This is a genomic window from Altibacter sp., from assembly GCF_019913785.1.
In the GTDB taxonomy this organism is placed as follows: domain Bacteria; phylum Bacteroidota; class Bacteroidia; order Flavobacteriales; family Flavobacteriaceae; genus Altibacter.
In genome coordinates this window covers 1-49,635 of record NZ_JAIOHK010000065.1, presented here as the reverse complement: position 1 = coordinate 49,635, position 49,635 = coordinate 1, and the positions used below count along the sequence as shown (strand labels likewise).

The window sequence follows — 49,635 nt, the reverse complement described above, 5'->3', positions numbered from 1 at the left end:
TCGAAGCCTTTATCTGGGTGACCCAACTTCCTGCCGGTAGCCCTTTTATGTTTTTTGAGACGTCGGTCCAAGTCTGTCCTCCGTTTTGGGTATAGTGTACGCGTCCGTCATCGGTACCCACCCATAGCATATTGCGTTCCATAGGCGAGGGTTCTATAACGAGGATAGTCGTATGATTTTCAGCACCGGTAGCGTCCATGGTTAAACCACCACTTTCACTTTGTTTTTGTTTTTCAGGATCGTTGGTAGAGAGATCCGGTGAGATTACCTCCCAGGTCAATCCCTTGTCGGTGCTCTTGTGTACAAACTGACTTCCGAAGTATACCGTTTTACTATCAAATGGATCAATATTGATAGCCGAATTCCAATTAAAACGCAATTCCACATCCGGGTCGGAGTGGGTAGGGCGTACCGTATAGTTGTTCCCGGTCACCCAGTCGTAATAATCTACATACCCCTGCTGACTCATAGTCCAGCCATGACGGTTGTTGTCCGGGTCGGGCACTACATCAAATCCATCGCCAAAGGAAATCTCCTGCCAATAATCGTTTCGAATCCCTTGCGATTTCCATACATAGGCAGGGCCTCGCCAGCTTCCGTTGTCCTGCATTCCGCCGTACACATTGTAGGGAAATTCCATATCGACATTGATATGATAGAACTGTGCTACGGGTAGGTTTCCCACAAAGCGCCAGCTCTTTCCCCCGTCGTGTGTAATGTTCATCCCTCCGTCATTGCCGTCAATCATAAAACTACCATCGGTAGGATGGATCCACCAGGCGTGGTGATCGGGGTGTACTCCGTTGTCCACACCGTAGGCAGGCATAAGTTGTTCGAAATTCTTTCCGCCGTCTTCCGAAACATTTACATAGGTATAAATCGAATAAACCCGATTCTCATTCTCGGGGTCTACATATAGTTCAGAATAATAAAAAGGGCGATTCCCAATATCATCCTTGTCGTTGATCATCTTCCAACTAAAACCGCCGTCCTCACTTTTATATAAGGCATTCTTTTTCGCTTCTACCAACGCATAGACAATATGGGGTTTGTTACGTGCAATGGCAATTCCAATTCTTCCCAGTTCTCCTTTCGGTAATCCGTCGGCATCGGTACGCTTTTCCCAAGTGGCTCCGCCATCGTGGGTAATATACAGCCCGGAGCCTTCACCACCCGAATTAAAGAACCAAGGATCACGCTTGTGTTCCCACATCGCTACAATAAGTTTGTTGGGATTGGAGGGGTCCATGACCATATCGGCCACGCCTGTTTTGTTATTGGCGAAGAGGATCTTGTTCCAAGTCTTTCCACCGTCTGTTGTCTTAAATACCCCTCTTTCGGGATGCTCTCCCCAAGGAGAACCAATGGCGCCCACATAGACGGTGTTGGGATTGGTAGGGTCGATAATCACCCTGTGGATATGCCGTGTGTTTTCCAAGCCCATGAGCTGCCAGTTCTTGCCGCCGTCTAAGGACTTATAGATGCCATAACCACCGTTCAAACTGTTTCGCGGATTTCCTTCTCCCGTACCTACCCAAATCACCGACGGATTGGATTGCTGAATGGCAACCGCTCCAATAGAACCTGTCGCCTCCTTATCGAATATGGGATTCCACGTAATGCCGCCACTGTTAGATTTCCAGAGTCCCCCCGAAGCAGTACCAACGTACATCACGTCGGGATTGGAAGTGACTACGTCTATGGCTGTTACACGCCCGGACATACCTCCCGGACCTATATTCCGAGGTTTCAGGTCTTTTAAAATGTCCATAGAGAGTTGTTGTGCAGAGAGGGAGGTGGCGAAACAAAGGAACGCCAGGTAAAAGAGTTGTTTCATTGGTAGTTGATTGATTATGTAGTAAAAGGGTTTAGAACTTTTAAAGTTACTAAATTGTTGTATAAAAAAAAACTGCCCCGAAGGGCAGTTTAAAGTAGGGAGTAATTCAATTACAGATTCGGAATAACTAATTCCTGTCCCGGATGAATAAGATCCGGATTCTTAAGAATATTTCGATTCGCTTCAAAAATAGCATTGTACTTCATAGGATCCTTGTAGTAGTGCTTCGCGATCTTGCTTAAGGATTCGCCACTAGCCACAGTATGACGTGCATATACAGAAGCATCGGCAACTTTTATATCGGCCATGATATCGCTTGGATTATCACCTCCAATACGCTTTATTTCATCCCAAAGTTGATTTTTATCATATTGAGTAGCTGCAGTACCCCATACTTGAAGTTTACCGTTTTCTTCCTTTACATCACCGTTCTGAATATTCAACTTTTGTCCAAGATCCAAAACACTTTGATATTTTGCTTTAACCATTTTTATAATTTTTATTGTTTATGTTTTAAAGATACAAATTTTGAGTTTTTGATTCGAGGATTACCGCGTTAATAATTGGTTAAGAAGTAGCTTTTTCGATATGTTACAACAATTTCAGATAAAGGGTTTTCTTTGAGCGAAGGAAATGGTCTTCAGGTTTTTTCCATATGTTTTGTGATGTAAGAAATTACTTGTTGCTGTGATAAGGTTGAAAACGCAGCATAACGTTCTTCACTATGTACATCCACTATTTCATCCAAGGCATCTAGAACGACCGCTTTATTGGTCCAGCATTGTAATGCCTTGATTACTTTCGGTAAACAGCCTTTTTTATAGCTTATTTGACCCAAAACATGTACCAACGTGTCCCGTACCCGTTTTGATTTTTCATCCTGAAGTACATGAAGAAGTGGTAGAATATCTTCCGGGTGGGTGCGGCCTCGTAGTTCGATCCCGTGACACACCTGCCGTCGAATCTCCAGATCGGGATGGGTAAGATACTGCTTTGCCCAAGTCAGGGAGGGTTTTGGGTTTTTCTGACTCATCTTTTTTAATGAACCAATTACAGCATTACGCACTTTGTGATGTGAATCAAATAAAGCGGTGTCGAAAATGGCTTGTACTTTCTCAAACTGAAAAAGGCCAATTTCCCCGGCGGCATTCACCACTGTTTGCCGAATTAATTCACTGTCGTGTTTGTGTAATTTCTGAAGTAGTTCTAAAATACCTTCCCGAAGCCCAGTTTCACTGTTGTATATTCTTCCAACGCCCTGATAGGCTGCTTTTCGAATATAGGTGTCTTCCTCTGAAAAATACCCTAAAAATGGCTCAAGATCATTTCCTTCAACGGCCTTCTGAAGCTGAAACTGAATATCGGCGACTTTCTGTACTCGTTCTTCTTTCGACAACGCATAGAACCCCATAGCTAAAACGCGCTTTTAAAGCTAAAAGCATGCAGCGTTTCTCCGTGCTTTTGCAAGTAGGCGAGTCGTTCTTTTCCTTCCTCTACTGTGGGTTCGTGTCCATCCTCCACATGCCATAACACCATATGCATTTTGGGCATTTTGGCAAACCATTCTTTTTTTCTTCTGAAGATTTCCACATGCTCCGATTGGTACACAAATTTGAACAGACTTTCCCGATCCTTCCAAACGCTCATGTTCACCAAAATAAAATCCGATTCGTAGGCCCGCACCGAATAGGCATCGGCTCCGTCTTTATCGGTAAAGCGCCATACAAAGCCCGGACTTTTCTCAGCCAAGGCATTAATCGTATCGGTATTGTTGATGAAGTCGGCCATCACAGGACTGTCCATGGGCGCGATGGCTTCAGCTATATTAAACTGGGCTAAATGCATGTACTACCTATTGATGTCCTAGGTGGCATCCACAGCCGCCTTTCATAAAACCTTGGGTGTCTTCATGCCACGGAAAGGCTTCGTTGTATTTGCTATCTTCCCAGAAGAACGGTAATCGCTTTTTGGGATGATTGCCAATTTCGTTCATTGTATTGGCGTCGTACAGTCGGCCATTGGCCATGACCATCTCAATGGTTTGGGTATTTTCAATATTTTCCAATGGGTTTTCAGAAAGAACGATCAAATCGGCCAATTTTCCTTGCTGTAACGAGCCTATATCGTTGCCGGCACCAATGTACTCGGCCGCATTGATGGTTGCCGCTTTGAGCGCCTCCAAATTAGTCAGACCACCTTGTGCCAGCATCCAGGTCTCCCAATGCGCTCCCAAGCCTTGTAATTGTCCATGGGCTCCCATATTTACTTTGACTCCGGCATCGCTCAGTTTTTTGGCGGTTCCTGAAACCAAAATATGACCGTTGTCGTATTCTTCCGAAGGAATTTTCGTTCTGTGTCGTGATCGACTGTCAATAATGGCTCTGGGTGTAAAGGTCAGCAGTTTTTCATTTTCCCAAACATTATCACGTTCAAAATAATAGTACTCACCATTGAGTCCCCCGTAATTTACAATGAGGGTTGGGGTATAACCGGTTCCGCTTTTTCCCCAGACCTCCAAAATATCTTTATAAACCGGTGCCACAGGAATATTGTGCTCAACCCCGGTATGCCCATCAATAACCATGGTGATGTTGTGGTAGAAGGTAGAACCGCCCTCAGGAACTACATTGATCCCTAATTCACGAGCCGCTTGTAAGACTTGTTGCCGTTGTTCACGTCGGGGTTGGTTGTAACTCTTCACACTCTTGGCACCAAAGGCCTTGGTACGCCGAATACTGCTTCGGGCATCATCCAGGCTGTTGATAAGGGCCTTAAAATCCCCATCGGCACCATATAAGATAAAACCGGTAGAGTAGAGGCGAGGCCCCACTAATAAACCTGCCTTTTGTAATTCGGAAAGCGAAAAGACCGTTTCTGTATTGGCCGAAGGATCATGCGAGGTGGTCACTCCAAAGGCCAGGTTGGTCATAAATTGCCAGTTCTGCTGCGCGGTCAACCCGCTTCTGAAAGCCCCAATATGCGCGTGTGCATCCACAAAGCCGGGAATGATGGTCTTCCCCCTAGCCGGATATATTTTCGCATCGCCGGGTACGGTCACCTTGGACGCTTCGCCTATGCGTTCAATTTTATTACCATGGATAACGATGGTTCCATCTTCAAAAATAGTATTTCCATCCATCGTAATGATACGTGCGTTGGTAAAGGCAATTCGGCCTGAAGGTTTATCAACTGCAGCCGTCAATCCAATTTTAATGCCTTCCGAAGTCATTTCAGGCACCTCCTTGGGCGAACCCGGTAAATAGGTAAATCGGTTTTTGATCTCGTTGCTGAAGTATTCATCACCCAAGGTCCACATTACTTTTTTGCTGTCCGCAGACCAGTGAATACTGATTCCCGCATCTTTTGCCAGTTGTGAAACCGGTACAAAATTCGATTTGTTATCCAGATCAACAGCCTGTCCATTCATCACTAGTGGGGCGACGTAAACCTTGTGTAAATTGGTAAAGGCGATCCATTGGTTGTCCGGACTCGGCACCAGATAATTTGCATACTTGGACGTAACATGCTCCTGTTCGTCATTTCCCTTTAAATTAACACTGATCAATTTTTTGGTTAGGGCACCGAAAAAGGTACCGCCTTTTTGTAGGAAAATTCTTTTTCCGTCTTTGCTGAAGGTAGGGAAGGCTCCATCGTCGGTCACTTTTTCTTCATTCCCGCCCGAAGCATTCATGGTGTAGATTCCCGGTTCTTTTGTAAAGGTAAATCCTTGATCCAAATTGCCACCTTCTTTTCTGAAGACGATAGTATTACCCGTAGGCGCATAGGAAGGGGTTCGATAAATTCCTTTGGAAGTAGTTAATTTTACAGGTGTTCCGCCCGAAACAGGGACTTTAAAAATGGCACCTTTCTCAAGATCGTTCCAGGTAACGAAAACGATATCGTTTCCATTCGGGGAGAATGCCGGTTCAAACTCAAAATCGGTGCCGGTAGTTAATTTTGTTGGAATTCCGTTGGGTAATTCTTTTTTCCAAAGTCTCCCAAGGGACTGAAAGATAATAATTTTTCCGTTAGGCGAAGTCACCGTTTGCCGAATCATTTTCGAAGTAAAAGTTTCGGTCTCAATAGGGGTGTTAAAATGCACCGTTTTTGCCAAATCGATATTCACATTGACGGTAAACGGAATATTGGTCACCGCTAGGGAGTTAATATCGATCTTTTGGATTTTTCCACCACTCCAAAAAACGAGTTCCGTATTATTAGGCATCCAATCGAAATTGGGATACACTCCAAATATAGCCCAAGCCTCTTGTTGGTCCTTGTTCAAGGTATCAAAAACAGGCCATTCTTCTCCGGTTTCCAGATCGTGGATATACAATACGGTTTTGGTGCGAACCCGTTTTACAAAGGCCAATTTTGTCCCATCGGGAGAAACGGCAGGCCGCGCTGCGCCACCGGGTCCTCCTGTTACCGTTTCGGTTTCACCGTTTTCAAAGTTGTATCTTTTAATGACATAGATTTGGTTGTTGGGATCCTTATTATACTGGAAATTACCCCCCGGATACATGTCCTCACTATAATAGAGATACTTCCCATCTGTCGATACAACAGGTTCGTTCACGTCCTGTTGGTCGTTCTTTCGCTTGGTTAGCTGCAAACCGCTTCCTCCGGTAATATGATATTGCCAAATCTCACCGGCACCTAAACTTCTGCCCGAAGTGAAATGTTTTCGCGCGACCAGATAATTACCATCGGGCATCCAATACGAATTATTCAATAACCTAAAATCTTCTTTGGTGACTTGTTCGGCATCACTGCCGTCTGCACGCATCACCCAAATATTGTCACCACCACCGGCATCACTGGTAAAGGATATTTTGGTGCCGTCCGGACTAAATCTGGGCTGGACTTCAAAAGGAATTCCGGTACGGATCGCCTTGGCAGTTCCACCCTGAATGGGCATGGTATAAATATCGCCCAGGAGGTCGAATACAATGGTTTGCCCGTTCGGACTTACATCCAGATTCATCCAAGTCCCTTCATTGGTGGTAAAACTGTGTGTCTTATAGTTGAAATCGGCACCGGGTGCAGCGACATCCCATTTGGTGTCTTCTTCTTTGGTGTCTTTTTTCTTTTTCTGAGCTTGTAGGGATAGTGTGCAGGCAATAGCCAATAGTGATAGTATAATTCGCATGTGGTTGGATTTTTTGAAGTTTTAAATATAGGGCTTTTAAAGGAATTCTATGAGCGTGACTTTTTATTGGCAGCACAGAGGGAAATAATTTCTGAAATTCGCTTCTCTTGAGTTTCTACGCGTTTGGCTTGGTATAGCCAACTCAAATAGCTTTTTCGATAGCCCGGTGCAAAATTTTGAAAGTTTTCGTAGGCTAGGGGATTCTTTTTAAAGGCCTGTTGTAATTTAGGAGGGATCACTAGATTCTCAATCTTATCCATGGCGTTCCAAGTTCCTAGTTCCTTGGCGATTTCAATGCTCTTCCAACCGCTGTCATGAATAAGACCTTCGGACTCCAATTCGATTATATAGGATTTATTGAGGGCACTCCAATTGCTCTTCGGATTGCGCGGACAGAAATACTGCTGGCGTTTCCCATTCCCCAGACTTCGCACCGTGCTATCGATCCACCCATAGCAGAGGGCAACCTTTACGGCCTCTTCCCAGCGCATGGTAGGGACCTTCAATTCTAATTTAAAGAATATCAACTGTACCCCCTGTGGGTAATGGGGATGATTGTCGTGTAACCACGTACGCCATTCGACGTCTCTTGGGAAGTATAATTCGGGTTTTTCCTCCAAAACAATATTATTTTTTGAGCCGTTCAGAATTCACATAAAAATCCTTCTTAATGGCGATATCTTTTATGGGTTCTGAAAATACCTGTGTTTTCCATTCGGCAGCAGGGAAGATCCACTCTTCTTTGCCATTTACAACAGCAATCACCGGCATATCAAAATTTTCCACGATTTCTTCATACCGAAACTGTAACGTGTTCCCATCCACTTTGTACACCAAAAGCGGGACCATGGTAGTGCGTAAATACTGATCCCAGAATTCGTTCATATGAATTCCTTTTTTGGCGGCGATATAATCTTCTAGCTGTTTACTGGAAACCGTCTGATGGTAAAAGTCCTTGTTTAAACCCACAAGGATCGCTCTCCACTTTTCATCGTCTTCTATCAACTGTCGTATGGTGTGTAAGATGTTTGCTCCCTTGTAATACATATCACTACTTCCTTCGTTTTGAACTCCGTAGGCCCCGATGATTGGTCGGTCATTCTGAATCATATTGCGGGTCCCTATCACATAGGCCGAGGAAGCCTCTTTTCCAAAGTGATAATCCAAATACAGATTTTCGGAATAGGCGGCAAACCCTTCGTGGATCCACATATCGGCCACATCGATATTGGTGATATTGTTGGCAAACCATTCGTGCGCCGCCTCGTGGATGATGATAAAATCGAATTTTAAGCCCCAGCCCGTTCGGGACAGGTCGTTGCCTAAATAACCATTTCGGTATTTATTTCCGTAGGTAACACTACTTTGGTGTTCCATGCCCAGATAGGGTACTTCCACCAATTTAAAACTGTCTTCGTAAAAGGGGTAGGCGCCAAACCAATATTCGAAGGCTTCCAACATCATAGGAACCTGCTTGAACTGCTCTTTCGCCTTTGCCTCGTTTTCACGCAACACCCAATAATCCAGGTCGAGCTCGCCTTTAAGACCTTTGTACTTTTCACCAAAATGTACATAGTCCCCAATATTGATATTTACCCCGTAATTGTTGATGGGATTCACAACCTTCCACTGCCATGTCTTTTGATCTCCTTTGGCTTCGGTTTTTATTAAACGTCCATTGCCCACACCTACCAAATCGGCGGGAGCGGTAATCGCCAAGTTTAGTCCGTTTTCGGGTTCGTCGTAGGGGTGGTCTTTATTCGGCCACCAGATACTGGCTCCAATTCCTTGATTGGATGTCGCGATAAAATGCTTCCTATTACTGTCCTTTTCCCATGAAAACCCCCCATCCCAAGGAGCTCTTCGGGCCACTCTGGGTTTTCCGGAAAAGTAGAGGGTTAGTTTATTGTTATCCCCTTTTTTCTGTTTTTTCTGAAGCTGAATAAAATGAGCATTCCCTTCCGAAGTGAAAGACAACTCCGTTCCATCCTGAATAACCTTGTCCAACTGCATGGGTGGTTGGAGATCGATCTGCATCACATTATTTTGTGCTACCACCTCGTAACTTACCGTATTGGTACCCTGTATAAAACGTGCTTCGGGCTGTACTTCTATGGCCAGATCGTACTGGGTTAAATTCCACCAGGCCCGCTCCGGCGTAATGCTACCTCGTAAGCTATCCTGATGGGTAAAATTTTGTGAAAAAGCAATACTGCCCATGAGCATAAAGAGCAATAGGAATGTGATTTTTTTCATTTGTAGGGTAATTTTTTTTATCTGAATGTTTTATTGGGAAAAACCACCACGCTTTCATGGCCGTCTTTTCCAACCGAAGCCACACCAAAGAAGTAGTTGTCTATTACAATACCTTCCAAGGTAAAGGTATTGGTATCGCCCACGTACCGACTATAGTCCCAGGTAGGAGAGGTGGTGTCTCGCCAGTAGATCTTATAGCCCACAGCACCTTCCACCTTGTCCCATTTTAATTTTACTGAAGGTTCTACAATGCCACCGATAGCGACATTCGTTGGAGCAGGTGGTGCCCAAGCCAGGCTTGCCATGGATATGGCGTTTACTGCCGTCAATTTCTTTGCATATTCAAAATTCACGAATTTTAGTCGGTCCCCGTATTCAATTCCGTCTTCCAAGCGTAGGTCCTGATGTTGTTGGGTGTAATTCTCGTGTGACTCCATGATACGGATTCCTGCAAAACCGGCATCGTTAAAGGGACGATGGTGTCCGCCACGGCCAAATCGGTCCAAACGGTAGATCAGGTTTGGATGCATTTCGGGCATATAGGTTTTGGTGGTGGTATAAACAAATCGTGCTAATTGTCGGGAAATTCCGTCTACCTCACCACCGTAAAAACGGCGCGCATTGCGTTCGCTTTCGGTTTCGGTGGGTGGCACCGGCTCCGAAAAAATTCGAAAATCCCGATTGCTTATCACGCCATCTACACCTTGAATGTTGCCGATCATGTCATTGTTCAGCACGCCAATAATATCCCAACCCTTATCCTTTGCATATTGCGCCAATCCCTTACCCCCAAAAAGTCCCTGCTCCTCACCACTCAGTCCGACATAGATGATACTGCTTTCAAATTGGTATTTGGAAAGCACACGAGCTGCTTCCAACGCACCCGCCATCCCACTGGCATTGTCGTTGGCCCCTGGTGAATCGGATGTAAAGTCGTTCGGGTCGCTTACTCTGGAATCGATATCGCCACTCATAATGATATAGCGATTGGGATATTTCGTCCCTTTTTGGATAGCCACTACATTTACCACCCATACATCCTTTACAATTCGATTGTTCGCTCCCTTTTGCACCAGGTCTTTTTGATAAAACACATCAAGGCAATCACTACAATCTTTCGAGATGGTTTCGAATGCGGCCTTGATCCAACGGCGTGCGGCACCAATACCACGGGTTTGTGAGACCGTATCACTTAGGGTGTGGCGCGTCCCAAATTGGGCCAGGGTGGTTATGTCTGCTTCAATTCGTTCGGCAGAAACAGCATGGATGATATCGTAGATTCTGGCATCGGTTTGGGCAAAAATACCTGTGCCTGCTATCATTCCGATTAATACAATAAAAATTTTCATTCTGGTTCTTTGCAATAAAAATAACGAAAGATTATATGAATACTAACTTTTTAAAATATTATTAGTAGGGATAGGCCGGATAGGTTTTGCCCATTTCCAAACTTCTTGGATTGGGATCTGTATTCTTAAAATTATAGGGAACTCCGGTATAGGGATATTGCCAATCTCCTTGCGTCACTATAAAGTGTAAATGTGGATAGCCAGCCAAACCCGTGGAGCCGCTAAAACCCAGTGTATCACCTTGGAGCACTTCATCCCCAACTGCCACGGCCGCCCCTTCAAAAGTGAGGTGCATATATAGGGCATAGGTGTTGTCGAAATGTTTGATGACCACCAAATTATTTGGAAAGCCACCGTCATGTCCTGTTTCTTCCACGTGAACCACGCTACCATCTCGTGCGACGGTTATTCGCGTACCTATAGGCATGTCAAAATCGATGGCGTATTGGTCGGGCTGTCCCTGAGCGTGATAGGAGCTTGTACAATGACTTAGATTTACAGGATATGCTTTCCCTACCGGATAAGGAAGCACATAGTAGGAGGTATCCCAATCGGGGTAACTTCCCCCGGGACATCCTACTTCCGTAGGTTGTTGGGTATCGTCAATGCTGTCATCTCCATTTCGGTCTGAAGACCGCAGACAGGCAGTCAGTACCAGCAATAGCAATATGAAATAGCTTTTATTCATTAGTAGTTTCGGCAGCAATGGCAAGCTTAGTTTCATCCTTATTAACGCTTACACGGGTAATTTCTTTTATTTTGTATGGGGAAAGATCTGCTGCCAAATTCCATTCCCTTCTTCCGAAGAGATCATATACAAATAATTTATCATTACTGCCTAATAGTAGTTTCGAATCGCTTACCCAACAGTAGTCCTGAATTCCTATAGGGAGTTCGGTGATAAAATAGCTTTCTCGATTGTCCAAGTCCAACTGGTATATATCGTAATTCCCTTGCTCGTTGAGCACCGTGTAGCTCATTGCATTGCTATTTGGAACCTTGTGGATGGACCTACCTGAATTATGTAGAAGCGTGTCAATTTTTTTATTCTGAAGATCTGCCAATACCAAATCCATACGATCGTCCGAAAGCACCGATGCCAACAAGGTGTTCTTGTCGTTGAAAGTGTAATAGGCTACTTGCAAATCCTTCAACATAAGGTGTGATTCACCGGCTTGGTCATAATAATACAAGCGCTGTAAGCCTGTGGTATCTAAGCGTACCGCAGTAAAGCCCTCGCCATCAGCGGCCAATTGGGGAGAATATTCTCCGCCGGAAGTCATTTTATTTTTTATACTGATTGTCCCTGACTCGAGTTGATACGCCTTTATTTCGGTCTGTCCTTCATGCGTACCTGCATATACTAATAAGCCCAAGGCAAATGAGGGCTGACTGTCATAGCCGGGATTGTTAGAGATATTTCTGAAGTTTGAAATAGTTAGGCCTGCTTCGGAAGGTGCCATGTCCATTAAAAAAATATCGGTATCGGGTTGGGCGAGGAGGGTGGTACAAAAGACCATTAGTACCATCGAATATCGTAGCTTCATTTTATTTTAAAATTTGTTTTTAAAGATAACAAAGTTTAGGCCAAAGACATAAAAAAAACCGCCTCTAGAGGAGACGGTTTTTAAACTAACTAACCAATTTTCAATCTTTGAAGCAAAATTGAAGCTTTATATACGTTCGATTTCCCTTTCTAAGGTAGGAATTAAATAGTTAAAACGGATATTTTTTCTCCGTTTTTACTTTTTCGGCAATGGTTTTACGCAGTTCCACAATATTGGGCATGTTCTGGTACTTGGTAAATCGTTTCAAGCCCATAAGCATCATTCGTTGTTCATCACCTTCAGCAAATGAAATAATTGCTTCTTTTGCTTTGGTGTCTATAATATCCACAGCATTATAAAGGTATAATTTCGACATGGCAATCTGTTCTTTTTGCGCTGCCTCCCCAAATCGTTTAGCATTCTTTTCTGTACGTAAAATGGCGCTTTCTGCCAGGTAAATTTCTATTAGGATATCTGATGCAGCCAATAGCATTTGCTGATGCTCTTCCAGTTCAGGGCCATATTTTTGGACCGCAGCACCGGCTACCATTAGGAATACTTTTTTCAGCTTGGCGACCATGGCTTTTTCTTCTGAAAGCAATTCGGAATAATCGGGTGTTTCAAAAGAAGGGATTCCTGTTAGTTCTGAAGCAACTGCCTGTGCCGGACCTAATAGATCCACATGTCCTTTCATGGCTTTCTTTACCAGCATTCCAACGCAGAGCATACGGTTGATCTCGTTGGTACCCTCATAGATACGTGCAATTCGGGCATCTCTCCAAGCAGCTTCCATGGGCGTATCCTCCGAAAAGCCCATACCTCCAAAGATTTGAATTCCTTCATCGGCACAATTCTGAATGTCTTCCGAAACGGCTACTTTCAGTATAGAACATTCAATGGCATATTCTTCCACACCCTTCAATTCGGCTTCCTGATGCGAATTTCCGGCTGCAACGCGTAAGGCTATTCGGTCTTCAATATTTTTTGCGGCTCTGTAGGTAGCCGATTCACCTACATAGGCATTGGTAGCCATTTCTGCTAACTTTAGCTTGATGGCTCCAAAATCGGCTATAGCCGTGTTAAATTGTTTGCGTTCTAGGGCATACTGCACGGCCGCTGTAGTAACACGTCGTTGCGAATCTAAACAGGCACCCGCCAATTTAATTCTACCCACATTCAAGGCATTCATCGCTATTTTAAAACCGTTACCTCTTTCCGACAGCATATTTTCTACCGGCACTATGGTATCACTAAAGAATACCTGACGGGTAGAGGAGGCACGAATACCTAATTTATTTTCTTCTTCGCCCATTGAAATTCCATTAGTGGGGTCGTTTTCAACAATAAACCCGGTGATGTTTTTGTCGTCCTCAATACGTGCAAAGACAATAAAAAGCTTACAGAATCCCGCGTTGGAGATCCACATTTTTTGTCCGCTTATTTTATAGTGCGTACCATCATCACTGAGGACAGCCTTGGTTTTTCCACTATTGGCATCACTTCCGGCGCCCGGTTCTGTCAAGCAGTATGCGCCAAACCATTCACCGGTTGCGAGCTTCGGTACATATTTTTGCTTTTGCGCTTCGGTACCATACAGGGTAATGGGCAGGGTGCCAATTCCGGTATGAGCTCCAAATGCTGTACTGAAGGAACCCGTACCACTTGAAATATAATCACAAGTTAGCAAGGTAGAAACAAATCCCATACCCAGTCCGCCATACGCCTCGGGCACTGCTACGCTTAGGAATCCAAGTTCCCCGGCCTTTCGCATGACCTCTTCGGTAAAGGCGTAGTCCTTCTTTTCAAAGCGGTCGCGATGTGCAATGATCTCGCGGTCATTGAATTCGATTACGGCTTCTTTCATCATTTTTTGCTCTTCTGAAAAGTCTTCAGGAGTAAAGATGTCTTCGCAGGCGGTTTCTTTTACTAAGAATTGACCACCTCTTAAAAGCTCATTTTGATTTAATTCGTTTGTTCCCATGTTATTTCCTTTTTAGAAAAATGATTCAAGATTCAAGATGCAAGAACCAGGACTAGTTGCCCAGACCAGATTGAAAGCCAGAGATCATTTTCTGTATTTTTTTTATTTTTGTTTCTAATTCAATAAATGTTTCGTTCGAAATATATTCTTCATTAAATGCAATAATTAGCTGAGTTTCTAATTCAAAAGCCGAACCTAAACTATCTTCTAGATACCTTTTAAAATGTTTAGCAGAACCTTTGCTCGAGCCTTCCGCTATATTAGAAGGAATTGCAACAGCAGATCTGTTCATTTGTGAAACCAATCCAAACTTTTCAAAATCAGGAAATACTTTAGTCATTTTATAGACACTCGTAACTAAAGACATACTTTCCGTCCAAATTTTAAGTTTTTTGAAATTATGCATTCGTCTTGATTCTTGGTTCTAATAATCTTGACTCTTAATTTAAAAATTCAAATATCCCGGCAGCACCTTGTCCAGTACCTACACACATGGTCACCATACCGTATTTACTTTTCATATTGCGTTTTCGCATTTCATCGAATAACTGCACCGACAATTTAGCTCCCGTACATCCCAGAGGATGTCCTAGAGCGATCGCTCCACCATTTACATTTACGATATCCTGATTAAGTCCAAGTTCGCGAATTACTGCTAACGATTGCGAGGCAAAGGCCTCGTTCAGCTCTATCAATTCAACCTGTTCCTGCTTTAATCCGGCTTGTTGTAAGGCCTTTGGAATAGCCTTAATAGGGCCAATTCCCATGATACGCGGTTCAACACCGGCAGCCGCATAGCTCACCATTCTTGCAATGGGTTCCAAATTCAATTCTTTCACCATTTCTTCACTCATCACCATGACAAAAGCGGCACCATCACTCATCTGAGATGAATTACCCGCGGTAACACTACCGCCTTGTGCAAAGACCGGGCGCAATTTTGCCAAGGCTTCCTTATTGGTTCCCTGGCGAGGCCCCTCGTCTTTAGTCACCGTGTATTTTTTTGTCGCTTTTTTATTGTTTTCATCCACATAGGTCTGTTCGACTTCGATGGGAACAATCTGATCCTGAAAACGATCTTCAGAAAGGGCTTTTAGCGCCTTCATATGACTGTTATAGGCAAACTCATCCTGATCTACACGAGAGACCTTGTATTCATTTGCAACAGCTTCGGCCGTATTTCCCATGCCCCAGTAGTAATCTTCATGCCCTAATTTTACGAGGTCATAATTTAATTCGGGTTTGTATCCCGACATGGGTACGGAACTCATGCTTTCGGCACCTCCTGCAATAATGCAATGTGCCATCCCGGTCTGAATCTTTGCGGTAGCAATTCCAATGGTTTCCACACCCGATGAACAGAATCTGTTAACGATCATACCCGGAACATCTATAATTTCAAGTCCCATGAGTGAAATAAGACGGCCCATATTCAATCCTTGGGCTCCTTCGGGCATGGCGTTCCCCACAATGACATCGTCGATGCGCTTTTTGTCTAAACTCGGGAGTTCTTTCATCATGTATTGGATGGTTTCGGCTGCCAACTCATCGGCTCTCTTAAAACGAAACACGCCACGTGGTGCTTTGCCCACTGCGGTTCGGTATGCTTTTACGATATATGCTGTTTTCATTTAAATTGAATTGAGATATTAGTAGTGAGTATTGAGATTCATCGTTTTTGTTGAATTGAATAATTCGTTCTTTGTATCTCAATACATTCGCAACTAGTTGCGAAGTGGTTTTCCTTTTTGAATCATATGTTGTAATCTTTCCAGCGTCTTACGTTCTCCTGCAAGGCTTAAAAATGCTTCTCTTTCGAGGTCTAGCAGGTATTGTTCAGAAACCATAGTAGGTTCCGAAAGATCGCCTCCTGCCATTACCCAAGCCAGCTTGTTTGCAATCTTTTGATCGTGCTCGCTGATATAATTACTGGCTTGCATTGAGTCGGTTCCAACCATAAACAATCCGAGGGCTTGTTTTCCTAAAACCTTTACGTCTTTTCTGTGTACCGGCTTCGTATAGCCTAAATCGGCCATTTGTCTTGCCACCGCTTTTGCTGTAGCAATTTGACGATCTCTATTGACTACAACGATATCTTTTCCGTGTTTAAGAATGTCCAGATCGTATGCTTCGTAGGCCGAAGTAGAGACCTTAGCCATGGCCACGGTTAAAAAGTGTTGTCGTAAACGATTTAATTCTACGTCGTCTTCGGCAAAGGAATCACTTGCACGCAGTGCCATTTCTTTGGAACCGCCACCACCGGGGATCACCCCAACGCCAAATTCAACCAGTCCAATATAACTTTCGGCAGCCGCAACCACGCGATCTGCATGTAGGGTCATTTCGCAACCGCCACCCAGGGTCATGCCATGGGGTGCGACCACGGTAGGTATGGAAGAATAACGCAGGCGCATACAGCTGTCCTGAAAATATTTTACAGCGGCATTCAGCTCGTCGTATTCTTGTTCGACGGCCATCATAAAGATCATTCCAATATTAGCACCAACTGAAAAATTAGCACCTTGGTTTCCAATTACCAAACCGTCAAAATCTTTTTCGGCAAGATCAATGGCTTTGTTTAAACCGGCCAATACATCGCCGCCTATGCTGTTCATCTTGCTCTGAAATTCACAATTAAGGATTCCGTCGCCCAGATCTTCTACAACCACACCGCTGTTTTTAAAGACTTCGGATGATGTGCGAATGTTATTCAGAATAATAAAGGCGTCCTGTCCGGGTACTTTGATATGTTTTTTCTGCGGAATGTCATAATAGTAGGTGGCTCCGTCCTTGATCGTATAGAAGGATTCGATTCCCGCTGCCAGCATTTCATTTACCCAAGGTGCAGGTTCTTTACCTACATCTTTTAAAAGTTGAATTCCTTCCTGAACACCTACGGCGTCCCAAATTTCAAAAGGACCGTTTTCCCAACCAAATCCGGCTTTCATAGCATCGTCAATCTTATACAGCTCATCTGAAATTTCGGGGATGCGCTTCGCGACATAGGCGAACATACTTCCGAAGCTTTTTCGGTAGAATTCACCTGCCTTGTCCTTTCCTCCGACCAATATTTTAAATCGGTCGATAACGGCATCTACGCTTTTGGTCAATTCCAAAGTAGGGAAGGAGGCTTTTTTTCCTTTTCGGTATTCCAATGTGTTTAGATCTAGCCCCAGAATTTCGCTGCTGCCATCCTCATTTTTAACTTTTTTATAAAAACCTTGTCCGGTTTTACTGCCCAGCCATTTGTTTTCCATCATGGTATTGATAAAGCCGGGAATTTTAAAGACGTCGTGTTCTTCGTCGTTCGGACAGTTTTCGTAGATACCGTTGGCCACATGTACCAAGGTGTCTAAACCAACGACATCGACGGTTCTAAAGGTGGCCGATTTGGGACGACCAATAACAGGACCTGTTAGTTTATCTACTTCTTCAATGGTCAAGCCCATCTCTTTTACCAAATGGAATAAACTTTGAATTCCGAAGATCCCAATGCGATTTCCGATAAACGCAGGAGTATCTTTTGCTACTACAGAGGTTTTTCCCAGGAACTTTTCGCCATATCCGTTTAGGAAATCCAAAACGGTCTGTGAGGTTTTGGGTCCGGGAATAATCTCGAATAATTTTAAATAACGAGGGGGGTTAAAGAAGTGGGTTCCGCAGAAATGTTTTTGGAAGTCCTCACTGCGTCCTTCACTCATAAATTTAATGGGAATACCCGAGGTATTTGATGTAATCAAGGTACCGGGAGTTCTGTGTTTTTCAAGGTTCTCAAACACCTTTTGCTTAATATCCAAACGCTCTACCACCACTTCGATGATCCAGTCTACCGTGGCAACTTTTGCGATATCATCTTCCAAATTGCCTGTGGTGATCCTGCCTGCAAAATTTATATGGTATAAAGGGGCAGGTCTCGATTTAATAGCGGTGGTCAAGGCATCGTTTACCAAACGGTTTCTAACGACCTTACTTTCGAGCGTTAGGCCTTGTGCTTTTTCCTTGTCGTTCAATTCGCGGGGAACAATGTCTAGTAACAACACTTCCACACCAATATTGGCAAAATGGCAAGCGATTCCACTTCCCATAATTCCCGAGCCAATGACGGCTACCTTATTGATTCTTCTTTTTGACATGTTTCTTATATTTTATCGGAGGTATATATTTTTTTATTGTTGATTAAATCCAAGATGGTATTTGCCACCTTCTTATAGGTTTTTAAGTCCTCTTCTGAAATTGCCTGCTTGACCGCCTCATCAAATTGAACCACTACGCCTTTAGAAAATGCCCGCATTTCACGCCCAAAATCGGTTAGGTGAATAATCACACCGCGGCCGTCTAACGGATTAGGTCTTCGTTCTATCAACCCTTTCTCTTCCATAGTTTTTAAGGTACGTGATAAACTGGTTGCTTCCATACCCATTTTAGGGCCGAGGGCCGTAGAAGCCGTACCTTCTTCTGGATCAATACTAATTAAGGCAAAACCGGTTGCCATAGTGCTCCCTTTTTTACCGGCTTCTTCATTGTACATTTTTTGCACGCCCATCCAGGTAGCGCGTAGCACATAGTCGATTGTTTTTTCCTTCATACCTGATCTTTGGAGCTTCAAATATACAAATTTTTATTATGCATGCATAGCAAGTAGTCTTAATTTTATATTAAAAAAAACACCTCCAAGCGGAAGTGTTCATTTTTATAATAAGTTCGTTTCGGCTTTGGCTATGATTCTCGTTCGTACAACTTATTGTAGAGTGATAAATATTTCTCCTTAATCACCTTCCGCTTCATCTTCATAGTAGGGGTGAGGTGACCACTTTCGATACTCCATATATCCGGAGTCAATTCGAATTTTTTGATCTTTTCCCACTTTCCGAAGCGCTCGTTGAATACATCTATTTCTTTTTGGATACGCGCAATTAGGATAGGGTCGTTCACCAATACTTTTGGGTCTTCCGAAAGCCCTTTGTTTTTTCGCTTGTTCCACTCCGAAATAAACTCCCAGTTAGGTTGAATAAAAGCGGCCGGCATTTTCTCTCCTTCACCCACTACCATTATCTGCTCGATAAAGCGCGATTGCTTCATCGCATTTTCTAGCAGCTGCGGAGCCACATACTTACCACCACTGGTCTTAAACATTTCTTTTTTACGGTCGGTAATCTTTAAAAAGCCATCGGCATCAATCTCCCCAATGTCTCCTGTATGAAAATAGCCGTCCTTCATCACTTCGGCAGTCTTATCGGGATCTTTGTAATACCCTTGCATGACCTGAGGTCCTTTTACTAAAATTTCGCCATCTTCTGCAATTTTGATTTCTGTATTTTCTATGGCCTTTCCAACGGTTCCAATACGGAAGCCTCCGTTGCGCATATCATTTACTGTCACTACCGGAGAAGTTTCGGTTAAACCATATCCTTCCATCACCGGAATATCGGCTGCATTGAACACACGTGCCAATCTGGGTTGCAATGCCGCACTTCCAGAAGCAATGGCTTGTAGGTTTCCACCCAGAGCCTCCTGCCACTTACTAAAGATGAGTTTTCGGGCAATTTTAAGTTTGGATTCATACCACCAACCATTTTGACCGTAGGGTTCGTATTTAAGGCCCAGATCAATGGCCCAGAAGAAGAGCTTTTTCTTAATTCCGGTGAGATCGGCACCTTTGGCATAGATTTTATCATACACCTTTTCCAGCAATCGCGGGACAGCTGTCATCACTTCCGGTTTTACTTCCTTTAAATTATCACTAATAGTTTCTAAACTTTCAGCAAAATAATTACTAACGCCGCAGTACTGATACATATACAACAGCATACGCTCATATATATGGCATACCGGTAAAAAACTCAGTGCCTTCGTTTTTCCCATTTCAATGGGTAGTCGCTTGGCACTACCTGTTGCATTACTTGCGATGTTTTTATGTGATAACATGACCCCTTTAGGTCTGCCTGTGGTTCCTGAGGTATATATTAAGGTAGCCAGGTCGTTCTCACTTACAGCTGCCATTCGGCTTTCCACTTCATTTTGATTGCTATTGTCTTCCCCTAATTCAAGGACTTCACTCCAGTTCTTACAATTGGGTAATTGTTCGAAGGAATAGATTTCTTTCAAAGAAGGAACGTTGTCTTTAATCTTCGCTATCTTTTCGTAGACTTCGGCACAAGAAACAAAACAATAGACCGATTCACTGTGATTTAATACGTATTCATAATCTTCTTCACTGATGGTGGGATAAATAGGCACATCCTGTGCGCCGGTCTGTAAAATACCAATATCACAAATATTCCATTCGGTGCGGTTGGTCATCGAAATAATCGCCACCTTATCATTGGGTTGTACTCCTAAGCGTATCAAACCACGGCTTAGCGCATTGGCTTTATTAATATATTCTTGGGTCGAGGTACCTATCCATTCTCCTTTTACTTTGCTCACAAGAGCATTTTCAAGAGGATAGGTTTCTAGTTGGTAATAAGGGAAGTCGAAAAGTCTTTTAGGTTCTGTCATGATCTGTACAATTGTAGCTATGCAAATTATGAAAAATAATTCAGTTTTTCCGAAATAAAAAAAGGAACAACCTACTAAAGTTGTTCCTTGATATTTTAGTTGAAATTTACGTTTACAGCTTTACAATCTTAAAGGTCTGTGATGCATTTTTTGAAGTGAGTTTTACCATATAGACTCCCGATGCATAATTGCTATAATCGAAGGATTGCGGACCGGTATTATTTGTTTTTTTGGTCACCAACTTTCCTTGAAGCGTAAACATTTCTATGGTATAATCGGTTAACGAAGTAGTAATATGTAAGACATCCTCCACCGGATTTGGATACATTCCAAAAGGCGTTTCGGTGGCATCGTTAGTTCCCAAACTACCGTCGTCAACAATGTTGATGGTAAGATCGTCAAAGTAGAAACCATCCATGGTCAATCCGTTGTCCGATCGCAATTGAAAACGCACCAAAATAGATTCCCCTAAATAATCACTTAGGTTTATTTCTTCAAGTACCCAATCACTCTGAATACCATCGTATAAAGGTTCACCGGTAGGCTGCGAATTATTTGAACTTCCGGCATTGGTGTAGTTTCCACATTGTGGAATCCAAGTGCTTCCGCCATTGGTAGACACTTCAAACTGAACATAGTCGAAGTTATTTTCAATTTCCCATTTCGCATAAAACGTAGCAACTGCACCAATGGCATTGCTAAGATCTATCGGATTGCTGAGCGTGATGGTTTTGTTGGCCCCATTTGGGTAATCACCTGTTGGTGAATCGGTAATCGAGCTTGAAGGGGATACAAAAGTGGTTGTTGTGGTTCCCCAACCATTGTTTACGAAGTTATCGGTAACACTATCTCCCGGATCTACAAAAACGGGAAGCAGGCTTCCGGCATATTTGGTAACCAAGATGGTGCTCACGTCATAATCTCCATTGTTCACCACCAATTCGTAATTTATTAGTTCACCGGCAACGGTGCCATTGGCCAAGCTGTATTGAATTGCACCATTCGCTTCATCCAATACATCCATGGCGGTATAATTTACGGGGTTTCCCACCGTAGTTATATTTGCTGAAATAGGATTGACACGAACGGTAAAATCGCCACTGCCCACAACACCTAACCTTCTGATGGAGAAGGATGCGTCCACTACATTATTTTCACCTGTAAACTGTGGGGCCGTATCTTTTACGGTGGCAAAATTGTTTACCATTTTAGACGCGGTAAGATTGAGATACATCATGCCCTTTGCAATGGGGATTATTTGATTTGAAGGAGGCCAAAAGCTGGGACCAATTTCAGGCGTAAAAGAAAAAATACTGTTATGCGTTAATACGGTACCGTACATAAAGTCATCACTGGCACCCGCTGCGGGGTATAGTTCGGATGATATAATATTGTTAAAGCCATTTTGAGACACCAATTCTTCGGAGACCCCTTGAAATAAATCATGATCGGGAGTAGGCACATTGTCGGTATAACCAAAGGGATATAATAATAGATCACCGGACGAATGATTATTAAAAGCCATGATAAAGTCATGATTTTCAACAAACCATTTTACCGCTTGATTTTCCACTTCCGAAAAAGGGCCTGTACCACAATATACTTGGCTAGTTGGATCGTTTGATGTTCCTTCTCCGCCCCAGGTGCCATTGGCCGGATTCCCATCAATAAAATAATTATAGTTACGATTGTTGTCTATACCATGTCCGCCAAACCGATTCTTTCTCCAAAATCCGCCACCGTTGGGATCGGTTTTTTCGTTATACAGGTATCCGTCTGGATTCACTATGGGAACGAAATACAATTCGGTATTGTTTAAAATGTTCTGAACTTCACTGTCCGTATCGTAATTTTCAAGCAGATACCACATATAAAAAATAAGCTGGGCCACCGAATTGGGTTCTCTGGCATGATGTATAGCGGTAAATAAAATTTGCGGTTCCCCTTCGGTATTAATATCGGGGTTGTCGCTAATCTTTACCCATTTTATTCCGTTACCCCCAATAGGCGGTATAGTAGAGGGATCGGGCTGCCCATTGGTCACGAAGTTGCTAATATTGTCTTTGGCCGTGATTAAATTGGGGTACAGGGTTTTCATGAGATCTAACTGATCTAGTATCTCCTGATAGGTGAAATATCCACCCATGGAGCCGGAGCCAAAGTTGGCCGGTGTTTGATAGTCGACTGTACCGTTACCATTACAGGCTAAGTTTTCAGGTACGGGATTGTTTTGTTGGTTTTGCTGAAGAAAATATTCCTTCGCATCCTCAATTAGGACATTCACCGTAAAGCCTGCTTGACGGGCTTTCTCCAATTCCGAAACAGAGAAGTCGGAAATAATATAAAAGCCCTTTTTATGCACGCCGTGTTCAATGGGAATTCCAAGGGCATTTAATTGCTGAAGGTCCTCGACAGTGCTATAATTAATTTGTGCGTTTTGGTATTTTTCCTGTTGATTCTGAGAAAAACAAATAAGTCCTATAAATAGGGAAAGGCAGGTAAGTAGGTACTTCATTTTTTTAGTAATAAGCGGGTTTGGGGTATGCAATATAGTAAAAACTTGTAAAGTTGTTTACTTTATTTCGCGATTCGCTGCATTGCTTCTATAAAAACCTCCTTTTTATTTCTTGAGATACTAACTGGCTCATCATTATTCATAAGAATATATCCACCATCCGATTTGATGTATTTTTTAACTTCTTTTAAATTGATTAAAAAGCTATTGTGAACCCTCATAAACTGTTGATCAATCAACAGAGTTTCGTATTCTTTTAAATGCTTACTCACTAAAAAATTGTTGTTGTTTTTTAATTTGAAACTGGTGTAAGACCCCTCCGCTTTACAATAAAGAATTTCATCGACACTAATAAATTCGAATCCTTCAGCTGTGGAAAGACAAATTTTATTAAGGCTGGGTTGTTTTTGCTTTAAATTGAAAAGCAGCACTTCCAATTGCTGGTTGTACACTGCCTGGTCTTTAATTTTACGTGCCTTTTCAACTGCCTTTTGCAGTTCTTCCAAATCGATGGGTTTCAGCAAATAATCCAGGGAGCTAAACTTAACCGCTCTTATGGCATATTGCTCGAAGGCAGTCGTGAAAATTACTTCGAAATCAATCACTTCAAGCCGATCTAAAATATCGAAGCCGGTTCCGGTTTGCAATTCGATATCGAGAAATACAACATCCGGCTTTAACTGCCGGATCGCAGTCAGAGCCTCTTGTACCGAACTAACGGCGGCAAGTACATTAACATCTTCACAAAATTCTTCTACTAAATTTTTTAAGGTTTCCCTGCTGTGACTTTCATCGTCTACTATAATAGCTTTTAAATTCATACTAACTTATTTATTCAGTGCCTATTTTTATGATGACAAGCGTACCGGTAGCCTTACCTAACGCGTCGGTTTTATCAATTATTTGAAAGAAAACATCTTCAGATTTGTTGACCATCTGCAAGCGTTTTTCGGTGACTTCGATACCTCGGGATTTCTTAGAATTTTTTAATTCAGATTCTAAGGCTTCAGAAGCTTGCCTTCCAATGCCATTGTCTTCTATTTCACAAATAATAAAATGATCTTCTTTTCTGAAGCGAATATATAGCAACTTCTCACCTTCACTTTTCTTTAATAGACCGTGAAGAATTGCATTTTCTACAAAGGGCTGCACGATTAATGCGGGTACTTCTACAGCATCCGGATCTAACCCTACGGCGACGCTTATATTATATTGAAAGGATTTATTAAACCGAAGTGCTTCCAATTCTAAATACTTTTCAAGCAAGGAGATTTCTTCGGTTAAAATAACGTTCGTTTCGATGGAGCTTTCCAATAGATTTCTCATTAGAAGACTGAACTTGTTTAAGTATTTGATCGATGCTTCTTTTTTGCCGGAAATGATTAAATGCTGAATGGAACTCAAGGAATTAAAAATAAAATGCGGGTTCATTTGAGCACGTAATGCCTTGTTTTCGAATAGTAAGGATTCTTTCTGAAATCGGAGTTTCTCTATGTATTCCTGCTGAATCTTATACGTAAGACCGCATGCAAAAATTAATATTTCGAGACTGGAACCCAACACCATGTATATCCGAGTCTGTGTGAATAAGAGGGCTAACGCTCCTACCATATAAAAGAACGAACCAATAACAATAAAATACCCCAACTTGTCCTTAGTTTTTATGAGCAGATAGACCATTCCCGCCAGTCCAAAAACCGTCATCACGATCCGTTCAAAATTCATGAGATTAATATTTGCCATAAAATTTGAGGAGAGCACAAAATAGACTTCCAAAACAATCGAGAATAGCAAGATATAAACAATGAGTTTTAGTGCCTTGTGCAATTTTGGATAGTCGTTTTTCGAATCCAAATAGTACATTATGAATAGGATGTAAAAAAGGTTAATGATTATCTGGGAAGCTTGAAAAAAGCCGTAGCTCATTAAACCAACACGGCCAAAGAAAATTTCGTGTAGTTGGTAAATATCTGAAGTAAGGTAAAATACGAGGAACAATACGTAAAGTGAATAGAATAGAAATTCCAATCGTCTTGAATAAAGAAAAAAGGCGAGTGTGAGGATAAACATCACTAGGCAAATACCGGTAAAACCATAGACCGGAGCCAATTTGCCAAGATCGTCGTTCGAATAGTAACTTACCAGTAAATCATTCTGAAGTTTTGTGCCATAGGTGATATTCCAACGGGCTAGATTGTCAATAAAAACAGTGCGTTTTACTTTTAAATAGAGGTATCTGCCTTGAATAAGCGAGGCGGTGTCAAATGCAAAACCGGCCGAATATAAAACTGAAGGCTTTATATCGATGAATTCGAAGGTGCCTCGTTTTTTTTCTGAAATGGAATTGTCTTCCAGAAAGTAGATCGAAGCATGGTCAAAACTGCTATGTCTTAAATACCAAATACTATCTTGCCGTAAGCTTTCTAATTCATCTTTAAAATCAACTTTTATCCAATAAATATCCGATGGTGTTGTTTTTTTTTGAAGAGATTCTCTGGGGTTAAAGGAAAATTGTTTTGTAAGCAGGCTATCAATTGTGATAGTATGATCTTGGGTGATAAAAATTGTAAAAGGAAGTTCTACTCCTTTCCGCAGCGATGTGTCTTGTGCAGAAGTTGGAAAAACAACTCCGCCGGCCAATAGTAGTAAAAAAAATAAGGCCCTTATTTGTTTCGACATCTGTTACTGCAAATTAGGCAAGCTTAGCAAGATCATTCCACCTTTTTCACGGGAGTTGTTATTAAAAGTAACCTTTTTTTTGATATTGTAATTTTTAAGCCGATTTAACAAACGAATTTGGTCCTGCCATTTCACCATTTGTTCTCGGTAATCCGGTACGTATTTTTGACGGGTATTTGGAATACAATGGTAGGTAAACTGTATCTTCACTTTGACCGAATTTTTTTCTTTTGAAAAGACGGTCACCACCTTATAATCTTGATATTGATTATAAATAGCGTGTTCAATTATATTTTCAAACAGTGATTGGAGAATAAAAGAAGGAATTGTGGCGTCCATATTTTTTAAATGCTCCTCGTAAACCAATGAATAATCGAACTGCTGGGTATACCGTAATTTTTGAAGCTTTAAATACTCCTGGAGCATGGCAAACTCATCGTTAAGCCGTACGGTTTCATTTTCGATATTGTTTAAATAGTGGCGAATTAGCTTACTAAAAACCGATAAGTAGATCACTGCCGATTTTTTATTTTCGGAAGTAATAAAATATTGGATCGCATTTAAGGCATTAAAAATAAAGTGTGGATTCATTTGTGACCGCAGTGTTTTCAGCTTTAAATGTGCCAATTCATCTATCACGCTGGGAATGGATTGCACGCTAAAATTAGTTTGTGAAGCTTTCAAAATAGAAACAATTAATTAGGGAGTTAGACGTGCATTTAGAAAGCCGCCCAAATACTTATTTGGACAGCTTTCTTACATAGATTACCATACTAAACCTACGATTATTATCTTTTTACAATCTTATACGTAGCAGTCTTCCCCTCTGAAGAAACATGCATAACATATAATCCACTTTGTAAAAAAGATACATCGACGGTATTCCGTGTTGCATTGGGCTTTTGGAGCAATACCCTTTGTCCTAATAGGTTGTACATTGATACTTCATCGATTGTATTTTTAGCCGATAAATTAATTTCAAGAGACGTTGGATTTGGATAAAAACTGAAGCCTTCTAGTAGATTCTCACTTGTTCCTAAGATATCACTATCGATATTAAATAATACACTATTGACAGCATGTTGCGAATGGGCAAAAATATAGTAGTACGTATTAGGTTCTGTCTCAATTTCAGTAAGGTTGGAGAATCCACATATATTACTATTTGAAGCAATATACGTTAACTCTGAACCGCTGGTAGCATCGCCATTTTGAGTATAATACATAGTGATGACGGAGTCTCCGGGATCAAATCCCATCTGCGCAATAACTGTACCACCGGCATTCGAATAAAATTTATACCAGACACCTTCCAATGCTTGTGTATCGCAACCTGATTGACCGCCGTCATTTGTATTGGTGGCAAACTGAAATTGAATATCTTGGTCTAAATAATTCGAATCGTTAATTAAATTAAGATCTGTTGCAAGGGTTATGTCATCATTTTCTGGTACCAAAGCCGGGTTGATATTGATCAGCACATCACTTGATATGCTGTTTTTCATATAGATATAATAGGTAGTCCCCATAGTGGTATCAATTGTAGCCGAATTGCCTATCGCACATAAGTTTGAAGGGACATCGACATAGGTCAATTCACTTCCATCGGTTACATCTTCGTTTGGTCCCGTAAAGAATACAACATAAGGGGTTGACGGATTTACCATAACAGCGGCAACTGTCCCCGTGCTGGTGGCAGTAAACTTGTACCAAATGCCTGCTAAGTGGATCTCACAATTCCCACCGGTAGTTGCATCATTTGTAACTGTAGCGTTTTGAAATGCGATATTGAGTTCCGAATAGGGGTAGGGCCCTTCATCAAGATCGATCGCATTTTCAATTAAGTCGTTCACCGGCTGGGCCATTATTTCAGAAATTCCCATAAAAATAGTGAAGCTTAAAAATAGAGGTAATGTAAATAGTGTTTTCATGATTTGCTTTATTTGATTTATACTCCAAAACTAATTCAGGGACTGAGCTAATTAAGTCAGGAATTGATGAATGGTACTTCTCAATTGATGAATAGGTTTTTACGTCAATTGGCATCATGAAATATAGGACGAACCGAGCACAGGGTGTTCCTCGTTACAATACTGCATCCAACTTAAGAGACAATTGTTCGTATAAATAACTACTTTAGACACTGCTGCAAACTTCAGAAATACAATTATTCTAATTTTAAAAAGTATGGATATAGACAATCAGGCAATTTTAGTATTCTTCGTTTGCTATTGGGTAATACTGCTTATATTCTGGTATGTGGCAAAAAAAAGAAGGCGGGTTTTGCTTATTAATTTAACAATCCACTGTATTTACGGGTTATTCTTACTTTATAAATACAATAAGGCCGCAGATATGTGGGAAGATATGGATTATTGGATATTTTTATTACTCGCAATAGCACTCCATGCCATCGTAAATGTTGGAGGGATTATCCTGAATTTGATACGAAACTATAAGAATCGCCGGGTGAAGAACCACTAATTCACTCGTAGGGAAGCAACTTGATTTTAGATGTTGTTTTTTAGTTTTGTTCCAACCACTTTCTGGCATTGACAAAGCCTTCCAACCATGGCGACACTTCATCGTTACGGTCTTTGGGGTAATGTGCCCAGTTCCAAGGGAAGGTGGAGCGTTCTAAGTGTGGCATCATCACCAAATGACGACCGGTTGTATCACACATCATGGCAGTATTGAAATCACTGCCATTGGGATTGGCCGGAAAAGCATCGTAGCCATATTTTCCAACGATATGATAGTTTTCTTCCGCCATAGGAAAACTAAATTTTCCCTCACCGTGCGCAGCCCAAATTCCCAGAGTACTTCCTTCCAAAGAAGAAAGCATGACCGAATTATTCTTCTGAATCGTGACCGAAGTAAAATTACATTCAAACTTACCGGTCTCGTTATGCAGCATTTTTGGCTTCTGAACGTGTTCTGGAGTAAGCAATTCCAATTCGACAAACAACTGGCAACCGTTACAAACGCCCAAGGAAAGTGTATTGTCCTTCGCAAAGAAATTCTTTAACGCCGTATTTGCCTTTTCATTATACAAAAAGGCACCGGCCCAGCCCTTCGCACTTCCTAAGACATCGCTGTTGGAAAATCCTCCTACGGCAGCAATAAACCGAATATCTTCCAGGTTTTCACGTCCCTCGATGAGGTCGGTCATATGCACATCCTTCACATCAAATCCAGCCAAGTGCATGGCATAGGCCATTTCCCGCTCGCTATTACTACCCTTTTCCCGAATAATGGCCGCTTTGATACGGGGTTTCGCAGTATCAATTTGAGGAAACTTGCCGGTAAACTGCTTCGGAAATAAATAGGTAAGGGGTTGTCGCTTATAATTTACGAGACGTTCTTTCGCTTTTTGCTTCCCGCTTTGTTTTTGATCTAATAGGTAAGACGTTGTATACCAGACATCACGTAATTCTGGAATATCGAGATTTAATTGAGTGTCAAAGTGCTTCAGCCGAAGTGTTTCTGTTTCGGTAGCCGTTCCAATTTTCACGAAGGCAATGTTTTTTTCTGAAAGTGATCTTTCTACCACCTCATCTTCCGAAGCCTGTATCACGACCCCACAATTTTCAGCAAATAAAACTTTTACAAGATCTTCCTCGCCCAATCCGGACAGATCCAGAGACGCTCCTACATTTGTGTCGGCAAAACACATTTCTAACAGGGTTGTGATCAGTCCGCCCGAAGCCACATCGTGACCGGCGGCAATCTTTCCTTTCAAAATTAAGCCCTGAAGCGTATTAAACACGGTCTTTACGTAGGCTGCATTTAAAACTGTTGGAACTTCCTTACCAATGGCGTTGCGAATTTGCCCAAAGGAAGAACCCCCAAGTTTAAAACTGTCTTGCGAGATATTGATATAGTAGATACTTCCGGCCTTCTTTTGAAGCACAGGTTCTACTACTTTTTTAATATCGTTACAATGACCCGCCGCCGAAATAATAACGGTTCCCGGTGCGATTACCTCTTCATTTTTATATTTCTGCTTCATGGAAAGCGAATCCTTTCCGGTGGGAACATTGATCCCCAGTTCGATGGCAAAATCACTTACCGCTTCTACCGCCTTATACAAACGGGCATCTTCTCCTTCGTTATTACAGGGCCACATCCAATTGGCCGAAAGGGAAATACTTTTTAGTCCGTTGTCTAAAGGAGCCCAAACGATATTTGTCAAGGCTTCGACAATCGAATTTCGAGAACCCGCTACCGGATCCACCAAGGCACTCACCGGTGAGTGTCCTATAGAGGTGGCAACCCCGTGCTTTCCGTTATAATCAAGTGCCATCACCCCGCAGTTGTTCAGGGGTAGCTGTAAGGGGCCAGCACATTGTTGCTTGGCAACCCGTCCTGTCACACATCGGTCTACCTTATTGGTAAGCCAGTCTTTACAAGCGACAGCTTCCAATTGTACTACCTGCGCGATATACTGATTAATTTTTGTGGTATTGTAGGACGCATCTCTGTAATTTCTAACAATGGTTCGATCTTTTAAGACTGTTTTGGGAGAACTTCCAAACATATCTTCTAATTCAAAATCCATGGGTTTGGCGCCGGTACTACTACTTTCAAAGCAAAAACGGTTATCGCCGGTAACCACTCCCACTTCGTACATGGGAGACCGTTCTCGATCGGCCACGCGTTGGAGCTTGGCAATGTCCTTCTCTCCAATCACCAGCCCCATTCGCTCCTGGGATTCATTTCCTATGAGTTCTTTGGCCGAAAGGGTTGGGTCCCCAATGGGTAATTTGTCCAGATCTATTTTTCCACCGGTTTCTTCTACCAATTCGCTCAAACAGTTGAGGTGGCCTCCGGCGCCGTGATCGTGAATAGAAACGATGGGGTTGTGTTCACTTTCCACCATGCCGCGAATCGCATTGGCTGCTCTTTTCTGCATTTCGGGATTTGAACGCTGAATGGCGTTTAATTCGATGCCACTGGAAAATTCACCGGTGTCTGCCGAGGACACTGCGGCACCTCCCATCCCAATTCGATAGTTTTCACCGCCTAGGATTACTATTTTATCGCCCTTATTTGGCGTATCTTTTATTGCCTGATCTGCCTTGCCATAACCAATACCTCCGGCCATCATGATTACCTTGTCATAGCCTAACTTCCGCGCTTTTGTATTGGGTGAAGTAGCAGTATCTTCCTCATGTTCGAAGGTTAGGACCGAACCGGCAATGAGCGGTTGTCCAAATTTATTTCCGAAATCGGAAGCCCCGTTACTCGCTTTTATCAAAATATCCAAAGGCGTTTGGTACAACCAATCTCTTTCGGCCATTTCCTTTTCCCAAGGTCTGTTTTCTTCCAACCGTGAATAGGAAGTCATATATACGGCAGTTCCGGCCAAGGGGAGTGATCCTTTTCCTCCGGCCAACCGATCCCGAATCTCCCCACCACTTCCAGTGGCTGCACCGTTAAAGGGTTCTACGGTCGTAGGGAAATTATGAGTTTCGGCTTTGAGGGAAATAACACTTTCAAAATCTGTTTTCTGATAGAAATCGGGCTTATCCGGACTCTTGGGTGCAAACTGAGTGGCCTTAGGACCTTTTACAAAGGCTACATTGTCCTTATAGGCCGAAACGATATCGTTCGGGTTTTCCTGAGATGTCTTTTTGATAAGTTTAAACAGCGAGGAAGGCATTTCCTTGCCGTCAATCTCGAAGGTTCCGTTGAAAATTTTATGACGGCAGTGCTCACTATTCACTTGACTGAAACCAAACACCTCACTGTCGGTGAGTTTTCGGTTTAATTTTTTGGCGAGATTTTCTAGGTAGGTAATTTCTTCAGCATTAAGTGCTAAGCCTTCTTTCTGATTATAAGCGGCGATATCCTCAATTTCCAGTATGGGTTCGGGTTGGATGTTCACGGTAAAGATCTGCTGATCCAGTTTGCTGAATTTCTGTGACAACATAGGATCAAAATCGGTAAAGCCTTCAGCAATATGTGTAAATTCTTCAATTCGGACAATGCCCTTGATTCCCATATTCTGAGTAATTTCTACGGCGTTGGTACTCCAGGGGCTCACCATGGCAGCACGGGGACCAACAAAAAAATCCGATAATTCGGATTTGTTTATTTTGGGTTGATTTCCAAAAAGCCATTGTAATTTATCGACGTCGGTTTGTAAAAGTTCCTCGGGGGTTTGGACAGCAAAAACAATGTTTTTTACGTCTCCAAAAAAGTGAATCATCCTAGTTGAATTTGAGTGAATTTTGAACATGGCAAAGGTAACCAATTTTAGGAAAATTAATACCTATTACAAAAAACGAATTTGGCATACCTGTAAAGCCGTGTACCCTACTGGTTTTGTAGGTTTTGAATTAAAAAATTCGCGTATCTTGGTGCTTCTAAACATCAAAAACTAAATCATTTACCATGAAACTAAAAAATGTACTAGTAGCCTTCTTTCTAATTTGTAGTGTAGGGCTATCTGCTCAAGAATCGTCCGGGCCTACCGAGGTGATTGTGGGAACCTTTATTGGAAAAACCATTCCGTTACGCGATTATGCGACACAACAGATTGAAAGCAATATAGGCATCAAAGAAATTAAAATTGTGCCGAACAGATCTCGTTATAATGCACAGGTGAATATGGATGCCTTGCCAAACGGGATAGACAACAAGGCACAACGTGAAATGGGCGGTATTGAAAGCTTTCCTTTAGAACAGAATTTTGTTGGATTTGATAATACAGGATTTACTCCACCCGATCCTACAGGAGCTGTTGGCCCTAACCATTATGTGCACTCAGTTAATTCGAGTGTAAAGATTTTCGATAAAACAGGAACACTTTTAGTGGGTCCTGTGGCATTGGGAACCTTCCTTGGTATTGGAACTAATTCGGGTGACCCCATCGTATTGTACGATCAATTAGCAGATCGTTATTTTGTAAGTGAATTTGGTTCTTTAAGTAATTCATTGGCCATCGGAGTGTCCGACACCAATGATCCGACAGGTGCTTATAATGTGTATCAATTTTCATTGGATCAATTTCCGGATTATCCGCACTATAGTGTATGGCCCGATGGTTATTATTTAACAGCCAATAAGGGCGGAGCGAATAAAGTATATGCCATTGAACGTGACGTCATCCTCGCCGGAGGAGCGAATCCTCAAATCGCAGGTTTTCCGTTACCCGGACAAGTACCAATGCCTAACTATGTAATTAGTCCGGAACCCGCCAACCTTCTTGGAACTTCTTATCCGGCCAATGTGCCTGGATATATAGTGTATATGCAAGATGACGCATGGGGTGGATCGGTTCCATTCGATCACTTAAAAATATGGGAGATTACAATGGACTGGGGTACTATAGGAAACTCCTCAATTTCGTCGGCTCTCGAACTTGCTACAGATCCGTTTAACACAATTTTTGCACCTTTTGGAGCTGGCGACTTACCCCAACCTGGTACCGGTCAGAAGCTTGACATGATTGGTGGTATAGTTTCTTTTGCAGCCAATTATAGAAGTTTTGGAGCATATAATTCATGGCTGATTACCTTTAACACAGACGTAGATAATAATGATACCTCAGGGGTACGATGGATTGAATTGCGAAATGATGGTGTGAATCCATGGACGATATATCAAGAAGGAACCTATGCGCCGGCCGATGGTCACAGTCGTTTTATGGGAAGTGGCGCTATTGATGCTGCCGGAAATATTGGTCTTGCGTTTAATATTGGGAGTGCTACTCTGCCTGTAGGTATTCGCTATACAGGACGCTTTGATGGAGATCCTTTAGGGCAAATGACGGTAGCTGAAACTACCATCGTCGATGGTATTGGGGTACAAACTTTTTCAAATCGTTTTGGTGATTATTCGCACCTTACCATGGATCCAAATAATTTTACGTTCTGGCATACTGCCGAATATTTTTCGGCGAATAACCAATGGCGAACACAGGTGGCCTCTTTTTCATTGACAGGAGGATTCACCGCAGACGTGGGTGTGAGTAATATGGCCCAACCAACCAATGGAATTTTGACAAATGCCGAAACGGTTGAAATTAGTATTCGAAACTTTGGTGCTGCTCCACAGTCAAATATTCCGGTGGAACTGAGAGTAGATGGAAATTTGGTAGCCACCGAAATGTACGTAGGTACCATTGCACCAAATTCAAACGAAACCTATACGTTTGCCCAAACAGTAGATCTATCCACTTCGGGACAGACCTACGCTATTGAAGCGAGAACAAATCTGTCAGGGGATGAATTTGCTCCCAATGACGCATTCACAAAAAACGTGAGCCACTTATTGGCCAACGATGTTGGTGCATTGGAAATTACAGCTCCGGTTTCTGGTTCCGGTTTGAGTAATGCTGAAACTATTTCAGTAACCTTGAAGAATTTTGGTGGGGCAACACAGTCTAATTTTGATGTACAGTATGTGATCGACGGAGGGACTCCGGTAGTGGAGACCTTTGCGGGGCCAATCCTTGCAGAAGAAGAAATAAATTATGATTTTGCCACTACCGCCGATTTTTCAGCCTTGGGAACGTACAATGTAAGTGTTTCTACTGCCTTGGCCGGTGATATGGATGCCACCAACGATGAAGCTACAGCAATAATAGATAATGTACTATGTCAGCCTGCTGCCGATTGTTCCTTTGGGGACGGATTCCAATTGGTTTCTATTGCTGAAATAAATAATGTTTCGGCCTGTGAGGGGTATGGTGATTTTACCTCCCAAATAGCCTATTTGGATGAAGGAGAGACCTATGATATAACCTTTACAACTGGATATGGAGATCAGAATGTAAAAGTTTGGGTCGATTTTAACGACGATTATAACTTCACAAATGATGAGGTGGTCGTACCTAATTTCGTGATAGCTCCCGGACAGGGTTCAGGTTCCTATACGGTAACCGTAGATTTAACCATACCTGCTAACGCTGCCATTGGGCAACACAGAATGAGAGCCAAGTCGAATTGGCAATCACCTGTTCCTAACGATCCTTGTGAGGAAACTCAGTATGGTGAAACGGAAGATTACAGTGTGAGCATTGGTGATTTAGGTGTAGAAGATCAGGCTATTCGTAATTCTGAATTGATAATCGTCACTATCGGAGATAACCTGTTCGAGCTTACTTTCAATTCAGATTATGACGGTACTGCCTACGCAGGTGTTTATAATATGTTAGGGCAACAACTCGGAGTGAAGTTGTTGGAAAAGGACGGTAGTTCCTTTAAAGTACAATTGAATATGTCTGCTGCCGCAAGCGGTGTTTATTTAGTTAGAGTTGGTGGTACATCCACTACGGCATATCAAACAGGAAGGATTATTGTTAAATAATTTTAGGATTTAAAGATGAAATGAGCGGCTTTCTAGCCGCTCTTTTTTTGACCTTCAGGGCGTATTGCCTACCACTTTTGTAGGTTTTGAATTAAATTATTCGCGTATCTTGTCGCTTCTAATCATCAAAAACTAAATCATTTAACATGAAACTAAAAAATGTACTATTGGCCCTAGGGCTAATTTGTAGTCTCGGACTTACAGCTCAGGAAGCTTATCCACCTACCGAAATAATCGTAGGTACCTTTATTGGAAAAACCATCCCACTTCGTGACTTTCCTGTCATGACAGCCGAGTTCCACGACCCCAAGGCCATGACTATGGTTCCTAATGAGTCGAACACACAACAAGAAGCGAATAACACCACAACGGTTATTCAAAATTTACAAACAGAACCAGGGCAAATTGAAGCCTTTCCGCTAGAGCAAAACTTTATTGGAGCTTCTGCCTCCGAATCAGGATTTTTTCCTCCCGATCCTACAGGAGCCGTGGGTCCAGCCCATTATGTCCACTCTGTAAACTCACTTGTGAAAATTTTTGATAAAACAGGAACCTTATTGGTAGGTCCCGTAAGCTTATCAGCATTCCTAGGAATTCCGTCTAATAACGGTGATCCTATCGTATTATACGATCAATTGGCAGACCGATGGGTTGTAAGTGAGTTTGGGGCATTAAATAACTCACTAGCGATTGGAGTTTCTGAAACAAGCGATCCAACCGGTGCTTATAATGTTTGGCAATATCAATTTAGCGGTTTCCCAGATTACCCACACTACGGTGTTTGGCATGACGGTTACTATGGTACCGTAAATTTGAATGGACAAACCACACAGGGATTTGTAATGGAACGCGACGTGATGTTGGCAGGAGGAGCTAATCCTCAAATACTCATTTTTAATTTGCCGGGTGTAGTGGTTAATCCAAATCAAGTAAAAAGTCCGGAACCAGCAAACCTATTAGGAACTACGATTGATCCAAATACGCCAGGGTATATTACGTATTTGCAGGATGATGCATGGAATGGCGTTTCATTTGATCACTTAAAAGTTTGGGAAATTGATATGGACTGGGGAACTGTTGGGAATTCAACCATCTCGGCACCCTTAGAAATTACAACCGATCCGTTTGACGCTGGAGAATTATTTGGAAATGGGAATGGATCAATCCATCAACCGGGCACTGCGCAAAGACTTGCCGGTCATGGTGGAATTATTTCATTTGCTGCCAACTATCGAAGTTTTGGCTCTCATAATTCTTGGTTAATTACCTTCAATACCTTTATTGATGCGAACGAAACAGGTGGAATTCGATGGATTGAATTACGCAACGATGCGGTAAATCCTTGGGTCATTTTTCAAGAAGGAACGTATTCAATAGCGGATGGACACAGTCGCGTAATGAGTAGCTCCGCAATGGATGCGGCTGGAAATATAGGTTTAGCCTATACAACAGCAAGTACCACCTTGGCGGTTTCATTAAGATACACCGGTCGTTTCGATGGTGACCCTTTAGGGCAAATGACGCTGGCCGAAACAACAATTATTGACGGCCCCGGAGTACGAACTAATAGTAATAGATATGGTGATTATTCGCATATGACTATGGATCCGGACAATTTTACGTTCTGGTATACGGGAGATTATTTTTCTTCCAACAATCAATGGAGAACGCAAATTGCCTCTTTTTCACTTTCTGGAGGATTTACTGCCGATGTGGGTGTTAGCAATATTGCACAACCTTCCAATGGGATTTTAACAAATGCCGAAACGGTTGAAGTAAGTATCCGTAATTTTGGATCGGCACCACAGTCTAATATTCCTGTTGAACTTCGTGTTGATGGAAATTTAGTGGCTTCTGAAGTGTTTACAGGACCTGTAGCTGCTAATTCTGTCGAAACCTATACGTTTGCCCAAACAGTAGATCTATCTACATCAGGACAGACCTATGCTATTGAAGCGAGAACTAATTTGGCAGGAGATGAATTTGCTGCCAATGACCCGTTTACAAAGAATGTTACGCATTTATTGGCTAATGACGTTGGAGCCCTTGAAATTACAGCTCCGGTATCGGGGTCGGGTTTGAGCAATGCGGAAACAATCTCAGTTACTTTAAAGAATTATGGTGCTGCAACACAATCAAATTTTGATGTACAGTATGTGATCGATGGCGGGACTCCGGTAGTGGAAACCTTTGCCGGTCCAATCCTTGCGGAAGAAGAAATAAGCTTTGATTTTGCAACTACAGCCGATTTCTCAGCCTTAGGAACCTATAACGTAAGTGTTTCTACTGCCTTAGGAGGTGATATGGATGCAACTAACGATGAGGCCACTGCAGTAATCGAAAATGTATTATGTCAACCACAGATGGATTGTTCTTTCGGAGATGGATTCCAATTGGTTTCTATTGCCGAAATTAATAATGTTTCCGGTTGTGAAGGATATGGTGATTTTACTGCCCAAGTAGCCAATTTAGGAGCAGGAGGGACTTACGATATTACATTTACAACAGGATATGGAGATCAGAACGTAAAGGTTTGGATTGATTTTAATGACGATTTTACCTTTACAAATGACGAGGTAGTGGTACCAAATTTCGTGATAGCTCCCGGACAGGCTTCCGGTTCCTATACCGTAACAGTGGATTTAATCATACCAGCTAATGCTGCCTTCGGACAACACAGAATGCGAGCCAAGTCGAACTGGCAAGCACCTGTTCCTAACGATCCTTGTGAGGAAACTCAATACGGTGAAACAGAAGATTACTCTGCTAATATTGGAGACCTCGGATTGGAAGACATTGCTATTTCTGAATCAGATTTAAACATTGTTTCCTTGCCTAACAATCAGTTTGAGGTCGTTTTAAAGACTAGTTTTGATGGTGGTGTTTATCTAGGTGTTTACAATGTACTAGGACAGGAATTAGCTTTTAATAAGAGAGTGCCACGAAACGATGGTGCCTATCGAATGAGTTTGGATATGTCTAAAGTCTCTAGCGGTGTTTATTTAATAAAGATTGGTGGACAAACCACTACGTCTTTCAAAACCGGAAGAATTATTGTTAAATAATTTTAGGATTTAAAGATGAAAAGAGCGGCTGGAAAGCCGCTCTTTTTGTTTTGTAGTAAAAGGAAATGGTTACGATTCTTTTTTCTGAAGTAAGGCCATATAAAACCCATCAAAGCCCGACTCACTGGGCCATACCTTTTTGTCTTTTATCAGATCAAATTCTTTACCCGAATCACGCTTCAGGAAAGCCTTTACCTGTTTGTCGTTTTCTGAAGGTAAAATAGAACAGGTGGCATACACCAATTGTCCGCCCGGTTTTACCATTCGCGAATACGAATCCAATAACTCGGCTTGCGTCCGCGTTACTTTTTCAAGGAAATCGGGTGTCGTTTTCCATTTGGTATCCGGATTTCGTTTTAAAACACCTAAACCCGAACAAGGGGCATCGATCAATACCTTATCCGCCTTTTCGATCAATTTCTTTATCACCTTGGTAGAATCGATGACGCGCGTCTCAATGTTGAACGCCCCATTGCGGCGTGCTCTGCGTTTTAACTCGTTTAGTTTGTTTTCATACAAATCCATGGAAATTACTTGTCCCTTGTTTTCCATTAGGGCGGCAATATGCAAACTCTTTCCTCCGGCACCGGCACAGGCATCGATCACACGCATCCCTGGCTTGGGATCTAATAATTGAGCCACCAGTTGTGAGGAGGCATCTTGAACCTCGAACCAACCATTTTTAAAGGCTTCGGTAGAAAAGATATTGGCGCGTTCTTTTAGCTTCAAGGCATGGGGGACTCCTGCTATGGTTTCAGTCTCTATTTCCAGATCGTTCAATTCATTCTGAACTTGTTCCACAGTAGCTTTCAACGGGTTAACACGTAGTACGACATCGGCTAACTGATTTAATGCACTAATTTCAGCATCCCATCTTTTTCCTAATTCCTTTTCGCCTAATTCATCCAACCAATCGGGGATGGATTCTCTGTACTTCCGAATCTTTGAGAGTTCGTCAAACCGACCTTTGATGCGGCGTACGGGGGTATCTTCCAATTGTTTCCAATCGGGTAGTTTAATACCATTGAGCGTGGCCCACACCGTAAAGAGCCGGAATAGGTTAGGACGGTCAAACGGTTCCTTCACTTCAGCAATTTCGGCGTATAATCGCTTCCAACGAACAATATCATAGGTCGTTTCAGCAATAAAACTGCGATCTCGAGATCCCCATCGCTTGTCTCTTTTTAAAGTACCTCTTAAGACCTTGTCGGCCTGTTTCTTTTCGTTAAAGATGAGATCAAGTGAATCTACGGTCGCAAATACCAAATTGCGGTGAAGTTTAGTCTGCATTTTTTGTTTTGTTATCGGAAATTGAAATCCACCAAACAGATGTTTTTCAGTCTACTAAAATTGACTGCAAAGGTATTACAATCGCTATGAATAGTTTTGATTACTTTTGACAAAATTTTTTCTCATGCGAATAAGCCTTGTACTACTTATACTTTCGTTGATAATTGGATGCGGTAAGAATCCTGCCAAGGAATTCACCAGAGTTGAAATAACACCTGTTTATACAGATAGTTTAAGCATTAGAGCCATAGCTCCTATGGATGAAAATAGGGTTTGGTTTGCGGCAAATTCGGGTAGGGTAGGACTTATCGATGGAACCACTCCCAAGTTGGGTACGATTAAATACGAAGACTCGTTACTGCATTTTCGAGCGATTGCGACTATTAAGGACGCAGTATTTGTATTGAGTGTGGCCAATCCTGCGGTATTGTATAAAATAGATTTCGACGGTAATGAGGCAACTCATATGGAAGAAGTATATGTGGAAGAAGGGCAACGGGTCTTTTACGATGCTATGGACTTTTGGAATGATAAAGATGGAATTGCTATGGGCGACCCTACCGAAGATTGCTTGTCGGTTATTCTAACCAATGATGGAGGGAACACCTGGAAAAAAATACCCTGTGATAAACTGCCGAAAGTTGAGGAGGGAGAGGCAGCCTTTGCAGCGAGTAATTCGAACCTCGCCCTTTATCAAGATCATGTTTGGATGGTTTCGGGTGGAAAGAAAGCGAGAGTTTTTCATTCACCGGACAAAGGAAAGACCTGGGAAGTATACGCGACGCCAATCATTCAAGGCAAGGTGATGACCGGCATCTACAGCGTAGATTTTTACAACGAATCGCTAGGCGTTATTTTTGGAGGAAATTGGGATGACAAAGATTTTAACGAGGGCAATAAAGCAATTACTAAAAATGGGGGTAAGACGTGGAAACTTCTCAGCAATGGAAAAGGGCCGGGTTATCGATCTTCTGTACGTTTTGTACCCGGAAGTGAGGGGAAGAGCATTGTGGCGGTAGGTTCTCCGGGTATTTCGTATAGTTATGACCAGGGGGATACATGGACCGAATTATCTTCGGAAGGATTTTATGCTGTCGAGTTTGTGAACGATTCGGTTGCCTTTGCTTCGGGAGCCAATAAAATATCAAAACTACTGTTTAAATAAAATGGAGCTCCGAAGAGCCCCATTCCTCACAAATCGTTTAAGATATTCATTAAACGATCGTACACTATTCTAACCGTTATTTTTTTCCTTTTCGTTGTCTAATCTGTTTTAAAAGCTGCCTTTTAAAGTCGTCTTCCGCCTTTTTTAGCAGAATAATTTTTTTAGGGGGTAGCACTTTCCGAAGATCGGTTATTAATTCATGTCGGTATTGCACTTCCTGACTCTTTAGTTCCATGATCTTGTCGATGAGTGTATTGGCTTCGGCATCGGTCATAGACTCAAGTGATTCATCTTTAAAAATGCCTAACTCCTTACGTTCCGATCTTTTTAGTGTATGCATTCGGTCTTCATATACATTGTACACCGGCCAGAATTTTTCGGCTTCAGAAGGCGATAAACTCAGGGTTTCTGTAATATGCGCTCTTTTCAGTGCTTTTATTTTTTCATGTCTGTTCTCTTGGGCTACCAGCGGGGTGCCGACCAAAAGTATAATAAGCATTAATTTTTTCATCATCATTCGGTTAATAAGGTTGCATCGTCCAAAGCTTCCAACAGATAGGCTTCGAGAATTTCATCTGTTACATATTGGTTTTGCGTATTTAAATTTGTGAGTTCTTCGTCTTGTAGCAGTGCGATCACATCGAAGGTATCAAAGTCTACATCTTCGTCTTCGATGTATTCTGAAATTGCTGTCAATTCAATATCATCTATGGATCCAATCCCTGAAGTATTATCACGCACTATACTAAGGATTAGGAGAACACTGGCCGCGATGGCAGCAGTATATCGAACATAGTTGTTGCGGAATAGTTGAATCACCTTGGGTGACTCTTTAGCCGATGCTACAGTAAGCAATTTGGCGGCATCAAAAGCTTCGAAATAACCGTCCGGGACTTTGAATCCGGATGTATCCGGGAGTTTCGAAATAGACGATTCGTCGAAAACCCTTGCCTCGAAATCTTCAAAATACCCATCGGGTGTTTTAAAACCGTGTTTGTATGTATCTCCTGTATTGCTCATTCTTTTTTTTGACTCAAAATGTGTTAAAAGGTTTTATCGCTTTCCAAAAAGGACTTAATTTTTTGTGACGCAATGTGGTAGCTGCTTTTTAGTCCGCCTACCGAGGTGTCCAATATTTCTGAAAGATCCTCATAGGTAATATCGTCAAAGTACTTCATATTAAAAATAAGCTGCTGCCTTGGTGGTAAAGTGGCAATTGCGCGCTGTAGTTTCAACTGAATTTCGGCTCCGTCAAAGTATACGTCACTTTTCAGATTGTCAATTGCGTGATTCTTTACTTCTTCTACCGAAACATTTGCTCTTTTAGCTCTCTTATTGATAAAGGTAAGGGCTTCGTTGGTGGCAATACGGTACATCCAGGTATAGAGCTTACTATCACCTTTGAATGCACTGATATTTCTAAAAATCTTTATGAATGTATTTTGCAGCACATCGTCAGCATCATCATGATCCAACACTATCTTTCGGATGTGCCAATACAGGCGTTCCTTATACTGGGAAACCAATTCGCTAAATGCCGCTTCCCGATGTGTTTCAGATTGTAAAGAAATAACTAAGGATTGCTCTTCAACCACCTTCCATTTTTTTTAAATATATGACTTTTTTCTGGCGATAAGGTTTAATTGCACCTATAAGAAATGTATTTATTTCGACTAAAAAAGTTAAAAAACATCGACGAAATACATAAAAGAAAGATTAAATGCTAAAAATATTTTTTTGTAGGAAAAATTTTACTACTTTTATCAAATACTTCTTATGTATATGTTCTTTATTATTAGCCCCAACTGTAATAAGAACGCACTAAAACGGACCTAAGCGGGGGCTGGTCCGTTTTTTTTATACCCAATATTCAGCTGCAAATTACATAATATTTGTAGGAAAAACATTAACTTTTATCAAGAAAAACATCGATAAAGTGCATACTTTATAGATAAAATGTAAAATTTATTTGGTTAATTGAATTGTTAACTATATATTTGACTCATACTTATGTAAAAACTGTTGCCGCGTGCCCCAAATGCGGTGACAAAAAAGTGAAAGAGCGGTGCCCCAAATCGCTCTTTTTCTTTTTATGCAAATGACTGCATTTCTACAAGATTGTAATAGACGCCTTTTTTATCGAGTAACTCTTTGTGTTTTCCCTGCTCAACGATTTTGCCATTGGACAATACCACGATGGTGTCGGCATTTTGGATGGTGGATAGCCGGTGCGCTATCACTATGGAAGTTCGGTTTTTCATCATATTCTCCAACGCCTCCTGAACCAATCGTTCACTTTCGGTATCCAGAGCCGATGTTGCTTCATCGAGAATCATGATAGGTGGATTTTTTAACACCGCTCTCGCTATGCTCAAACGCTGTTTCTGTCCGCCACTGAGTTTATTGCCGCTGTCACCGATATTGGTATCCATCCCTTTTGGCAGCTGATTAACAAACTCCCATGCATTGGCTACTTTTAGTGCAGCAACGAGTTCTTCATCGCTTGCGCCTTCCTTGGCGACCAGCAAATTGCCTTTTACGGTATCATTAAAAAGAATAGAATCTTGAGTGACCAAGCCTAGGAGGCTTCGTAAGGAATGTTGTGTCATCTCCCTAATATCAATACCATCAATCGAAATACTTCCTTTGTTTACATCATAAAATCGCGTGACCAAATTGGCAATGGTGCTCTTTCCGCTGCCACTTTGTCCAACCAATGCCACCGTATGACCTTTGGGAACGTTTAATGAGAAATCTTTAAGAATCCAGTCCTCTTCATACTTAAACGAAATATTGTTGATAGTAATTTCTTCAGAAAAACCTTCTTTGACTATTGCGTTCGGAGTATCCTTAATGGACGATTCGGTCTCAAGAATCTCTAAAACACGTTCTGCTGCTGCATTTCCTTTTTTCACTCCGTAGCTCGCCTTACTGATGGCCTTGGCAGGGGTGAGGATTTGATAGGCCAAGCCCATATAGACGATAAACAGTTCGGGCTGAAGTGACTTTTCCACCAACACCATTTGTCCGCCGTACCACAACAGTATAGAGATCACCACGATTCCCAGAAATTCACTGGTAGGTGAGGCCAGATTCTGCCGATTTAACAAGGAGTTGGAGAATTTAAAGAAGCGATTGGTAGATTCCTTAAAGCGATTTGTAAAAATTCCTTCGGCATTAAAACCTTTTATAATTTTAAGTCCGCCTAGGGTCTCCTCCAAAATTGAAAGAAAAAATCCCTGTTCTTTTTGCACCTTGTCACTATGACTTTTCAAGCTTTTTCCAATTCGGGAGATGATAAATCCGGAAATAGGGATAAAAATAAAAACAAAGATGGTGAGTTTCACACTTATAATCAGCATGGCCACTATGGCGAAAAGAATCGTTAAGGGTTCCCGAACGATCAATTCCAATATAGAAAGAAACGAATGTTGTATTTCCAAAACATCACTCGTTAGACGTGCTATAGTATCTCCCTTTCTTTTTTCAGAATAGAACGATACCGGAAGGTCGATCGTTTTTTTATACAGGTCGTTCCGAAGGTCTTTTAACACGCCATTCCGAAGAAATGTAATAAAGAACATGGCCAGATAGCTGAACAGGTTTTTCAGCAAAAACATGGCGATTACCAAAATTACCATAAAAATAAGCACGTCGTCTGTGCCTTCATTGGCCTTTTGTGTCACAAAATAATTGAGATAGTTCTCGATATACTCTTTGGCATCGGCAATGCCGGTCCAAACCGGTTTTATATCCAATCTTTTGGTATTGTCGAACAAGACCGAAAGCATTGGAAACAGGGAGATCATCGCCAAGGTTCCGAAGAGGGCATAAAAAATGTTCGAAATAATATTGAGCCAGGCGTATCCTTTATAGGGCGTTGCATATTTTAATATTTTTCTGAAATACGTCACTAGCTTATGTTTAGGGATGCGATTATTTGCTCTATTTTTTTCTGAAGCAAGGCCTCGTCGATCAATTTTGAATGCACACTAATATAGAATTTAATTTTCGGTTCCGTACCACTAGGTCGGGCGGCTATCTTACTACCGTCTTCGGTATAATAGATAAGCACATTCGACTTGGGAATAGCGATGGCTTCGGAAGTTCCTTCAATGGTATTCTTTGCAATACCCGATTGAAAATCTTCCACCCGAACTACCTGATTTCCTGCGATTTCAGCAAGTGGATTGGCCCGAAGCTCCTTCATCATTTCGGTGATTTCTTCAGCTCCCTGCTTTCCTTTCTTTACCAAAGAAACCAAATGTTCTTTGTAATATCCTACTTCCGAATATATTTCTTGCAAATATTCATATAAACTACTTCCGTTCGCCTTTTTCTGAGCGGCGATCTCACAGGCCAAGAGGGTAGCAGTTACCGCGTCTTTATCTCGTACAAAATGACCCACCATATAACCGAAACTTTCTTCTCCACCACCTATAAACTCCAGTTCTGGGAAATCCTTTACCATTTTGGCAATCCATTTAAAGCCGGTGAGCCCTTCTTTATAAGCAACCCCAAATTTTGCCGCGATCTGTGCAATCATGGGTGTCGACACTATGGTAGAAGCAATAAACTGCCTTCCGTTTAATTTTCCCGCTTTTTTCCATTGTTCCAACAGAAAATAAGTTTTGATCGCCATGGCCTGATTGCCACTGAGCAAAACCAATTTGCCGTTGGTATCTCTCACGGCTATTCCCAATCGATCACAATCGGGGTCGGTGCCAATTACAATATCTGCCTGTTCTTTATCTGCCAGTTCCATTGCCATTCGCAAGGCTTCGGGTTCTTCGGGATTGGGCGATTTGACCGTTGGAAAGTCTCCGTCGGGTATGGCTTGCTCCGCTACGAGACTTAGGTTCTTATATCCCGCTTTTTCCAATACCTTCGGAACCATGGTAATGGAAGTTCCATGTAAGGATGTAAATACTATTTTCAAAGCGTCTTTAGCCGATTGTGAGGTCTCAAAGCTGCCGTTTTTAACCGAAGCTTCAGCGAAGGCTGTATCTACTTCCGAATCAATGAGTTCAATCAGGTTTTCGTTTGCCTTGAAGTTTACATCCGAATAGTCTAGGGCATTTATTTCAGCAATTATTTCACCATCCTGAGGCGGTACCAATTGGCCACCATCTTCCCAATACACCTTATAGCCGTTGTATTCGGGCGGATTGTGAGAGGCTGTTAGCACAATGCCGCATTGACATCCCAGATATTTAACCGCAAAGGAAAGCTCCGGAGTGGGGCGTAAATCGGAAAATAAAAAAACCTTGATATCGTTGGCCGAAAATACATCGGCGACCACCTTGGCAAGTTCTTTACTATTATGGCGGCAGTCATATGCGATCGCCACTTTAATTGGTTGCTTCGGAAATTGCTGCTTTAAATAATTTGAAAGCCCTTGGGTGTTTTTTCCCAGCGTGTATTTATTGATGCGATTGTCGCCAAGCCCCATGATCCCGCGCATACCACCTGTACCAAATTCCAGATTCTTATAAAAACTGTCTTCCAATCCTTCGGGATCGTAGGCGATCATTTCTTTAATTCGATGTTGGGTGTCTTGGTCAAAATGGGGAGTAAGCCATTGGTTGACGCGTTCTAGGGTTTTAGGATCTACGTAAATCATTCAGTAAAATTAAACACTACTACAAGTGGTACACTGCTGCAAAAATAAAGAATCTTGGCGGTTATTAACCGAAGTTTTGCTCTTCTTTAACGATGTAATTCTGTTGGTCTTTCTTGTTGCGGAGCAGTAGTTCACCTAAAAATCCGGCGAGGAACAATTGGGTTCCCAATATCATAGCCGTAAGCGCAATGTAAAATTGAGGACGTTCTGTAATAAGTCGTCCCGATGGGTTTATAAACAGTTTGTCCACTCCCAAATAGGCTGCAAAGCAAAAGCCAACAAAGAGCATCACCGCTCCCCAGGCGCCAAATAAATGCATAGGGCGTTTGCCAAAACGCGACAAAAACCAAATGGTAATAAGGTCGAGAAAGCCGCGAACAAAGCGTTCGGCACCAAACTTGGTGTTGCCGTATTTCCGTGCCTGGTGTTGGACTATTTTTTCACCAATCGCATCGAAGCCCGCATTTTTTGCAAGCACGGGAATATAGCGGTGCATTTCACCGGTTACTTCAATGGATTTTACCAGGTCATTCCTATACGCCTTTAGTCCGCAGTTAAAGTCGTGTAATTTAACACCCGATGTTTTTCTCGCTGCAAAATTGAAGAGTTTGGAGGGTAGATTTTTAGAAACCACCGAATCGTAGCGCTTCTTTTTCCAACCCGAAACCAGGTCGTATCCATCGTTTATGATCATTTTGTACAATTCGGGAATCTCTTCAGGATTGTCCTGAAGATCGGCATCCATGGTGATGACAACATCACCGGAGGCTTTGGCAAACCCTGCGTGTAGCGCTTGTGATTTTCCGAAGTTCTTCAAAAAGCGAATGGCTTTCACTTCGTTGTGCTTTTGGGTGAGATCTTGAATTACCTCCCACGAACCATCGGTACTGCCATCGTCTATAAAGATTAATTCGTATAAAAAACCATTGGACTGCATGACATTTGCAATCCAATGGTATAACTCGTTAATGGACTCTTCCTCGTTGAGAAGAGGAATGACGATAGATAGCTGCATTAATTGAATTTTCTAATAAGTTTCCGGACGATTTTGTTTCATGATTAAACCGGCAATTAGTGAAATTATAAATCCGAAGAAAAGACTGGCTATAAGTCCGAAAGCAGTCATCATCATTGGGCTCATAAACTTTTCTGTCATGTTCATAGCCACCTCTAATTGTTCCTCGGTCATTTGGGGGTTGTCCGTGATCATTTTTTCACGGGTAACCTCCAACATCTGCACCACAAAATCGGGTTCGATTACGGTTACAAAAAGATAGGTAAATATCGATCCCACGATTCCTGCAACCAACGAAATTGCTAATCCGGTTTTTATTGCATCTCCCAAAGTTAAAAACCCGTCGCCTTCCTTTTTAAAGGCTTTTAACCCGTAAACAATCACGGTCGTCATAATAAGAAAACTAAGTACCGATTGCCACCAGGGTTGTTCCATATGCATGCCCATTACATACACAATAACAGACAATACAATAGAGGATAATGCCAAGATGAGCCCGTAGTTTAAGGCAATTTTTTTAACAGAAGCTTTATTTGTTTCCATGAGTTGAAGTTTTTTGGCTTGCCGATAATGGCAGGCTGGTTCGGTTAGTTAGTAAACAAAGATAGTAAAACGTTACATATGTCGTTGCGAAAGGCGAATCTTATTGGGGTACTTCAAAATAATGCCTATTTTTGACCTTCTTTAAAAAAGTAATTATTTTTGTTGTGCATTTGGTAATAATCCTTAAATTTGCACACTCAAAATCGAGAAGTATTTAAATTACAAGAAAATGAAACAAGGTATCCACCCTGAAAATTATAGACTAGTAGCATTTAAGGACATGTCTAACGAAGATGTGTTTTTAAGTAAGTCGACTGCAGATACAAAAGAGACTATTGAAGTAGATGGTGTTGAGTATCCTTTGGTGAAGTTGGAAATTTCGAGAACTTCTCATCCTTTCTATACCGGTAAATCTAAATTGATCGATACTGCCGGACGTATTGACAAGTTCAAGAACAAGTATGCGAAATTCAAGAAAGAAGACAAGAAAGAAGAAAAGTCAGAAGAATAGTAGTTAAACTATAATATAGTTGCAGACCTCCGAGAAATCGGAGGTTTTTTTTTGCCCAAACTTTTTACGGCAAGCTAAACTTCTTTAGTATATTTACTGAATAGTCAATCCTGAATAGTATTTATATGAATTACATCCTTTTCGATGGTAATGTACGCAACCAACTACTTCCTTTTACGTTTACGCGCCCGGTAGCCGATATTCGCATTGGTATCCTGACCATTCGTGAGAAGTGGGAACAGATGTTGGGCAGCACCACCACGACGGTAACCGAAGCCTATTTGGAGGAAAAATACCCCATGGTAGAGATGGCCGAGAATGTATTGATTAACGCCTCGTTTTTACCCTCTGAAAACTTGGTCGATTTGGTAAAAGGATTACAGGCCGATGAGGCCATTTTTCTAGAAGAAGAACCTATTGCATTTTCCGCTTCGGAAGGACAAGAAGTAGATTTCGAACACTATAAGAAGATACAATATAAGGACGATGATATATTGCGCATTGAACATACCTGGGACATCTTTTCTAAGAATCACGAGGCTATTAAACGCGATTTCGAATGGATTACAAAAGGTCGTACATCACAACCTATTCCTGAAATGACACCGGCCTTTAATAAGGAGCAAATTTTTATTGAAGCAGGTGCAAAATTGCCGCTGTGTTCGCTAAACGCAACGGACGGACCTATTTATATAGGAAAGAATTCCGAGATCATGGAAGGCGGTATGATACGCGGTCCCTTCGCCCTATGTGAAGGTGCCACCGTAAAAATGAGTGCCAAGATTTACAGTGGGACTACCATTGGTCCGTATAGCAAGGTAGGAGGGGAAGTGAACAATTCGGTGATATTTGGCTATTCCAACAAGGGACACGATGGGTTTTTAGGGAATTCGGTCATTGGTGAATGGTGTAATCTGGGAGCCGATACCAACAATTCCAATTTAAAGAACAATTATGCCGAGGTGCGTTTATGGGATTACGATACAGAGAAGTTTGCCCGCACCGGACTGCAGTTTTGTGGCCTTATGATGGGCGATCACAGCAAATGCGGGATCAATACCATGTTCAATACGGGGACGGTGGTAGGTGTGAGTGCCAATATCTTCGGAAGTGGTTTTCCGCGAAATTTTATCCCTAGCTTCAGCTGGGGTGGCAGTGCCGGGATGACTACCTATAAAACCGATAAGGCTTTTGAAGTAGCACAGGTAGTGATGTCCAGACGTGGCATCGAATTTACCCAAGTCGACGCCCGAATCTTAGAACAGGTATTCGAGGATTCAGCTAAATGGCG

At 42.0% G+C, this 49,635-nt stretch carries 35 protein-coding genes and 1 pseudogene; 6 read left to right on the top strand and 30 right to left on the bottom strand.

The features are described 5' to 3' along the window. The 21 genes and pseudogenes from K8F54_RS12100 to K8F54_RS12000 form a co-directional block, all read right to left on the bottom strand. Positions 1-1,837 (bottom strand): annotated as a pseudogene (locus tag K8F54_RS12100) (hypothetical protein); the annotation flags it as partial. 110 nt (positions 1,838-1,947) lie between these two features. Then, entirely contained in the window at positions 1,948-2,325 is a 378-nt protein-coding gene (locus tag K8F54_RS12095; RefSeq protein WP_290791314.1) for a LysM peptidoglycan-binding domain-containing protein, read from the bottom strand. 152 nt (positions 2,326-2,477) lie between these two features. After that, positions 2,478-3,248 carry a HEAT repeat domain-containing protein gene (locus K8F54_RS12090; protein WP_290791312.1) on the bottom strand — a complete coding sequence of 257 codons (771 nt, stop codon included), beginning with the start codon at positions 3,246-3,248 and terminating at the stop codon, positions 2,478-2,480. 2 nt (positions 3,249-3,250) lie between these two features. Further along, positions 3,251-3,682: a DUF3291 domain-containing protein gene (locus K8F54_RS12085; protein ID WP_290791310.1), complete on the bottom strand. Its 432-nt coding sequence runs from the start codon at positions 3,680-3,682 to the stop codon at positions 3,251-3,253. A gap of 7 nt (positions 3,683-3,689) precedes the next feature. Continuing rightward, a complete protein-coding gene (locus K8F54_RS12080) occupies positions 3,690-6,989 on the bottom strand; it encodes an amidohydrolase family protein (RefSeq protein WP_290791308.1) in 3,300 nt (1,099 codons plus the stop codon). 47 nt (positions 6,990-7,036) lie between these two features. Further along, positions 7,037-7,609: a YdeI/OmpD-associated family protein gene (locus K8F54_RS12075; protein WP_290791306.1), complete on the bottom strand. Its 573-nt coding sequence runs from the start codon at positions 7,607-7,609 to the stop codon at positions 7,037-7,039. Between the two features lie 7 nt (positions 7,610-7,616). Next, the gene (locus K8F54_RS12070) at positions 7,617-9,245 is read right to left on the bottom strand and encodes a M1 family metallopeptidase (RefSeq protein WP_290791304.1); all 1,629 of its coding nucleotides are present in this window, start codon (positions 9,243-9,245) and stop codon (positions 7,617-7,619) included. A gap of 17 nt (positions 9,246-9,262) precedes the next feature. Continuing rightward, positions 9,263-10,594: a M28 family metallopeptidase gene (locus K8F54_RS12065; protein WP_290791302.1), complete on the bottom strand. Its 1,332-nt coding sequence runs from the start codon at positions 10,592-10,594 to the stop codon at positions 9,263-9,265. 61 nt (positions 10,595-10,655) lie between these two features. Beyond that, entirely contained in the window at positions 10,656-11,282 is a 627-nt protein-coding gene (locus tag K8F54_RS12060) for a M23 family metallopeptidase (RefSeq protein ID WP_290791300.1), read from the bottom strand. Beyond that, complete coding sequence (locus tag K8F54_RS12055) at positions 11,275-12,141, bottom strand: hypothetical protein (RefSeq protein ID WP_290791298.1); 867 nt, start codon at positions 12,139-12,141, stop codon at positions 11,275-11,277. Before K8F54_RS12055 ends, K8F54_RS12060 begins: the two co-directional genes overlap by 8 nt. Positions 12,142-12,310: 169 nt before the next feature. Next, the gene (locus tag K8F54_RS12050; protein ID WP_290791295.1) at positions 12,311-14,122 is read right to left on the bottom strand and encodes an acyl-CoA dehydrogenase family protein; all 1,812 of its coding nucleotides are present in this window, start codon (positions 14,120-14,122) and stop codon (positions 12,311-12,313) included. Between the two features lie 52 nt (positions 14,123-14,174). Beyond that, positions 14,175-14,528, bottom strand: a complete 354-nt coding sequence (locus K8F54_RS12045; protein ID WP_290791293.1) for a four helix bundle protein — start codon at positions 14,526-14,528, stop codon at positions 14,175-14,177. Positions 14,529-14,562: 34 nt separating this feature from the next. Then, the gene (locus tag K8F54_RS12040; protein WP_290791291.1) at positions 14,563-15,753 is read right to left on the bottom strand and encodes an acetyl-CoA C-acyltransferase; all 1,191 of its coding nucleotides are present in this window, start codon (positions 15,751-15,753) and stop codon (positions 14,563-14,565) included. A 93-nt stretch (positions 15,754-15,846) separates the two neighbouring features. Next, on the bottom strand, positions 15,847-18,255 hold the full coding sequence (locus K8F54_RS12035; RefSeq protein WP_290791289.1) for a 3-hydroxyacyl-CoA dehydrogenase/enoyl-CoA hydratase family protein: 2,409 nt from the start codon (positions 18,253-18,255) through the stop codon (positions 15,847-15,849). Between the two features lie 5 nt (positions 18,256-18,260). Further along, positions 18,261-18,707, bottom strand: a complete 447-nt coding sequence (locus tag K8F54_RS12030) for a MarR family transcriptional regulator (RefSeq protein ID WP_290791287.1) — start codon at positions 18,705-18,707, stop codon at positions 18,261-18,263. 131 nt (positions 18,708-18,838) lie between these two features. Beyond that, positions 18,839-20,620: a long-chain fatty acid--CoA ligase gene (locus K8F54_RS12025; protein ID WP_290791285.1), complete on the bottom strand. Its 1,782-nt coding sequence runs from the start codon at positions 20,618-20,620 to the stop codon at positions 18,839-18,841. A 112-nt stretch (positions 20,621-20,732) separates the two neighbouring features. Continuing rightward, positions 20,733-23,135 carry a M14 family zinc carboxypeptidase gene (locus K8F54_RS12020; RefSeq protein ID WP_290791283.1) on the bottom strand — a complete coding sequence of 801 codons (2,403 nt, stop codon included), beginning with the start codon at positions 23,133-23,135 and terminating at the stop codon, positions 20,733-20,735. A 62-nt stretch (positions 23,136-23,197) separates the two neighbouring features. After that, the gene (locus K8F54_RS12015) at positions 23,198-23,956 is read right to left on the bottom strand and encodes a LytTR family DNA-binding domain-containing protein (RefSeq protein ID WP_290791281.1); all 759 of its coding nucleotides are present in this window, start codon (positions 23,954-23,956) and stop codon (positions 23,198-23,200) included. 10 nt (positions 23,957-23,966) lie between these two features. Further along, positions 23,967-25,814: a histidine kinase gene (locus tag K8F54_RS12010; protein ID WP_290791279.1), complete on the bottom strand. Its 1,848-nt coding sequence runs from the start codon at positions 25,812-25,814 to the stop codon at positions 23,967-23,969. Positions 25,815-25,817: 3 nt separating this feature from the next. After that, positions 25,818-26,498 carry a histidine kinase gene (locus tag K8F54_RS12005; protein ID WP_290791277.1) on the bottom strand — a complete coding sequence of 227 codons (681 nt, stop codon included), beginning with the start codon at positions 26,496-26,498 and terminating at the stop codon, positions 25,818-25,820. A 104-nt stretch (positions 26,499-26,602) separates the two neighbouring features. Continuing rightward, entirely contained in the window at positions 26,603-27,745 is a 1,143-nt protein-coding gene (locus K8F54_RS12000) for a T9SS type A sorting domain-containing protein (RefSeq protein ID WP_290791275.1), read from the bottom strand. 256 nt (positions 27,746-28,001) lie between these two features. Between K8F54_RS12000 and K8F54_RS11995 the strand changes: the two genes are divergently transcribed. After that, positions 28,002-28,298 (top strand): hypothetical protein, encoded by a 297-nt coding sequence (locus K8F54_RS11995; RefSeq protein ID WP_290791273.1) that lies wholly within the window; start codon positions 28,002-28,004, stop codon positions 28,296-28,298. A 40-nt stretch (positions 28,299-28,338) separates the two neighbouring features. Here K8F54_RS11995 and purL read toward each other — a convergent pair whose 3' ends face one another. After that, positions 28,339-32,028: a phosphoribosylformylglycinamidine synthase gene (gene purL, locus K8F54_RS11990; RefSeq protein WP_290791271.1), complete on the bottom strand. Its 3,690-nt coding sequence runs from the start codon at positions 32,026-32,028 to the stop codon at positions 28,339-28,341. Between the two features lie 185 nt (positions 32,029-32,213). On the opposite strand from purL, the gene K8F54_RS11985 reads away from it, so the two are divergent. Together K8F54_RS11985 and K8F54_RS11980 are read left to right on the top strand one after the other, a co-directional pair. Beyond that, the gene (locus K8F54_RS11985) at positions 32,214-35,132 is read left to right on the top strand and encodes a GEVED domain-containing protein (RefSeq protein ID WP_290791269.1); all 2,919 of its coding nucleotides are present in this window, start codon (positions 32,214-32,216) and stop codon (positions 35,130-35,132) included. Positions 35,133-35,278: 146 nt separating this feature from the next. Next, positions 35,279-38,197 (top strand): GEVED domain-containing protein, encoded by a 2,919-nt coding sequence (locus K8F54_RS11980; RefSeq protein WP_290791267.1) that lies wholly within the window; start codon positions 35,279-35,281, stop codon positions 38,195-38,197. Positions 38,198-38,266: 69 nt separating this feature from the next. Here the strand turns inward: K8F54_RS11980 and K8F54_RS11975 are convergent, their stop codons facing one another. Then, the gene (locus K8F54_RS11975; protein ID WP_290791265.1) at positions 38,267-39,487 is read right to left on the bottom strand and encodes a methyltransferase domain-containing protein; all 1,221 of its coding nucleotides are present in this window, start codon (positions 39,485-39,487) and stop codon (positions 38,267-38,269) included. A 124-nt stretch (positions 39,488-39,611) separates the two neighbouring features. Here K8F54_RS11975 and K8F54_RS11970 point away from each other — a divergent pair, with 124 nt between their 5' ends. After that, entirely contained in the window at positions 39,612-40,652 is a 1,041-nt protein-coding gene (locus K8F54_RS11970) for an oxidoreductase (RefSeq protein WP_290791263.1), read from the top strand. A 76-nt stretch (positions 40,653-40,728) separates the two neighbouring features. Here the strand turns inward: K8F54_RS11970 and K8F54_RS11965 are convergent, their stop codons facing one another. The 7 genes from K8F54_RS11965 to K8F54_RS11935 form a co-directional block, all read right to left on the bottom strand. Next, on the bottom strand, positions 40,729-41,163 hold the full coding sequence (locus tag K8F54_RS11965; protein ID WP_290791261.1) for a hypothetical protein: 435 nt from the start codon (positions 41,161-41,163) through the stop codon (positions 40,729-40,731). A gap of 2 nt (positions 41,164-41,165) precedes the next feature. After that, positions 41,166-41,672, bottom strand: a complete 507-nt coding sequence (locus tag K8F54_RS11960) for a hypothetical protein (RefSeq protein WP_290791259.1) — start codon at positions 41,670-41,672, stop codon at positions 41,166-41,168. 23 nt (positions 41,673-41,695) lie between these two features. Next, positions 41,696-42,247 (bottom strand): RNA polymerase sigma factor, encoded by a 552-nt coding sequence (locus K8F54_RS11955; protein ID WP_290791257.1) that lies wholly within the window; start codon positions 42,245-42,247, stop codon positions 41,696-41,698. 495 nt (positions 42,248-42,742) lie between these two features. Continuing rightward, on the bottom strand, positions 42,743-44,566 hold the full coding sequence (locus K8F54_RS11950; RefSeq protein WP_290791255.1) for an ABC transporter ATP-binding protein: 1,824 nt from the start codon (positions 44,564-44,566) through the stop codon (positions 42,743-42,745). Then, a complete protein-coding gene (locus K8F54_RS11945; RefSeq protein WP_290791253.1) occupies positions 44,566-46,275 on the bottom strand; it encodes a phospho-sugar mutase in 1,710 nt (569 codons plus the stop codon). The genes K8F54_RS11950 and K8F54_RS11945 overlap by 1 nt, the downstream gene beginning before the upstream one ends. Positions 46,276-46,339: 64 nt before the next feature. Next, positions 46,340-47,290 carry a glycosyltransferase family 2 protein gene (locus K8F54_RS11940; protein WP_290791251.1) on the bottom strand — a complete coding sequence of 317 codons (951 nt, stop codon included), beginning with the start codon at positions 47,288-47,290 and terminating at the stop codon, positions 46,340-46,342. Positions 47,291-47,302: 12 nt separating this feature from the next. Further along, positions 47,303-47,833 (bottom strand): DUF4199 domain-containing protein, encoded by a 531-nt coding sequence (locus K8F54_RS11935; protein WP_290791249.1) that lies wholly within the window; start codon positions 47,831-47,833, stop codon positions 47,303-47,305. Between the two features lie 229 nt (positions 47,834-48,062). On the opposite strand from K8F54_RS11935, the gene K8F54_RS11930 reads away from it, so the two are divergent. Together K8F54_RS11930 and K8F54_RS11925 are read left to right on the top strand one after the other, a co-directional pair. Further along, a complete protein-coding gene (locus K8F54_RS11930; RefSeq protein ID WP_290791247.1) occupies positions 48,063-48,344 on the top strand; it encodes a type B 50S ribosomal protein L31 in 282 nt (93 codons plus the stop codon). 125 nt (positions 48,345-48,469) lie between these two features. Then, the coding region (locus tag K8F54_RS11925; protein ID WP_290791245.1) for a GlmU family protein at positions 48,470-49,635 on the top strand (1,166 nt) is incomplete at its 3' end.

What these genes read in the sequence shown, in the direction of transcription:
- K8F54_RS11980 (WP_290791267.1), top strand. Translation starts at nt 35,279, where the DNA reads ATGAAACTAAAAAATGTACTATTGGCCCTAGGGCTAATTTGTAGTCTC.
- K8F54_RS12065 (WP_290791302.1), bottom strand. Translation starts at nt 10,594, where the DNA reads ATGAAAATTTTTATTGTATTAATCGGAATGATAGCAGGCACAGGTATT.
- K8F54_RS12055 (WP_290791298.1), bottom strand. Translation starts at nt 12,141, where the DNA reads ATGAAGCTACGATATTCGATGGTACTAATGGTCTTTTGTACCACCCTC.
- K8F54_RS12025 (WP_290791285.1), bottom strand. Translation starts at nt 20,620, where the DNA reads ATGACAGAACCTAAAAGACTTTTCGACTTCCCTTATTACCAACTAGAA.
- K8F54_RS11995 (WP_290791273.1), top strand. Translation starts at nt 28,002, where the DNA reads ATGGATATAGACAATCAGGCAATTTTAGTATTCTTCGTTTGCTATTGG.
- K8F54_RS12020 (WP_290791283.1), bottom strand. Translation starts at nt 23,135, where the DNA reads ATGAAGTACCTACTTACCTGCCTTTCCCTATTTATAGGACTTATTTGT.
- K8F54_RS11940 (WP_290791251.1), bottom strand. Translation starts at nt 47,290, where the DNA reads ATGCAGCTATCTATCGTCATTCCTCTTCTCAACGAGGAAGAGTCCATT.
- K8F54_RS12070 (WP_290791304.1), bottom strand. Translation starts at nt 9,245, where the DNA reads ATGAAAAAAATCACATTCCTATTGCTCTTTATGCTCATGGGCAGTATT.
- K8F54_RS11935 (WP_290791249.1), bottom strand. Translation starts at nt 47,833, where the DNA reads ATGGAAACAAATAAAGCTTCTGTTAAAAAAATTGCCTTAAACTACGGG.
- purL (WP_290791271.1), bottom strand. Translation starts at nt 32,028, where the DNA reads ATGATTCACTTTTTTGGAGACGTAAAAAACATTGTTTTTGCTGTCCAA.
- K8F54_RS11985 (WP_290791269.1), top strand. Translation starts at nt 32,214, where the DNA reads ATGAAACTAAAAAATGTACTAGTAGCCTTCTTTCTAATTTGTAGTGTA.
- K8F54_RS12060 (WP_290791300.1), bottom strand. Translation starts at nt 11,282, where the DNA reads ATGAATAAAAGCTATTTCATATTGCTATTGCTGGTACTGACTGCCTGT.
- K8F54_RS12000 (WP_290791275.1), bottom strand. Translation starts at nt 27,745, where the DNA reads ATGAAAACACTATTTACATTACCTCTATTTTTAAGCTTCACTATTTTT.
- K8F54_RS12040 (WP_290791291.1), bottom strand. Translation starts at nt 15,753, where the DNA reads ATGAAAACAGCATATATCGTAAAAGCATACCGAACCGCAGTGGGCAAA.
- K8F54_RS12030 (WP_290791287.1), bottom strand. Translation starts at nt 18,707, where the DNA reads ATGAAGGAAAAAACAATCGACTATGTGCTACGCGCTACCTGGATGGGC.
- K8F54_RS12010 (WP_290791279.1), bottom strand. Translation starts at nt 25,814, where the DNA reads ATGTCGAAACAAATAAGGGCCTTATTTTTTTTACTACTATTGGCCGGC.
- K8F54_RS12095 (WP_290791314.1), bottom strand. Translation starts at nt 2,325, where the DNA reads ATGGTTAAAGCAAAATATCAAAGTGTTTTGGATCTTGGACAAAAGTTG.
- K8F54_RS12045 (WP_290791293.1), bottom strand. Translation starts at nt 14,528, where the DNA reads ATGCATAATTTCAAAAAACTTAAAATTTGGACGGAAAGTATGTCTTTA.
- K8F54_RS11970 (WP_290791263.1), top strand. Translation starts at nt 39,612, where the DNA reads ATGCGAATAAGCCTTGTACTACTTATACTTTCGTTGATAATTGGATGC.
- K8F54_RS12080 (WP_290791308.1), bottom strand. Translation starts at nt 6,989, where the DNA reads ATGCGAATTATACTATCACTATTGGCTATTGCCTGCACACTATCCCTA.
- K8F54_RS11945 (WP_290791253.1), bottom strand. Translation starts at nt 46,275, where the DNA reads ATGATTTACGTAGATCCTAAAACCCTAGAACGCGTCAACCAATGGCTT.
- K8F54_RS11930 (WP_290791247.1), top strand. Translation starts at nt 48,063, where the DNA reads ATGAAACAAGGTATCCACCCTGAAAATTATAGACTAGTAGCATTTAAG.
- K8F54_RS12085 (WP_290791310.1), bottom strand. Translation starts at nt 3,682, where the DNA reads ATGCATTTAGCCCAGTTTAATATAGCTGAAGCCATCGCGCCCATGGAC.
- K8F54_RS12015 (WP_290791281.1), bottom strand. Translation starts at nt 23,956, where the DNA reads ATGAATTTAAAAGCTATTATAGTAGACGATGAAAGTCACAGCAGGGAA.
- K8F54_RS12050 (WP_290791295.1), bottom strand. Translation starts at nt 14,122, where the DNA reads ATGGGAACAAACGAATTAAATCAAAATGAGCTTTTAAGAGGTGGTCAA.
- K8F54_RS12035 (WP_290791289.1), bottom strand. Translation starts at nt 18,255, where the DNA reads ATGTCAAAAAGAAGAATCAATAAGGTAGCCGTCATTGGCTCGGGAATT.
- K8F54_RS11975 (WP_290791265.1), bottom strand. Translation starts at nt 39,487, where the DNA reads ATGCAGACTAAACTTCACCGCAATTTGGTATTTGCGACCGTAGATTCA.
- K8F54_RS12090 (WP_290791312.1), bottom strand. Translation starts at nt 3,248, where the DNA reads ATGGGGTTCTATGCGTTGTCGAAAGAAGAACGAGTACAGAAAGTCGCC.
- K8F54_RS11965 (WP_290791261.1), bottom strand. Translation starts at nt 41,163, where the DNA reads ATGAAAAAATTAATGCTTATTATACTTTTGGTCGGCACCCCGCTGGTA.
- K8F54_RS11960 (WP_290791259.1), bottom strand. Translation starts at nt 41,672, where the DNA reads ATGAGCAATACAGGAGATACATACAAACACGGTTTTAAAACACCCGAT.